At 66.7% G+C, this 57,671-nt stretch carries 48 protein-coding genes and 2 pseudogenes; 25 read left to right on the top strand and 25 right to left on the bottom strand.

Annotation, left to right across the window (positions count from 1 at the left end; translation table 11 throughout):
* Positions 1–320: 320 nt before the first annotated feature.
* A pseudogene (locus FHS55_RS23620) lies at positions 321–548 on the bottom strand (hypothetical protein); the annotation flags it as partial.
* A gap of 291 nt (positions 549–839) precedes the next feature.
* Between FHS55_RS23620 and FHS55_RS20890 the strand changes: the two are divergent.
* The 10 genes and pseudogenes from FHS55_RS20890 to FHS55_RS20845 form a co-directional block, all read left to right on the top strand.
* Complete coding sequence (locus FHS55_RS20890) at positions 840–1,475, top strand: response regulator (RefSeq protein ID WP_183191822.1); 636 nt, start codon at positions 840–842, stop codon at positions 1,473–1,475.
* Positions 1,476–1,501: 26 nt separating this feature from the next.
* Positions 1,502–2,797, top strand: a complete 1,296-nt coding sequence (locus FHS55_RS20885; RefSeq protein ID WP_246340351.1) for a histidine kinase — start codon at positions 1,502–1,504, stop codon at positions 2,795–2,797.
* Positions 2,798–2,899: 102 nt separating this feature from the next.
* Positions 2,900–3,850 (top strand): AAA family ATPase, encoded by a 951-nt coding sequence (locus FHS55_RS20880; RefSeq protein ID WP_183191741.1) that lies wholly within the window; start codon positions 2,900–2,902, stop codon positions 3,848–3,850.
* A 140-nt stretch (positions 3,851–3,990) separates the two neighbouring features.
* Positions 3,991–4,683 carry a DUF58 domain-containing protein gene (locus FHS55_RS20875; protein WP_246340350.1) on the top strand — a complete coding sequence of 231 codons (693 nt, stop codon included), beginning with the start codon at positions 3,991–3,993 and terminating at the stop codon, positions 4,681–4,683.
* Entirely contained in the window at positions 4,670–5,011 is a 342-nt protein-coding gene (locus tag FHS55_RS20870; RefSeq protein ID WP_183191737.1) for a hypothetical protein, read from the top strand. Before FHS55_RS20875 ends, FHS55_RS20870 begins: the two co-directional genes overlap by 14 nt.
* Entirely contained in the window at positions 5,008–5,961 is a 954-nt protein-coding gene (locus FHS55_RS20865) for a VWA domain-containing protein (RefSeq protein ID WP_183191735.1), read from the top strand. Before FHS55_RS20870 ends, FHS55_RS20865 begins: the two co-directional genes overlap by 4 nt.
* Positions 5,958–6,842, top strand: coding sequence for a vWA domain-containing protein (locus FHS55_RS20860; protein WP_183191733.1), 885 nt, complete (start codon positions 5,958–5,960; stop codon positions 6,840–6,842). Before FHS55_RS20865 ends, FHS55_RS20860 begins: the two co-directional genes overlap by 4 nt.
* On the top strand, positions 6,839–7,471 hold the full coding sequence (locus FHS55_RS20855; RefSeq protein WP_210287104.1) for a hypothetical protein: 633 nt from the start codon (positions 6,839–6,841) through the stop codon (positions 7,469–7,471). The genes FHS55_RS20860 and FHS55_RS20855 overlap by 4 nt, the downstream gene beginning before the upstream one ends.
* The gene (locus FHS55_RS20850) at positions 7,465–8,637 is read left to right on the top strand and encodes a BatD family protein (protein ID WP_183191732.1); all 1,173 of its coding nucleotides are present in this window, start codon (positions 7,465–7,467) and stop codon (positions 8,635–8,637) included. The genes FHS55_RS20855 and FHS55_RS20850 overlap by 7 nt, the downstream gene beginning before the upstream one ends.
* 41 nt (positions 8,638–8,678) lie before the next feature.
* A pseudogene (locus FHS55_RS20845) lies at positions 8,679–8,840 on the top strand (transposase); the annotation flags it as partial.
* Positions 8,841–9,072: 232 nt separating this feature from the next.
* Here the strand turns inward: FHS55_RS20845 and FHS55_RS20840 are convergent.
* From FHS55_RS20840 to FHS55_RS20830, 3 genes are all read right to left on the bottom strand, one after another.
* A complete protein-coding gene (locus FHS55_RS20840) occupies positions 9,073–10,170 on the bottom strand; it encodes a threonine aldolase family protein (protein ID WP_183191731.1) in 1,098 nt (365 codons plus the stop codon).
* 55 nt (positions 10,171–10,225) lie between these two features.
* Entirely contained in the window at positions 10,226–10,747 is a 522-nt protein-coding gene (locus tag FHS55_RS20835) for a GNAT family N-acetyltransferase (protein WP_183191728.1), read from the bottom strand.
* A gap of 144 nt (positions 10,748–10,891) precedes the next feature.
* Positions 10,892–12,493 (bottom strand): ABC transporter substrate-binding protein, encoded by a 1,602-nt coding sequence (locus FHS55_RS20830; protein WP_183191725.1) that lies wholly within the window; start codon positions 12,491–12,493, stop codon positions 10,892–10,894.
* 166 nt (positions 12,494–12,659) lie between these two features.
* On the opposite strand from FHS55_RS20830, the gene FHS55_RS20825 reads away from it, so the two are divergent.
* The 4 genes from FHS55_RS20825 to FHS55_RS20810 are packed head-to-tail and all read left to right on the top strand — an operon-like array spanning position 12,660 to position 16,228.
* A complete protein-coding gene (locus FHS55_RS20825; RefSeq protein ID WP_425485846.1) occupies positions 12,660–13,742 on the top strand; it encodes an ABC transporter permease in 1,083 nt (360 codons plus the stop codon).
* 10 nt (positions 13,743–13,752) lie between these two features.
* Positions 13,753–14,658, top strand: coding sequence for an ABC transporter permease (locus tag FHS55_RS20820; RefSeq protein WP_183191721.1), 906 nt, complete (start codon positions 13,753–13,755; stop codon positions 14,656–14,658).
* Complete coding sequence (locus FHS55_RS20815; RefSeq protein ID WP_183191720.1) at positions 14,655–15,491, top strand: ABC transporter ATP-binding protein; 837 nt, start codon at positions 14,655–14,657, stop codon at positions 15,489–15,491. Before FHS55_RS20820 ends, FHS55_RS20815 begins: the two co-directional genes overlap by 4 nt.
* Complete coding sequence (locus FHS55_RS20810) at positions 15,488–16,228, top strand: ABC transporter ATP-binding protein (protein ID WP_183191719.1); 741 nt, start codon at positions 15,488–15,490, stop codon at positions 16,226–16,228. The genes FHS55_RS20815 and FHS55_RS20810 overlap by 4 nt, the downstream gene beginning before the upstream one ends.
* 23 nt (positions 16,229–16,251) lie before the next feature.
* Here the strand turns inward: FHS55_RS20810 and FHS55_RS20805 are convergent, their stop codons facing one another.
* The 3 genes from FHS55_RS20805 to FHS55_RS20795 form a co-directional block, all read right to left on the bottom strand.
* Positions 16,252–16,902, bottom strand: a complete 651-nt coding sequence (locus FHS55_RS20805) for a cupin domain-containing protein (RefSeq protein WP_183191718.1) — start codon at positions 16,900–16,902, stop codon at positions 16,252–16,254.
* Between the two features lie 89 nt (positions 16,903–16,991).
* Positions 16,992–18,398, bottom strand: a complete 1,407-nt coding sequence (locus tag FHS55_RS20800; protein ID WP_210287103.1) for an amidase family protein — start codon at positions 18,396–18,398, stop codon at positions 16,992–16,994.
* A complete protein-coding gene (locus FHS55_RS20795; protein ID WP_183191715.1) occupies positions 18,388–18,618 on the bottom strand; it encodes a hypothetical protein in 231 nt (76 codons plus the stop codon). The genes FHS55_RS20800 and FHS55_RS20795 overlap by 11 nt, the downstream gene beginning before the upstream one ends.
* 272 nt (positions 18,619–18,890) lie before the next feature.
* Between FHS55_RS20795 and FHS55_RS20790 the strand changes: the two genes are divergently transcribed.
* The 4 genes from FHS55_RS20790 to FHS55_RS20775 all read left to right on the top strand — a co-directional run bounded on the left by FHS55_RS20790 (position 18,891) and on the right by FHS55_RS20775 (position 24,063).
* Positions 18,891–20,414, top strand: a complete 1,524-nt coding sequence (locus FHS55_RS20790) for a M81 family metallopeptidase (protein ID WP_183191713.1) — start codon at positions 18,891–18,893, stop codon at positions 20,412–20,414.
* Positions 20,411–21,760, top strand: a complete 1,350-nt coding sequence (locus FHS55_RS20785) for an aspartate aminotransferase family protein (protein WP_183191711.1) — start codon at positions 20,411–20,413, stop codon at positions 21,758–21,760. Before FHS55_RS20790 ends, FHS55_RS20785 begins: the two co-directional genes overlap by 4 nt.
* 17 nt (positions 21,761–21,777) lie before the next feature.
* Positions 21,778–22,578, top strand: a complete 801-nt coding sequence (locus FHS55_RS20780) for an SDR family NAD(P)-dependent oxidoreductase (RefSeq protein ID WP_183191710.1) — start codon at positions 21,778–21,780, stop codon at positions 22,576–22,578.
* Positions 22,579–22,680: 102 nt separating this feature from the next.
* Positions 22,681–24,063, top strand: coding sequence for a hypothetical protein (locus FHS55_RS20775; RefSeq protein ID WP_183191708.1), 1,383 nt, complete (start codon positions 22,681–22,683; stop codon positions 24,061–24,063).
* A gap of 307 nt (positions 24,064–24,370) precedes the next feature.
* On the opposite strand, the gene FHS55_RS20770 is transcribed toward FHS55_RS20775, so the two are convergent.
* The 15 genes from FHS55_RS20770 to FHS55_RS20700 all read right to left on the bottom strand — a co-directional run bounded on the left by FHS55_RS20770 (position 24,371) and on the right by FHS55_RS20700 (position 42,300).
* Positions 24,371–25,741: an amidase gene (locus FHS55_RS20770; protein WP_183191707.1), complete on the bottom strand. Its 1,371-nt coding sequence runs from the start codon at positions 25,739–25,741 to the stop codon at positions 24,371–24,373.
* A 33-nt stretch (positions 25,742–25,774) separates the two neighbouring features.
* Complete coding sequence (locus FHS55_RS20765) at positions 25,775–26,272, bottom strand: RidA family protein (protein ID WP_183191706.1); 498 nt, start codon at positions 26,270–26,272, stop codon at positions 25,775–25,777.
* 46 nt (positions 26,273–26,318) lie between these two features.
* Entirely contained in the window at positions 26,319–27,809 is a 1,491-nt protein-coding gene (locus tag FHS55_RS20760) for a gamma-glutamyltransferase family protein (RefSeq protein ID WP_183191818.1), read from the bottom strand.
* 241 nt (positions 27,810–28,050) lie between these two features.
* Positions 28,051–28,782: an ABC transporter ATP-binding protein gene (locus FHS55_RS20755; RefSeq protein ID WP_183191816.1), complete on the bottom strand. Its 732-nt coding sequence runs from the start codon at positions 28,780–28,782 to the stop codon at positions 28,051–28,053.
* 31 nt (positions 28,783–28,813) lie between these two features.
* The gene (locus FHS55_RS20750) at positions 28,814–29,641 is read right to left on the bottom strand and encodes an ABC transporter ATP-binding protein (RefSeq protein ID WP_183191704.1); all 828 of its coding nucleotides are present in this window, start codon (positions 29,639–29,641) and stop codon (positions 28,814–28,816) included.
* 11 nt (positions 29,642–29,652) lie between these two features.
* Positions 29,653–30,558 carry a nickel transporter permease gene (gene nikC / locus FHS55_RS20745; protein ID WP_183191703.1) on the bottom strand — a complete coding sequence of 302 codons (906 nt, stop codon included), beginning with the start codon at positions 30,556–30,558 and terminating at the stop codon, positions 29,653–29,655.
* Positions 30,555–31,580 (bottom strand): ABC transporter permease, encoded by a 1,026-nt coding sequence (locus tag FHS55_RS20740; RefSeq protein WP_183191701.1) that lies wholly within the window; start codon positions 31,578–31,580, stop codon positions 30,555–30,557. The genes nikC and FHS55_RS20740 overlap by 4 nt, the downstream gene beginning before the upstream one ends.
* Before the next feature lie 11 nt (positions 31,581–31,591).
* Positions 31,592–33,199 carry an ABC transporter substrate-binding protein gene (locus FHS55_RS20735; RefSeq protein ID WP_246340348.1) on the bottom strand — a complete coding sequence of 536 codons (1,608 nt, stop codon included), beginning with the start codon at positions 33,197–33,199 and terminating at the stop codon, positions 31,592–31,594.
* Between the two features lie 283 nt (positions 33,200–33,482).
* Entirely contained in the window at positions 33,483–34,844 is a 1,362-nt protein-coding gene (locus FHS55_RS20730; RefSeq protein ID WP_183191700.1) for an aminotransferase family protein, read from the bottom strand.
* 42 nt (positions 34,845–34,886) lie between these two features.
* Positions 34,887–35,426, bottom strand: coding sequence for an aminomethyltransferase family protein (locus FHS55_RS20725; protein WP_183191699.1), 540 nt, complete (start codon positions 35,424–35,426; stop codon positions 34,887–34,889).
* Positions 35,419–38,343 (bottom strand): sarcosine oxidase subunit alpha family protein, encoded by a 2,925-nt coding sequence (locus tag FHS55_RS20720; protein WP_183191698.1) that lies wholly within the window; start codon positions 38,341–38,343, stop codon positions 35,419–35,421. Before FHS55_RS20720 ends, FHS55_RS20725 begins: the two co-directional genes overlap by 8 nt.
* Entirely contained in the window at positions 38,340–38,603 is a 264-nt protein-coding gene (locus tag FHS55_RS20715; protein WP_183191697.1) for a sarcosine oxidase subunit delta, read from the bottom strand. Before FHS55_RS20715 ends, FHS55_RS20720 begins: the two co-directional genes overlap by 4 nt.
* Before the next feature lie 3 nt (positions 38,604–38,606).
* Complete coding sequence (locus FHS55_RS20710) at positions 38,607–39,863, bottom strand: sarcosine oxidase subunit beta family protein (RefSeq protein ID WP_183191696.1); 1,257 nt, start codon at positions 39,861–39,863, stop codon at positions 38,607–38,609.
* Positions 39,860–40,894, bottom strand: a complete 1,035-nt coding sequence (locus FHS55_RS20705; protein WP_183191695.1) for a D-cysteine desulfhydrase family protein — start codon at positions 40,892–40,894, stop codon at positions 39,860–39,862. The genes FHS55_RS20710 and FHS55_RS20705 overlap by 4 nt, the downstream gene beginning before the upstream one ends.
* 2 nt (positions 40,895–40,896) lie before the next feature.
* Positions 40,897–42,300 carry an aldehyde dehydrogenase family protein gene (locus FHS55_RS20700; RefSeq protein WP_183191694.1) on the bottom strand — a complete coding sequence of 468 codons (1,404 nt, stop codon included), beginning with the start codon at positions 42,298–42,300 and terminating at the stop codon, positions 40,897–40,899.
* A gap of 509 nt (positions 42,301–42,809) precedes the next feature.
* Between FHS55_RS20700 and FHS55_RS20695 the strand changes: the two genes are divergently transcribed.
* The 3 genes from FHS55_RS20695 (at position 42,810) to FHS55_RS20685 (ending at position 46,680) form a co-directional block, all read left to right on the top strand.
* Positions 42,810–44,171 (top strand): aromatic ring-hydroxylating dioxygenase subunit alpha, encoded by a 1,362-nt coding sequence (locus FHS55_RS20695; RefSeq protein WP_183191693.1) that lies wholly within the window; start codon positions 42,810–42,812, stop codon positions 44,169–44,171.
* Positions 44,172–44,202: 31 nt separating this feature from the next.
* The gene (locus FHS55_RS20690; RefSeq protein ID WP_183191692.1) at positions 44,203–45,639 is read left to right on the top strand and encodes a type I glutamate--ammonia ligase; all 1,437 of its coding nucleotides are present in this window, start codon (positions 44,203–44,205) and stop codon (positions 45,637–45,639) included.
* A gap of 234 nt (positions 45,640–45,873) precedes the next feature.
* Positions 45,874–46,680, top strand: coding sequence for an IclR family transcriptional regulator domain-containing protein (locus FHS55_RS20685; RefSeq protein ID WP_183191691.1), 807 nt, complete (start codon positions 45,874–45,876; stop codon positions 46,678–46,680).
* Positions 46,681–47,181: 501 nt separating this feature from the next.
* Here the strand turns inward: FHS55_RS20685 and FHS55_RS20680 are convergent.
* The 3 genes from FHS55_RS20680 to FHS55_RS20670 all read right to left on the bottom strand — a co-directional run bounded on the left by FHS55_RS20680 (position 47,182) and on the right by FHS55_RS20670 (position 51,250).
* Entirely contained in the window at positions 47,182–48,516 is a 1,335-nt protein-coding gene (locus tag FHS55_RS20680; RefSeq protein ID WP_246340345.1) for a TolC family outer membrane protein, read from the bottom strand.
* Between the two features lie 716 nt (positions 48,517–49,232).
* Complete coding sequence (locus FHS55_RS20675) at positions 49,233–50,561, bottom strand: HAMP domain-containing sensor histidine kinase (protein WP_183191689.1); 1,329 nt, start codon at positions 50,559–50,561, stop codon at positions 49,233–49,235.
* On the bottom strand, positions 50,561–51,250 hold the full coding sequence (locus FHS55_RS20670) for a response regulator transcription factor (RefSeq protein ID WP_183191688.1): 690 nt from the start codon (positions 51,248–51,250) through the stop codon (positions 50,561–50,563). The genes FHS55_RS20675 and FHS55_RS20670 overlap by 1 nt, the downstream gene beginning before the upstream one ends.
* Before the next feature lie 147 nt (positions 51,251–51,397).
* Between FHS55_RS20670 and FHS55_RS20665 the strand changes: the two genes are divergently transcribed.
* The 4 genes from FHS55_RS20665 to FHS55_RS20650 form a co-directional block, all read left to right on the top strand.
* A complete protein-coding gene (locus FHS55_RS20665) occupies positions 51,398–52,705 on the top strand; it encodes a TolC family protein (RefSeq protein WP_183191687.1) in 1,308 nt (435 codons plus the stop codon).
* Entirely contained in the window at positions 52,705–53,784 is a 1,080-nt protein-coding gene (locus FHS55_RS20660) for an efflux RND transporter periplasmic adaptor subunit (protein ID WP_183191686.1), read from the top strand. Before FHS55_RS20665 ends, FHS55_RS20660 begins: the two co-directional genes overlap by 1 nt.
* On the top strand, positions 53,781–56,843 hold the full coding sequence (locus tag FHS55_RS20655) for an efflux RND transporter permease subunit (RefSeq protein WP_183191685.1): 3,063 nt from the start codon (positions 53,781–53,783) through the stop codon (positions 56,841–56,843). The genes FHS55_RS20660 and FHS55_RS20655 overlap by 4 nt, the downstream gene beginning before the upstream one ends.
* A 598-nt stretch (positions 56,844–57,441) precedes the next feature.
* A partial coding sequence (locus FHS55_RS20650) for a hypothetical protein (protein WP_183191684.1) occupies positions 57,442–57,671 on the top strand: 230 nt, incomplete at its 3' end.

Below are 57,671 nucleotides of genomic sequence, written 5' to 3'. Positions count from 1 at the left end.
CCACCATCAACAAGGCAAAATGCTGCGTTTGGGTAACCTATCGCACCAAAGCGCAGAATCGGTGGCAATTGGCGGAGCGAGAGGGATTCGAACTGGGCCCTGCGCCAGTCGTGATCAGCCAAATGGGGTTAGCATCCTAGAGGGCTGCAGCGAAGACATAGTTCTCACTTTCATCCACGTAGGTGCGCCAAAATTCTTAAGCCAGATCAAATCGTTAGAAAGATCGTGCGCTGCCTTGATAAGGCTCGTCGTCGTCCGGTCGCCACCGGGGCGCCACGCGAAGAGAATCGCTCTCGCGGCCCATGTCGAGTGACCAAGGGCCACACTTTGTGGAGAATCTGCGCCGCGAGGGCCGCCTTATCCTGAGGCAGGAAACGCCCGTAGTGCTTGGCGACCATCTCGGGGGTGTCCCGGATGGCATAGCTCGCCTGCTCGTAGGAGCAGGCCTTCTTGAGAATGCGTGTCGCGAGCACGTCGCGGACATTGTTCGGCCCGTGCGGCAACAGGCCCTTGATGGCACCACGGCCGGTATAGGGGTTGTGGATGCCCTAGCGCTGGATCGCCAGGAGGCAGAGCTGGAATCGAGCCGCACCTTCAACGAAACGATGCATCCGAAGCCTCTCGTGCTCCTACGGGGGGTCTACCCGGCTCGGCTGTTTTCACAGCCGGAATCAGGGACGGAACTTCGCCCGAAGCCAACCGGCTTGCCAGTGTTCGGCAGTTGGCGGTCCCGCCTGGGGGCACTGACGTATTGTCCACGGCGCGGGCAGGTGAGCCACGCGCGAGCGCGCAGGCGGCGGGCTATTGGTCGACCGAGCTGCCCGCGCTATCGTTTGCCCATGGGCCCCATTCGAATTCTCTTGGTCGACGATCATCCGATTGTGCGCGAGGGCTATCGCCGCCTGCTCGGACGCCAGCCGGGGCTTTCGGTGGTGGCCGAGGCCGGCGACGGCGAGGCCGCGCTGGCAGCTTTCGTCGAGCACCGGCCGGACATCGTGCTGATGGATCTCTCCATGCCGGGCGGGGGAGGCTTTTCGGCGGTGGACACGATCCTCGCCGACGATCCCCAGGCGCGGATCATCATCGTTTCGATGCATCAGGGCGCGGTCTTCGCACAGAAGGCGATGGCTGCCGGCGCGCGCGGCTTCGTTTCCAAGTCCAGCCCACCGGACGAACTCGTTCGCGCCATCGCGACGGTCATGGGCGGGCGGCGCGCACTTTCCACGGACGTGGCGCAGGAATTCGCGCGCACCGTGGTGGAAGACGACCCGACCGCCGGGCTCACCCCGCGCGAGCGGGACATTCTTCTGATGCTGATGCGGGGCATGAACGGCCGTGCCATCGCCCGCGACCTTAATCTCTCGTCCAAGACGGTTCAGAACAACCTTTCGCAGATCCGGGCGAAGCTGGGCGCGTCGGGCGATGCCGACCTCGTGCTCAAGGCGCAGCGCGCCGGCCTCGTGCCTGTCCTGTGATGCGCGGCCTTGTCCCGCAGCTCGTCATGCGGGTGCTGGCCGCAGGGCTGCTCACCGTCCTCGTCGCGGCGGGTTGGGTGCTATGGGATACCGCGAACGCGGCGCGGCGCGACGCACAGACGACGGCCACTCTCGTTTCCGACGCCATCGCCGCCCGTCCCAGCTTCGAGGGGCTGGCTTTCGGCGGCGTAGCGCCGACGCCGGTTTTTCGCGACTGGCAGCAGTTTCCGGCATGGAGCTTGATCGCCCCGGGGATCTGCGTCGAACTCGGCCCCCGCGACCAGCCGATACAGCGACGCTGCGGGCCCTATCTGGCGGCAGCCACGCCGCCAGACTGGTTCGTCTGGCTGGCGGATCGCGTCGGTCTGGTGCCCGTGCCGGTCGCCGTGCCGGTGCGCACCCGCTACGTCTCGGACGCCTATGTGACCGCCATTGCCGATCCCGGCGTCATTGTCACCCGCGCCTGGGCCCGCACGGGCGACCTGATGCGGGTGGCGGTCGGGATGGCCATCGGCGGCGCGCTCCTGACCGGCCTGCTCATGGTCCGCCTGCTGGCGCCGTTCGGGCTCTTGTTGCGCGGCATCGAGCGGTTGCAGCGGGGCGACTTCACCGCTCGCCTGCCGCATCTGCGGGTGGCGGAATTCGACCGGCTGAGCGGCGCCTTGAACGAAACGGCGGCGGTGTTGCAGGAGGCGCAGGCCGTGCGGGCCGAGCTGACACGGCGGCTTTTCTCGGTGCAGGAGAACGAGCGGCGGGCGCTGGCGCGCGAACTGCACGATGAGTTCGGCCAGTGCCTCGCGGCGACCCGCGCCATGGCGGCGGCGATTGCCCAATCGGGAGAAAGTACGGCGCAGGACGGGGCCCGCATTGCCGAGATCTCCGGCCAGATGATGGACAGCCTCCGGGCTGAGCTGGCCCGGTTGCGACCGCCGGACCTTGATGATCTGGGCCTGCGCCCGGCCTTGGAGCGCATGGTCGCCGACTGGCGCGCGCGCATGCCGGCGGTACGTTTCGAGCTGAGATTCGCCGGCCCTATCGACGCCGTGCCGGACGACCTTGCCCTCAGCCTCTACCGCATCGCGCAGGAATGCGTGACCAACGCCATTCGGCACGGCTCCCCGACCCACATCGCTCTGCACATCGAGGTCGGCGACGACATCACGCTGACCGCCACCGATGACGGCTCCCCCCGCCATGACGGCGCGATCAACAGTGGCTACGGCCTGCTTGGCATCCGGGAGCGGGTCGACGCACTCGGTGGCAGCTTTGAACTCGCCCCGGCCGAAGACGGCATGCGCGCGGTCACCCGCCTGCCGCTCTGACCCGGGCGATCTTCCCGGATTGGACGGGAGGACCTCTCTGGCGACCCATGCCGGACCATCCCATGCTGGCCGTCGAGTTCTCTGGCACGGGAAGCCCGCCGCATGAACGAGATGAGCCATCCGGTCGCGCAGCTCGGCGCCGCCGTCGCCGCCGGACTGATCGGCCATGAAGAGCTGGTGGAGCGGCTGCTGATCGCCCTTCTCGCCGGCGGTCATGTGCTGATCGAAGGGCCACCGGGCATTGCCAAGACGCGCGCGGTCAAGCGGCTCGCCGCTCATCTTCCCGGCAGCCATTCGCGGATCCAGTGCACGCCGGACCTGCTGCCCTCGGACCTCACGGGGACGCAGGTGTTCCGCCCCGAGAGCGGCGGCTTCGACTTCGTGCCCGGCCCGCTGTTCCACGCGCTGGTGCTGGTCGATGAGATCAACCGCGCCCCGCCCAAGGTGCAGTCGGCGCTGCTGGAGGCCATGGCCGAAGGCCAGGTGACGAGCGCCGGTGTCAGTCGACCTCTGCCGGACCCCTTCATGGTCGTCGCCACCCAGAACCCGATCGAGCACGAGGGAACCTTTCCGCTGCCGGAGGCGCAGATGGACCGGTTCCTGCTCCATCTCTCGCTTGGCCTTCCGCAGGCCGAGCAGGAGCGCGCCATCCTGGATCTCGTCTCTGCCGAGCGGATAGAAGTCCCGGCCTTTCTCGCCCTCCCGCTATCGGCCGATGACCTTCGTGCCGCGAAGGATGAGGTGGCACGGGTGCATCTGGCGCCCGCGTTGAAGGATTTCATCGTCCGGCTGGTCATGGCGTCTCGGCCCGGCGGCGCAGTCGCGCAATGGGTGGAGCATCCCGTCTCGCCGCGTGGCACGCTGGCGCTGGCCGTGGCCGCGCAGGCGCGCGCCTGGCTCAGGGCGCGCGATTATGTTCTGCCGGAAGATGTCATCGCCCTCGCGCCTGACGCGCTTGCCCACCGGCTGATACCGAGCTGGTCGGCGATCGGTGAGGGACGCAGCGGGCGCACGCTCGTCGCCGACATCCTGCGCCTGGTCGAGCCATGGTGAGCCCCGCGCTGGAGGCACCTGGAATTCGGCTGGATGCCCGCGAGTTGCTGGCGCTGCGCGAGGGGGCTCCAGGGACCGGGCGAACGCAACCGGCGTCCCGTCGGCCGGGAGCCGCTCCCACACGGGCGCCGGGCGCGGGAATGGATCTGCGGGAGATCCGCACCTTTGCCGAGGGGGATGACGCCCGCCGCATCGACCCTTCCGCCACCGCCCGCACCGGTATTGCGCATATTCGCACCTTTCATGAGGATCGGGACGATACGCTGTTGCTGATCGTTGATTTCCGGCCGCCGATGCTATGGGGCACCGGCGCATCGCTGCGCTCGGTGCGCGCGGCGCGGCTGGCGGCACGGCGAGGATGGAAGGCCGTGCTGCGGGGCGCGTCGCTGGCAGCGATCAGCGTCAACGCAGAGGGCGTGGCGGCGGTCCCGCTGGCCGGTGGCGTCCCGCAGATGGTCCGCATTAGCCACATGCTCGCCAGCCGCCACGATCAGGCGTTAGGGGCTGGTGGTGGGGCGGCTTCCCTGGAGGAGGCGCTCACCCGTGCCGCGCGCCTCTCGCCGCCCGGTGGCGACGTAGTGATCGCCACGGGCCCCGATGGCCTCGCGCCGGAAGACGAGCCCGCGCTGGCCCGGCTCGCCCGCCGCCGTCAGGTCCGGGTCCTGTTGCCGCTGGACACGATCGAGGCTGCGCCGCCCGAAGGTGCGCTGCCCATACAGGCCGGGGCGCTCGCCTGCCTTGCGCGGCTGCGGCCGTTTGACCGCGCGGCGCTGGCGCAGCGTCTCCGCCCACTGAATGTCAGCCTTGAGGTCGTCGATCATGACGCAGGCTGAGCTCATCATGGCCTTGCCGGAAGGTCGCCTGCCGCCGTCGCTGATGCAGGTGAATGCGGCCGACCTGCTGCTATTGTTCGGCGCCGGGCTGCTCTTGGCGGCGCTGCTGTCGCTGCTGGCATCCCCCTTCTTCGCACGCCGTCCATCGCGGCGCGCACTCCTGCGCGCCACCCGGGGGATGCCGCCGCAGGAGCGGGTGCTGGCGATCGGCCGTCTTCTCGGCCATCTGCCGGAAGAGCTGCGCGCCATGGCCTATGGCAGCGCCCCGCCGCTCTCGCCGGAAGCCGTCGAGCGCATCGCCCTCAAGGCGCGGCGGGCACGGCGATGATCGCTTCCGTCACTCTCGCCTTTCCGCTGGCGCTGCTGCTGCTTCCCGTCCCCCTGCTTGCGCGTCTTCTTCCCATGGCGCGGACGCCGGGGAGAAGCGCGCTGCGCGTGGCGCCCGGCACGTTTGCCGCGGCGCTGCCGGCGCGTGAGGGCGGGGATCGAGCGGGGCAAGCGGTTCTCGTCGCGGCCTGGACCGCGCTGGTGGTGGCGCTCGCCGGTCCGCAGATCGCGGCGACGCGCGAGCTGGTGACAGCCTCGGGCCGGGAGATCCTGCTGGCCCTCGACCTCTCCGGCAGCATGCTGAAAGAGGACTTCGTTCTCGATGGCGCCCCGCTCTCGCGGCTGGAGGCGGTCAAGCGCGTCGCCGCCCGCTTCGTCGCGGCGCGGCAGGGCGACCGGATCGGGCTCGTGATCTTCGGCGAGCGGGCCTATATCGCGCAGCCGCCGACCTTCGACGTCGCTTCCGTGGCTCGCGCTATCGAGGTCGCCCAGATCGGTATTTCGGGACGCTCCACCGCCATATCGGACGGGCTGGGGCTGGCGACACGGCGGATCATGGGGAGCGACGCCACCACAAAGGTCGTGGTCCTGCTCTCGGATGGGGTGGATACATCCGGCAAGGTTCAGGCGACGGACGTCGCGCGTCTGGCGGCCAGCCATGGGGTGCGGGTTCACACCATCGCGCTTGGCCCCGAGGATCTCGCGGATCAGCCCGCCTCGCGCGACGCCGTGGACGCCGTCGCCTTGCGGGAGATCGCCGAGGTCGGTGGTGGCACCAGCTTCCGGGTACGCAGCATGGCGGATCTCGAAGCCATGGCCGCGACGCTGGATGAACTTGAGCCGAACCCGATGAAGCGCCCGCCGCTGCGCTACTGGCATCCGCTCTGGATGTGGCCCGGCGGCGCGGCTCTGGGACTGGTGGTGCTGCTCGCCGCGTGGAGGCGCAGATGAGCGAGCTCGTTCTGTTGCGTCCCTGGTGGCTCCTTGCCTTGCCGCTGCTTGTCGTCCTTGCGTTGTGGCAGTGGCGGCGCGGCCCCGCCTCTGGCGGCTGGGAACGGGTGATGCCACCGGCGATGTTCGAGGCGATGCGAGCGCTGGGGCACATGCGGGGAGGGGGCCGGCGCCAGGGCGTCGCCCTCTTCGCATCGGCGGCGCTGCTTTGCCTCGGTCTGTGCGGTCCCGCCGTGCCGCGCGCGGATGCGCCGGTGCTTGCGGGCAGCGGGGCGGTTCTCATCGCCCTCGACATGTCGCCGTCTGTCGCGGAAGGCCCGGCCCTTGCCGACGCGCAGGCCGCCGCCGCCGCTCTGTTGACGGCCGCGTCCGGCCGGCCGGTCGGGATGCTGCTCTATTCCGGGGAGGCCTATGAGGTGGCTGCGCCCACGGCCGATCCCACGACGCTGGAGAGCCAGATCGCCGTGCTCGCCCGCGACACGATGCCGGACGGTGGCAGCCGCCCGGCCAGTGCGCTGGCGCTGGCGCGGCAGATGCTGCGGGCAAGCCGGGATGCCGATCTCGTGCTGATCTCCGATGGGGGCGGTGTCGACGGTGCCGCCCGTGCGGAGGCGGAACGTCTCGCCGGCGATGGCGTGCGGCTTTCGGTCCTCACCTTGAGCGGCCGCGCCGGTGGCTCCGCCGATGCTGCGGCTCTTGAAGCGCTTGGAAGCCTCGCCGCTCCTGCCCGGGGCCCCTCCGCCGTTCTCCGCCGCCTCTCGCAGCGGGGCACGCTGGAGCGGGATCCGGTACTCGCGACCTTGGCGTTCCTCGACCTCGGCCCCTATCTCGCGGCGCTGGCGGGACTGCCGCTGCTGGGCCTTTTCCGGAGGCGCGCATGAAGTCCGCCATGCGCCTGCGTCTCGTTTTCGTCGCTGTGGTTGGCCTCGCCTGCGTGCTCGCCGCCGGCCCCGCCGCCTGGGGGCGCCTTCTGTTGCGCAGCGGCGCGCCCGGCGCGCCCGTGCGGGTGCTGGACGACCCGGCGGCACGGGGACTCGCCCTGTACCGGGTGGGCGACTACGCCGCGGCGGACGCCGCCTTCGCTGACGCCGGGCGCAGCCAGACCTTCAATCGCGGGCTGACGCTCGCCGCCACAGGACGGCATGCGCTCTCCGTCGCCTATTTCGACGCCGTGCTCTTCGCCAACCCGTCCGATGACGAGGCGCGCCGGGCTCGCGATCTGGTCGACGCGATGGTGCCGAAGACGACGGGCGCGTCCACCGTGCCGGGACGCTTGCCGGGCGCTGGCGGTCTCGCCCCCGGCGCGCCGACGGACGGGCCGGTCATAGCCGGCACGCCCGATCCCGCCTGGAAGAAGCCGATCGAAGCCCGCGGCTTCGTGGCCTCGGATGCGTGGCTTGAGACGCTGGCCGACGATCCCGGCGAATTCCTGCGCCTGCGTCTGCGCAAGGAATATGAGCGGCGCGCCGGGCTCGGCCTGCTGCGGCCCGAGGAGGGTGAGAAATGGTGAGGTGGGCCGGCCTGTTCCTCCTCCTGATCGCCGGTGACGCCTATGGCGACGGCCTGCGCCTGCGGCTGCCGGAGGGCGTGCGCCCGGTCGTCGGCGAGATGATCCCGGTGACGCTGAGGGGCGAATACACCAGCCGGATTGCACTGGAGACGCTGACGTTCCCCGGCTCGGAGAACTACGACTGGATGCAGCTTGCGCGCGACCAGTGGCGCGACGAGGAGATCGGAGGGCGCACTGTCCGGGTGTTCGAGCGGCATCTCGCCGTCTTCCCCCGTCACGCCGGCACGCTGACGATCGGCCCGGTGACGCATCATCTCACCGTGGTCGACGAGACCAACCTGCGGGCACCGCTCGACATGACGGCGGCCCCGGTCAGCCTTGCCGTCGCGCCCTATCCCGGCGAGGGCACGCCGCTTTCCGCCCATAGCCTCACGGTCGAGGACGCACTTTCGGCCGCCCCCGGTGCGCTGCGGGACGGCGAGACCCTGGTGCGTCGTGTCACGCTGAAAGCGGACGGTGCGCTCCCGCATATGCTGCCGCCGCGCCCTGTCCTTCGCGAGCCCTGGCTGATCAGCTTCGCCGCACCGGAGCAGCGCGAGACGCTGCCAACGCCCTCCGGCCCGGTGACGACGCTGGTTTGGGAATGGCATCTGCGCCCCAAGACGGGAGAGCCCGGTGTGTTGCCCCCCGTCTCCATCCCGTGGTTCGACACGGTGACCCGCGAGATGCGAATAGCGGAAATCCCCGCGCTGCCCTTCGGCTATGCCAGCTTCCACGACAATCGGAGCGGCACCGCGCGGCTGCCCACCGCAGAAGCGGCGATGGGTGTGATGGCCGTGGTCCTCGGGATCCTGACCGGGCTTGGCCTCTGCATCTGCGGGCTGGCACCGCGGCGAAGGGCGCAAATTCGGCGCGCGCTCCAACGACTGTCTCCGTTCGATCCGACGTGGCGACGGCTCAAGCGCGCGGCCCGCTCCGGAGACCTCTTCGCCCTTCGCCGCGCGACCGAAGCCTATCTCCGCCGCCGCCGCGACCTCGGCCTGCCGGTGAGCGGGAGCGAGACGGCTGCATTGGATGCCGCCCTTTATGGACGGCATGCGGGGGAAGGAGAGTATGACCCGCAAGCTGGAGTAAACGCCCTTTTTCCGGGAAAGCGTCGACCGTGACCGCGCCGCGGCCGCAGAGACTGGTTGTCAAGGCGAGGCGATATGGCCGCAAGATGGTGACGACCGAGACCGGCCGGATCGAGCTGGATATCCCGCGCGACCGGCGGGCGACGTTCGATCCGCAGCTCATCGCCAGCTACCGGCGCCGCTTCCCCGGCTTCGACGACAAGATCGTGTCGGTCTACGCCCGCGGCATGTCCCTCGCATTCTCTACGCGACCAACGCGATCGAGGCCCTGAACGCCAAGCGGCGCCGCGCCCTACGGGCCAGGGGACACTTCCTGACCGACGCAATCCGCAGGCTGAACGGAAATGTCCCCGCCAAACGTCCGAAAAAGGCAGCCCTTAGCCACCTAAATGCCGCCGAAACCGCCGATGGCCGCCTTGTCCAGGGTACATGCATAATTATCAAATGGTTATGAGGATCCCACAGCCCTCATCTTCGTCGAGCGCTGCCCGGGACTGAACGGCTGGGGGCGAGGACGTTGCGGAAGGCCGCGATGGCCCGCTCGATCGCGTCAGTGTCGACGTGCAGGTGCGTCACGGCGCGGCCCAGATAGCGGTCCATGGCGGTTATGGACACATCCTGCGTCGCCAGACGGTCGCGCAGTTCGAAGGACGTGATGCCTGTCGCGAGGGTATCGAACAGCACGATGTTGGTCTGCGGCCGGGTGATGCGCAATCCCGGCAGCGACGAGAGCCCCTCGGCCAGCCGGGTCGCGTGGCGATGATCCTCGGCGAGGCGATCGACATTGTGGTCGAGGGCGAAGAGGCAGGCGGCGGCATACATGCCCACCTGTCGCATGGCGCCGCCCAGCCGCTGCTTCCAGCGCCAGGCGCGATCGATGAAATCGGGCGATCCGGCCAGGACCGCGCCAAAAGGGGCGCCAAGCCCCTTGGAAAAACACAGCGACACGCTGTCGACCGCTGCCGCCATATCCCGCGCGCCGACGCCGCTGGCCACCACGGCGTTCATCAGCCGGGCGCCGTCCATGTAGATGGCCATGCCATGGCGGTGCGCCTCGTCGGCCACCGCGTGCAGGCGGTCGAGCGCCCAGACCGATCCCCCGCCCAGATGCGAGGTCTGCTCGACGACGAGCAGGCGCGGTTCCGGCGCGTAGCGGCTGGCCGCCCGCAGCGCGGCCTGGATGTCGTCCGGGCCGAATTGCCCGGCCTCACCGGCCAGGCCGGTCACCAAGCCACCCCCCAGCGCCGCGGCGGCTCCCGCTTCATGGGCGATGATGTGGGAGTCCTTGTGGGCGAGGATGGCGTCGCCGGGCCGGGCGTGCACCAGCATGGCGATCTGGTTGCACATCGTGCCGCTCGGCAGGAACATGGCGCTCGGCTTTCCCAGCAGGGCCGCGACACGGGCACAGAGCGCGTTCACCGTCGGGTCGAGGCCGGCCTGCTCGTCACCAAGTTCCGCCTCGAACATGGCCCGCTTCATCGCCGGGGAGGGCAGGGTGAGCGTGTCGGAATAGAGCTTCACCGTGGCGGTTGCGTGCCCGGCCGCCGGCTGAGGCGTGTACATCATCTAGGCTCGTTCCCGTTTCCGTTCGCTTGGCACGGCGCGGCGCGTGCGCGCATGTCTAGGCGAGCTGCAGCATCTGCGCCCCGGCCGGATGGAAGCGGGCCATGTGGGTGGTGCTGGCGAAGCGGCCTCGGGTGAACAGGTCGAAGCGGGATTCGCGCTCCCGGGTGAAGCCGAAGCGCTCATAGAGGGCGATGGCGCGCGCATTGTCGGAAGCGACGCCCAGTTCCAGCCGCAACAGGTTCAGCCAGTTGTCGGCCATGTTGAGCATCTCCGTCATCAGGGCGCTGCCGATCCCACGACCGTGAACATCGGGGTGCACGCACAGGCCGAACGTGCCGACATGCTTGCGGCGGGGCGCGCGGTTCAGCAGCATGCCGAGATGGCCGACGACGCGGCCCTCGAGCACGGCAACCAGCTCCACATTCTCCGGATCACGGGTCTTGTAGAAATCCTGCCAGAAGCGCGTGTCGCGATGCGGCAGCTGGGTCGTGTAGGCGACCACGTCCTCGAACGCATAGATCGCGGCGAGGTCGGCGGCGTCCTCGGGGCGCGCGGTGCGGATAGTTGGCCCGCTCATGGAAATGTCTCCGAAAAAAGGGGGGGATCGGACGGGGTGCGCGCGCACGGAGCCGAACCACAGGGCGACCCTCGGCCCGCCGCGACGTCCGTTGCGGGGCGCCTGCTGCCCGGAGAATGTTGCCGGGCAGCAGGACGGCTCGGCTTACTTCTTGTCGACCAGCCGGTAGAAGACGAAGTCCGACAGGGCACCGTTCACGTAGCCGGTGACTTTCGGGTTCATGGCGATCTGGCTCTCCGCCTGGAACATGACCACGATGGGCGACTGCGCCTGAACCTTGGCCTGGAGATCGACATACAGAGCGTTGCGCCGGGCCGGGTCGGGCTCGGCCAGCGCGGCCTTGGTTTCCGCGTTCAGCTCCGGCGGCACCTTCCAGGCGTTCCGCCACGTCGTGGTCGACTGGTAGTGGTCGTCGGCGTTGTTGTCGTTGAAGGCGAAGGCCTGGGCGTTGGAGTGCGGGTCCATGAAGTCGGGACCCCAGTAGAGCAGCATCGCCTGATGCGCGCGGGCGCGGTACTTGGTGATCACCTGGCTGCCGGTGCCGGGAAGGATGTCGAACTCGATACCCGCCTTGGCGAAGGAAGCCTGAAGCGACTGCGCGATGTCGGTGAAGGGCGAGGAGTTGATCACGTCGAGTGTGACCTTGATCGGCGTCTTGATGCCGGCCTCCGCGAGGATCTTCTTGGCCTTCTCCACATCGTAATGGTACGGCGTCGCCTCCAGCGCTCCGGGAAAGCCCTTCGGGTTGAAGCTCTGATAGACCTGCATCTGACCCTTCAGAAAGGTCGACGTCATGCCCTCGTAGTCGACGAGATAGCGTGCGGCCTCCCATACGGCCGGCGGGGTCAGCGCCGCGGTCTTCTGGTTGAAGGACAGGAAGTGCACCGATGCCTGCGGATAGGCGACAACCTTGGCGCTGGCGCCGAGCCCGGCGATCTGATCGGGGGTCAGGTTCTTCGCCATGTCCACATCACCCGACTTCAGCAGCAATTGCTGGGTCGCGGCTTCGGCGACATGACGGATGAGCACCTGCTTCATGATCGGCGCGCCGCGGAAATAGGCCGGGTTGGCGTCGAGCACGAGGATGTCGCCGGGGCGATAGGTCCTCAGCTTGAAGGCCCCGGTACCGGCCGAGTTGGCATTGAGCCAGCCATTGCCGAAATCGCCATTCACCTCATGCTGCTGCACGGTCTTGGCGTCGACGATGGAACCCGGGCGGGCTGCCAGCGCATTCAGGGCGAAGCCGGAGGAGAAGTCGCCGGTGTAGCGCACGACCACCTTGTCGGGGCCGTCGGCTGTCACCATCGCGTCGATGGTCTCAGGGGTCCAGCCGAGCTGGGTGAGGATGAAGGATGGCACCTTGTTGAGCGCGACGACGCGCTTGAACGAATAAAGGACATCCTCGGGACGCAGCGGATTGCCGGAATGGAAGGTGACGCCCTTGCGCAGCGTGAAGGTGATCGTCTTCGCCGCCTCGTCGATCGTCCAATCGGAGGCCAGGGCGCCGACCAGCTTGCTGGTGTCTTCCGCATCATACTGGATGAGACGGTCATAGACCTGCGCCACATACTCACCCGAGGAGTACTCGAACGACTGTGCCGGGTCGATGGCGACGATGTCGTCGATGTTCTGGGCGACAACCAGCACACCTGGCGGCGTCGCTGCCAGCGCCACTGACAGACCGGTCGGCAAGCTGGCCGGAAGGGCCATCGCCCCGGCAATGAGAAGGGCTCGTAAGAGGCTCATATTGTTCCCTTTTTTACTGGAAGTTATGTCGTGTGACAGCGGAGCCATACCGCTCGGGTCACTAAAATTTTTTAAATCCTACAAAAAAATATGTATGATACAAGATGTTTTTTCAGTAACAGAACGTCGTCCCATGCGCCGCGTCCTGAGAGAGGAATCTGTCCGCTTGAGCCAGGATCCACAGACCGAACCTCCCCACTCCCCGCGTCGGTCCCCGGCGGCGCTCCGGCGCGGCGCCCGCGCCGCCGCGATCGATCTCGGCAGCGTTCTCGTTGCTCTCGCGCTGACATTTCTGGGGCTTCTGGCCATTACCTTCGTGATCGGCCGCGTGGTGCCGATCGATCCGGTCGTGGCCGTCGTCGGCGATCGCGCGCCCCTGGCCGTCTATGAGAAGGCACGTGCCGAGATGGGGCTGGACCGCCCGCTGCTCGTCCAGTTCGCCGCTTATGTCGGCCATGTCGCGCGCGGCGACCTCGGCCTGTCGGTATCGACCGGCAATACCGTGGCAGCCGACCTGCGGCGGGTGTTCCCGGCAACTCTCGAGGTGGCGACGCTGGGAATCCTCATCGGTGTCCTGCTCGGCGTGCCGATGGGCGTTCTGGCTGCCAGCCGGCAAGGGTCACTGACGGACCAGCTCATCCGCGTGGTCGGCCTGCTCGGCTATGCCGTGCCGGCCTTCTGGCTGGGCCTGGTGGGCCTCGCCGTCTTCTATGCCCATTACCGCTGGGTCAGCGGGCCCGGGCGCATCGATGTCTATTTCGACGGCGCGGTGGAGGCGAGGACCGGCCTGCTGCTGATCGACAGCCTGCTTGCCGGCGATATCGAGGTATTTGGCAACGCGCTTTCCCACATCCTGCTTCCCGCGGCGGTGCTCGGTTTCTTCAGCCTCGCCTATATCGGCCGCATGACGCGCTCCTTCATGCTGGATCAGCTCAGCCAGGAGTTCATCACCACCGCCCGCGTGAAGGGGGTGCCGGAATGGCGGGTGATCTGGCGCCACGCGTTCAAGCCGATCCGGGTGCCGCTGATCACCGTGGTCGGCCTCTCCTATGCCGGCCTGCTGGAAGGCTCGGTGATGATCGAAACCATCTTCGCGTGGCCGGGCATCGGCAACTACCTCACCACCGCTCTTCTCAACGCTGACATGAACGCCGTCCTCGGGTCGACGCTGGTGGTCGGAGCGATCTTCATCGGCATCAACAAGATGTCGGACCTGCTCTACCGCCTCCTCGATCCCCGCGCACGCTAGGAGAACCGTCTTGGCCACCGTGCTTCACTGGCTCCTCGACGAAACGCCGACGTCCCGGCTGCAGGCGCGGCTGGGCCGCCATGCCCGCGTCGCGCTCGCCCTCACGCGCAATCCGCTCGCCGTCATCGGTCTCATCATCGTCGCGCTGCTGCTGGTCTCGGCCTTGGCCGCGCCGCTGATCGCGACCCAGGATCCGGTCGCGCAGGATCTCGCGCGGCGGCTGCTGCCGCCGAGTGCCGCGCACTGGATGGGCACGGACGAGCTCGGCCGGGACATCTGGTCGCGTACCGTGTTCGGTTCGCGGATCACACTGACGATCGTGCTGCTGGTGGCGATCATCGCCGCGCCGCTCGGCCTCGTGGTCGGCGCGGTCGCCGGCTATTTCGGCGGCTGGTGCGACCGCATCCTGATGGGCGTCACCGACATCTTCCTGTCCATGCCCAAGCTGATCCTGGCGCTGGCCTTCGTGGCCGCGCTCGGTCCAGGCATCCAGAACGCGATCATCGCGATCGCCATCGCCACATGGCCGAGCTATGCCCGGATCGCCCGCGCGGAGACACTGACCGTCCGCCATAGCGAGTTCATTTCGGCGATCCGATTGCAGGGAGCTTCCGCGACGCGCGTGATCCTGCGCCACATCCTGCCGCTCTGCGCGTCGTCGATGATCATCCGCGTCACCCTCGACATGGCCGGCATCATCCTCACCGCCGCCGGCCTCGGCTTCATCGGCCTCGGCGCCCAGCCGCCCCTGCCGGAATGGGGCGCCATGATCTCGCGCGGCCGCAACTTCATCCTCGACCAGTGGTGGGTCTCGACCATGCCCGGGCTCGCGATCGTCACCGTCGGGCTAGGCTTCTGCTTTCTCGGCGACGGCCTGCGTGACGTGCTGGATCCCAAACAGGCAGGCAAGCCATGACCGCCCCGCTCCTCGATATCGAGAACCTGCGCGTCACCTTTCCCACCTCGACGGGGCCGGTCGATGTGGTGCGCGGCCTGTCCTTCGCGCTCGGGCGCGAGCGGCTGGGCATTGTCGGCGAAAGCGGCTCGGGCAAGTCGATGACAGGCCGTGCCATCCTCAGGCTGGTGCGCCCGCCGGGGCGGGTGACGGCCGACCGGCTGCACTTCGATGGCATCGACCTGTTGGCCCAGAACCCACGCCGCATGCGGCTGATCCGGGGTGCCCGCATCTCCATGGTGATGCAGGACCCGAAATTCTCCCTCAATCCTGTGATGACTATCGGCGCTCAGATCGCGGAGGCGGTGCTCACCCATGAGCGCGTGTCGCGCGTCGATCTGCATTCCCGCGTGGTCGCCATGCTCGAGGCGGTGCGCATCGACGATCCCGACCGCGTCGCCGCGCTCTATCCCCACGAGGTATCGGGAGGCATGGGCCAGCGGGTGATGATCGCGATGATGCTGATCCCGCAGCCCGATGTCCTCATCGCCGACGAGCCGACCTCGGCGCTGGACGGCTCGGTACAGGCTCAGGTGCTCGACATCATCGACGAGCAGATCACCAGTAAGGGCATGGGGCTGATCCTCATCAGCCATGACCTCAACATGGTCGCGAGCTACTGTGAGCGGATCCTCGTCATGTACCGAGGCGAGGTGGTGGAAGAATGCCGGGCCGACGCGCTCGCCGACGCGCGCCACCCCTATACGCGCGGCCTTCTGGCCGCCATGCCGCACATCGATGAAACCCGCGACGAGCTGCCCGTGCTCGATCGCCGCGCATGGACCACGCCATGACCGCCATCTCCCTGCGCAATCTCGATATCTTCTACGGCGCGACGAAGGTCGTTCACGACCTCACGCTTGATATCGCCGAGGGCGAGAGCGTCGCGCTGGTAGGCGAGAGCGGCTCCGGCAAGTCCACGGTGCTGAAGGCGATCACCGGGCTGGCGACGAACTGGACTGGCGCCATCGCCGTCGAGGGGGTGCCGCGCAGCCACCGGATCGACCGCCGCTGTGCGCGGCAATGCCAGCTGGTGTTCCAGGATCCCTACGCTTCGCTGCATCCGCGCAAGACCGTGGACGACGCGCTCTCGGAACCCCTGGCGATCCACGGCATCCCCGATGACGGGCGGCGCGTCGAGACGACGATGGCGGCGGTCGGGCTCGACGCGCGCCTGCGCTTCCGCTTTCCCCATCAGCTCTCCGGCGGTCAGCGCCAGCGCGTGGCGATCGCCCGCGCGCTCATGCCGGAGCCGCGCATCCTGCTTCTGGACGAGCCGACCTCGGCGCTCGATGTTTCGGTGCAGGCGGAAATTCTCAACCTGCTGAAACGGCTGCGCCGCGAACAGGGCCTCACCTATCTGATGGTGACGCACAACCTGCCGGTGGTGTCCTTCCTCTGCGACCGGCTCGCGGTGATGCAGAAAGGCCGGATCGTCGAGATCGCCGAGGTCGCGCGCTTCAAGACGGGCGCGCTGGCCAGTCCCTACGCCCGCGAGTTGTACGCCGCCGGAGCCTCACGCGGCTGCTGAGGGGCGCCCGGCAGCACGGTCGTTCAATCGGCGGCGGCGGCGGAGGCGGGCAGGTCGCCGAACAGCGAGACCGTGCCGACCCAGATGATCCTGGCAGGCACGCGTCCCTTGTTCATATAGGAATGGGGGCTGTCGCCGCGGAAATGGCAGGTGTCGCCGGGCCGCAGCAGCACGGATGTATCGTCGACGACCTGCAGCAGTTCGCCCTTGAGGATGTAGATCCACTCCTCGCCGATATTGGTGATGGTCTTGGACCTGTAGCCGGCGGGGATGTGCATGATCACCGCGTTGAGCATCTGCCCCGAGAACACGGTGGACATGCGCTCATAGCGGACCGGCGAATCGTGGATCGCGAATTCGGGACGGCTCCCCTCCCGCGTCACCGAATCGGGCGGTAGGCCGATCTGCAGGAACGAGGAGGTCGACAGGCCGAGCGCCTTGGCAATGCCGCCCAGCGTGCCCAGTGATGGCGTGGACTTGCCGCGCTCCACCAGCGAGAGGAACGCCGGCGAGATAGCGGCGACCTGGCACAGTTCCACCATCGTCATGTCGCGCTTCTGGCGTTCGCGGCGGATGAGCGCGCCGAGATTGGACACCAGCATCCCGCTGGTCGGCGAGGGGGCGGGCCCTCCTTCCGGCGCTACCGGTTGCCCCGCCTTTGCCTGTCTTGCCACGATTGCCCCTTGCCGAGATGTCCTGTTCGGTCCGGACCATACCGGTCGCCGTCGGTTGGCTCAAATAATTTGAGAAACGTGACGGAATTTCACACCGCGGTGAGCGCGGGGAGCGGAATTTCCTTCCATCCGCTCGCCGCCTCCAGGACCGCGGCAATCCGCAGCAGCGTCGCCTCGGCGAAACGCGGGCCAATGAGCTGGACGCCGATCGGCAGCCCACGTCCATCCCGGCCGGTCGGCACATGGAGGGCGGGATGGCCGGTGAGATTGAAGGGAAGGGCGGGAATCTGGAACGGCACGGCCAGCATGTTGTCGCCGCCGTCGAGCGGCGGGGCGCCATGGATGGCGCTCGCGGTCAGGATCGCGTCGACGCCGTCGAAGAGGGTGTCGAGAGCCTCGGTCAGGCGGCGCCGCACCCGGAAGGCCTGGACGAGGTCGGCGCCCGTGACGGCCGCGCCCAGCAGCAGGCGCTCGGCGGTCTTTGCCGCATAGAGCGGAAGATGCGCCTGAAGGTCCGACTGATGCACGCAATAGGCCTCGGCCAGCATGATGGCCATGCCGCTCGCATAGAATGCGTCATAGTCCGGCAGCGCGACGCGGCTCAGCACGCCGCCGCCGCGCGCCAGCGCATCGGTCGCCTGGGCGAGACTGGCGGCGACGGCCGGATCGAACCGCGGCTCAAGCCCCATATGCCCCGGTGGCACGCCGATGCGCAGCCCCGCGACTCCCGCCCGCAGCGGCGCGGCGTAGTCGGCGGCCGGCACATCGGCGCTGGCCGGGTCGTGCGGGTCGAAGCCGGCGAGAACCTGCAGCGCCAGCGCCGCGTCCTCGACACTGCGGGTGATCGGCCCGCAATGGTCCATCGAATGGGACAGCGGGAAGACGCCCCGCCGGCTCACCCGGCCATAGGTGGGCTTCAGCCCGACGGTGCCGCAATAGGCCGCCGGCTGGCGGATCGAGCCGCCAGTGTCCGTCGCGAGGGCGATCCGGACGAAACCCGCGCTCACCGCGACGCCGGCGCCCGAGGAGGAGCCGCCGGTGGCATGGCCGGGGTGCCACGGGTTGCGGCTTGGCGGGTTCGGGGAATCCGGCCCCATGCCGCCGGTGGCGAATTCCTGCAGTTGCAGCTTGCCGAGCAGGACCGCGCCGCCATCGCTCATGCGCGCCACGGCGGCGCTGTCCTCCCGGGCGATATGGTTCGCGCGCAACCTGGAATTGCAGCCGGTCGGCATGCCGGCACTGTCGAACAGATCCTTCACCGCATATGGAATTCCCTGCAACGGGCCGCGATCCACGCCGCCGGCGAAGTCCCGGTCGGCCGCGCGCGCCTCGCGCAGCGCCCGTTCGCCGCAGACCCGCACGAAGGCCGCCAGCGTGCCGTCATGGGCTGCGATGCGCGCGAGCTGGTGGCGCGCCAGTTGCTCCGCCGTGAAGCGCCGCGCGCGCAGGCCGCTGCCCAGTTCGGCGATGGACAGTGCATGCAGCTCAGAGGTCACGGCGCACCGGGCGCAGGGGAGAACCGAGATAGAGCGGCGGCAGCTCCGGCGGACAGGGGGCATGAAGCAATGCGAGCTGCCGCCGCAGGGCGGCGAAGCTCGCTTGGAGATCCGCCATCATCAGGTCCGGCACGGTGAGGCCGGCCCGGAGGAACAGCTGCGCCAGCTCGTCGCCAGGGACGGCCGGCTCGCCGATGGGGACCGGGTGCGCGGTGGGCATGGCGGACAGTTCTCCTGTGCTCTATCGGCATGCGGCGCCGCCCCGGTGGTCCCGGCGGATGCGGCCGCCCGGCGCGGGGGTGCCGGAGCGCCCACGCGTGAGATCTGGCGAAGGGTTGCGGCACCCGTCCGGCGTGTCATAGCGGGAGAGACGTTACGCAAACAACTGAAAAAAATTTAGTTTGATGAAAAATATTCATTGACTTCGGGCGGAGCGATCGCGATGACTGGGCGGTGTCGATGGCGCTTTGCCACGTCCCGGGCACACCAGATATGCACGCTCCCCGCATCCTTGTCGGCGGCCTGTTCCTCGAGGCGCACAGCTTCACGCCTCGCCACACGGCGCTGGCCGATTTCGTCGTCACGCGCGGTCCCGCCCTCATCGAGAAACTGGAAACCTCCGATACCGCCCTTGCCGGCGGCTCGCGGCGGCTGCGGGCCGGCGGCGCCCATATCCTGCCCGGCCTTTCGGCCGTCGCGCCACCGGGCGGGCTTGCCGTGCATGAGGACTATCTCGCGCTCCGGACCCAGTTGCTCGATGCGGTGGCGGCGACCCGGCCGGACGCCATCTTCCTCGACCTGCACGGTGCGATGGCCACGACCGAGATCGAGGATGCGGAGGGAGATCTGGTGCAGGCCCTGCGACGGCTCGTCGGACCTCGCGTCCCCATCGCCGTCGCGCTCGACATGCACGCCTCGATGACTCGGGCCATGCTGGACGCCACGCCGCTCTGGGTGGGCTATAAGAAAAACCCGCATGTCGACTGTTCGGAAACCGGCGAACGGGCGGCCCAGTTGCTGCTCGACACGCTGTCCGGCGCCCTGAACCCGGTGGCGTGCGCGATCTGGCTGCCCGCTCTTCTGCTGGGTCAGCTCGCCACCGAACGCGGCCCGCTGGCGGAATTGCACGCGATGCGCCGTGCGCTGGAGCGGTCCGAGGATCTTGCGGACATGTCCTTCTACAACACCTACGCCTTTCTCGATGCCGCCGAAGCCGGGCAGTGCATCACCGCCGTCGCGCGCGACGACAGGGCTCCGGCGGCGCAGGCGGCCGTCGAGGCCCTGGCGCGCGCGGTGTGGGCGCGTCGCGATCGTTTCGGGGTGGACCGTCCCGCGCTGGAACCGGTGATCGCCGGGCTGGTGCCGCAGGCCGGCCGGCCGGTCATCCTCGGCGATCATGGAGATCGCGTCCTCGGCGGCGGGATTGGCGACGGCACCCATATCATCGCCACGGCGCGGGCGCGCCGGCCGGACCTTCGTATTCTGGCGCCCGTCACCGATCCCGACGCGGTCCATGCGGCGCGGAAGGCGGGTGTCGGTGCCGATCTGGACCTGATGCTGGGCGGTGCGCTGACGCCGGGGGAAATGCCGGTGGCCGGGCGCTGGCGGGTCAAGGCGCTGGGGGAGGGTCGTTTCGTGCAGGCCGGCCCGTTCCTGGCCGGCGAGCCGGCCGACATGGGGCCGACCGCGGTGCTGCAGTGCGGCCGGCTGACCGTTCTGGCCACCAGCCGGCCGGGTCTCAGCCAGGATCCGCAGGCCTTTCTAAGTCACGGCGAGGACCCGGCGGCCTATGACGTGGTTGTCTGCAAGTCCGGCTTTCATTTCGAACCGGCCTTCCGCTCCTTTGGTCCGTGCGTGTCGGTCGACACGCCGGGCATGACCAATTACGTGCCCGGGCATTTCCCGTTCCGCCGGCGGCCCCGCTATTGGCCGGAAGATCCGGCGGCCGTGCCCGATTTCGCGGCACGAACCTTCCCCAGCCGAGTTGCGAGCGCAGACGCAAGGAGCCTGTCATGACCCGCCGCAGCACGGAGCAGTCGCTTCGTGCCTTCCAGCGCGCACAGCGCGTATTTCCGGATGGAACCGCGCGCGTGACCATCGAGAAGGATCCCTGCGCGGTCTATATCGAACGGGGAGAAGGGGCCTGGGTCGAGGATCTCGATGGACGGCGCTTCCTCGATCTGCACGGCAACTTCACCGCGCTGATCAACGGCCACGCCTTCCCGCCCGTTGTCGAGGCGGTGACGCGGCAGATCCACAAGGGGAGTTGCTTCGCCAATCCGACGGAGAGCGAACTCGCGTTGGCGGAACTGCTGTGCGCCCGTGTTGCGGGCATGGACCGGCTGCGCTTCGTGAATACCGGCACCGAAGCCGTCATGTTCGCCGTGAAGGCGGCGCGGGCCATCACCGGCCGCAGCGGCATCGCCAAGATCGAGGGGGCCTATCACGGCGCCTATGACTGGATCGAGGTGAGCCAGACCAGCGGGCCGTCGAACTGGGGGAACGATGCGGAACCCGCGAGCGTGCCCTATTATCGCGGCATGCCGGACAGCGTCGTGAACGAGGTGGTCACGCTGCGGATCAATGACGCGCCGGCGGCGGAGCGACTGATCGAGCGTCACGCGGCGCGCCTCTGCGCCATTGTCATCGATCCGATGCCCAGCCGGCTGGGTCTCATCGGCGCCACGCCGGATTTCCTCGCCGCCGTGCAGGCCGCGGCGCGGCGCAACGGCATCCTGATCATCGCCGACGAGGTGCTGAACTTTCGCCAGGGCTATCACGGGCTGTCGGCACGGCTGGGCCTGGAGCCCGATCTCTGGGCGCTCGGAAAGATCATCGGCGGCGGCTTCCCGATCGGCGCCATCGGGGGGCGGGCGGAGGTCATGGAAGTGTTCGCGCGGCGCGGCGGTCCCGCGCGCGTGCCCCAGGGCGGCACTTTCTCGGCAAATCCCATATCGATGACCGCCGGCTACGCCAACATGCAGGCTTTGACGCCTGCCGCCTTCGCGCGTCTGGAGGCGATGGGCGACCGGCTGAGGAGCGCGTTGCGGACCGCGATCGCGGCGAGCGGTCTACCCTTCTGCGTCACCGGCGCCGCCTCGCTGCTGCGGGTGCACGCCAAGGGCGCGGCGCCCGCCGACTATCGCCAGGCGGTGGAGACGCCCGCGCAGCGCGGTGCCATCCAGCGCCTCGTCGCGCAATTCGCCGCGGCGGGCCTTCTGATGCAAACGAGCGGCATGATGTGCCTGTCCACACCGATGCAGGATGCGGATATCGACCTGATTTCCGGGACCTTCGAAACCTATCTGCACGATGAACTCCGGCACGGCGGCCCGCCCGCCCGTGCCGCGGCCGGCGAATGAGGCGCCAAGACCCCGCCATGGATCTGCTGCTGAAAGACAAGGTGGTCGTCGTGACCGGCTCGAGCGCCGGCATCGGCCTGGCGACAGCCTGCGAATTTGCCCGCGAGGGGGCCCATGTGGTGCTGGTCGGCCGCACGCAGGAGAGACTGCGCGCCGCCGCGCACGGCCTGCCGGAGACTGCGGCCTCCGTTCTTTCGGTGGCGTGCGACGTGACGGAACCGGACGGCGCGGCGCGCCTGATCGACAACGTGGTCGAGCGCCATGGCGGGATCGACGTGCTCGTCAACAATGTCGGCGGTGCGGTCGGTGGACGCCTGATCGAAAACAGCACCGACGACCACTGGCGCCGCACCTTCGAGATGAACGTGGTCCAGACCGTCCGCCTGATGCGCCTCGCCGTGCCGCATATGCAGCACCGCGCGGCGGCCATCGTCAACATCGCGTCGATTTCCGGCTGGGTGCCGCAACTTGCCAGCAGCGGCCAGTACGGCGGATCGAAAGCCGCCCTGATCTTCGACACCGAACGCTGGGCGCTCGAATTCCAGAAGCACGGCATCCGGGTGAATGCCGTCGCGCCCGGCGCCATCCTCGAGGAGGGGGGCGGATGGGCGACCTATCGCGATGCCCATCGCGAGGCCTTCGACGCCTATGTCGAGGAAGCCTTCCCCATGGGGCGCCTCGGCGCGCCGCAGGAGGTGGCCGATGTCGTCGTGTTCCTGGCCTCGGCCCGCGCCAATTGGGTGAACGGACGCATGGTGGCGGTGGACGGCCTTGAGCAGCCGGTGCGCTCGGCGCGTCACTGGGTCGGAGAGCATTAGGTCGCGGCCTCGATCCGCCAGAGACCGGCCTAATGCGAGCGGTCCGTCGCCGAGGCAGAGCGCCCGGGTCGGTTCTGTTTCCAGCGAGAAGCGCGTGTCTTCATGAATATGCGAATGCTGCCGGGCATGTGTCTGCTCGTGGCCGCCACGGCCGCGTTCGTGGCGACCGCCGCGCCTTCGTCCCTCTGGCCTTTGACCTCCATCGGCTTCATCGGCGCCTACATCCTGTTGTCCTTCGGGGGAACGGCGCTGTCTGCGCAGGTCATGCTGGCGGCGGCCATGCTCGTCACGGCGCTGTACGTCCTGTCCGGCGGTTCGCTGGACGCATTCGCGCAGATGGTGCGGCAGGCCGTCTATCTGCCGGCGCTGATCACCGTTCTCGTGCCGCTGCGCATCGTCGCGAGGGACAGCGAGATGGTGAGGGAGGCGGGGCGTTTCATCGTCGACCAGCCGCCGAACCGGCGCTATGGGCTCCTTGCCGTCGGCGGGCAGGTTTTCGGCGTTCTTCTGAACATCGGCGGCTTGATGCTCCTTCTCGATGTCGCGCTGCGCGGCCCGATCTCCCGGCGCGGCGAAGGCCCCGCGGCCGAGACGCAGGTCCGCCGCATCACCAACGCCGTTCTGCGAGGCTTCTGCGCCAATCTCTTCTGGTCGCCTGTCGGGCTGGGCCTCAATCTCATGCTGACATTGACCCCGGGCCTGACATGGTTCGACTTTGCGCCCTACGGCCTGGCGGCGACGCTCATTTTCCTGACCATCGGCTGGCTGTTCGATCGTGCCGAGGACCGGGCGCCGGTGCGCCGGGTTCGCAAGCTCGGGGGAGCCGGCGCCAAGGAGCTGGCGGGATTGCTGTGCATTCTGGCGGGCATCATCGGGGCGGCAGCCTTGCTGCAGTTCGTGACCGCCCTGCCTCTCCGGGGCGCCATTCTCGCGGTCATTCCCCTGTTCGCGGCGGGCTGGCACCTCATGGCCCCCGGACCTGCGGGCGAGAGAACGGCAAGCCGCTCCCTGCACCGCCTGGGCGACATGACCTTCCAGGCATTGCCCTCCGCGGTGAACGAGATCGCGATCATCGCGTCGGCGGGCTACCTCGGCCTGATGATCGGCGCGATGGTGCCGGAGCAGACGGTGCGCGGGTTCGTGCTCCTTGCCGGCCTGCAGGGTTGGCTTCTTGCCTGCAGCATTTCGCTGTTGATCCTGCTGACATCCATGCTGGGGCTCAATCCGATCATAAGCTCGACCATCAGCGTCAAGGCGACGCTTTCCGCGGGTCTGGTGATTTCAGAGCCGATGCTGATCCTCTCGGCTCTCATCGGTTGGGGCCTGGGTCTGCTGGTCTCTCCAGCGACCTCGACGCTCTCCATTGCCTGTTTGGCAACCGGCCGGCCCCCTTTCACGGTGGGACTGCGCTGGAACGGTTTCTTCTGCCTGAGCGTATTGATGGTCGCCGCGGTCGGCTTTCTGACACTGTCGCGGTGGCAATGATGCATCGTGCCTTGAAGAGCCATCAAACGGCATCGAAGGTCTAGGCAGCAAGCCGTTGTGCACCCTCGATTACGGCCCAGGGATCCGCTCTCGGTTACGCACGCATCATGATTTTCCCGCGCACTATGGCGCGAGCTTCATTCCTTCCGCCATCGCCTTTGTCGGCGGTTGGGTGGGCGCTCGATTGAAGCCATAAGATCGACAGCCTCCGCACTCATCTCGTCATCGGCTTTTGGCTCACTTCGATGGTGAGTTGCTCGAGACGACGAAGGGCCGATGAGTCGAGCCAGCTCATCTATGTGCGCTCTCACGATTTCTCGCGGTCGCTCAGGGTGTCTTCCATGAATGCGGCGGCGCGCAGCAACTGGCGGTCGGAAAGGCGCCGGCCCGCGATCTGCAGACCTACCGGCAAATCGTTCCGGCCGCGACCCGCGGGTAGGGAAAGTGCCGGGCAGAAGGCGTGATTGAAGAACGGCGTGAAAACCGCATGCCCGCGATCGCCAACTCTTACTCTGTCAATCTCGCGGGGAGCGAAGTGCTCATGCGGCCAGGCAACGCACGGCGTTGTCGGGCCGATCAGCAGATCATACCCGCGTGCAAAGAAGCGTGCCGCCGCGCCGGCGATTGCCTGGCTCAGCCCATAGGCCCGGGCGAGAGCGAGACCATCGAGAGCCAGGCCGCGCTCGATCTGGGCGGCAATGGCGGGCGAGAAGCGGGTCGGATCGACACGCCAGGCATCGCCCCATCCGGCCGCAAGGCCTGCCTGCTGGATCGGCGCGATGCCGGCTTCGCTCGCGCCCTCCGGCCACAGCGGATCAGCTCGCTCGATCGATAGGCCGGCGGCGCGCAGCTTTTCCACGGCGGCCTCGATGGTGGTGGCGACATCGGGATCGACCGGCACGTCGAGCCCGAAGCGCGGGCTGTAGGCGATGCGCAAGGCGCGCACCGGGCGCCCATCGTCCGCGGGCAGATCTACCGAGCCGGGATCCTCCGGGTGCGAACCGGCAAGCACGTTGAAGAACAGAGTGACGTCGTCGACACGCGCCGCCATCGGCGCCAGCACCTCGGTCGGCGAGAGGATGCGAGGTGTCGCGATGGCACCGGTCGACGGCTTGAAGCCCACGACACCGCAATGGGCCGCGGGGCGCCGCCCGGAACCGGCCCCGTCGCTGCCCAGCGCCAGAGGTACGAAGCCCGCCCCCAGCGCCGTGGCGGCGCCCCCCGAGGAGCCGCCCGGGGTCAGGCGGGGGTCCTGCGGATGCCGGGTGGTGCCATAGACCAAGTTCGAGGTATGCCCCGTGCAGCCGAACTCGGACATGTTGGTCGAGCCGACGAAGATCGCGCCGGCGGCGCGCAAGCGCTCGATGGCGACATCGTCGTGCTCCGGCACGAAGTCGCGGAACATCAACGAGCCCAGTGTGACCCGCTTGCCGGCGATGCGGATATGATCCTTGATCGCCACCGGCACTCCGGCAAGCGGTGGACGTTCGCCGGCGGCAAGCCGCCGCGCGAGCTCGGCAAGCTGGGGCTCGACCTCCGCCGGATCGAAATCGACGATGGCGTTGAGCGCTTCATTGCCGGCGGCGATGGCCGTGAGCGCATGCTCGACGGCCTCGCGCGGATCGCGGGTTCCGTCGTTGACGGAGCGGGCGATCTCGATGGCGCTCCAGGGAAACATATCCATCTCCGGCCAAGAGCAACTGGCAAACCGCTAGGACGCCGGGCTGTCGATCTCGACGATCAGCGACGTCTCGAAACAGTAATTGTCCGACAGCGAGGGAGCGCCATAGGTCGCCCGCGCGCCAAGGCCGATCTCCGAGCCGAACACCTCGTCGAAAAGGTCGCTCAGGCCGTTGGTGATCTTGTAGTGCTCGTAGAAATCCGGCGTGCAGGCAACGAAATTGATCGAGCTGACAATGGCGGTGACGCGGTCGAGGTCGCCGATCGCGCGCTTGATGGTGGAGAGGCAGTTGATGCCGGTCTGCCGGGCGGCGCGATAGCCTTCCTCGATGGTCACGTCCTGGCCGAGTCGGCCCGGATAGCGCACCTGGCCATTCTCCATGCCGGCGGAATGGCCCCCCAGATGCAGCACCCGCCCCGTGATGACGAAGGGCTTCATCTTGCCGTAACGCTTGCCGTACTGCCCGGGCCCGGCCATCGGAACCGTGAGGGTGATGCCGAGTTCGTCGAGACGCTGTTCGATCTTCATGACTGGAACCTGCTGGTTGAACGTGTCGAAGGACGATGGGCCGGGCCTACAGGCCGAGTGCGCAACCGTCCTTGCGCGGATCGGAGGCGGCGGCGAGGATCCCGCTCGCGGGATCGCGCCAGATGAGCTGGCCGCCACCGATCATCGCCGGTGACCACTGGGCATCGTGGCCGCGCGACCGCAGGGCGTCGATCAAGCCGGGGTCGGTCCGCCGCTCGACATTGAGCACGCCGCGATAGGCGAAGCTGCGGGGGTGATCGAGCGCCTGCTGCGGATCGAGGCCCAGATCGAGGATGTTCGACAGCAATTCGGCATGGCCGGCGGCCTGGTAGGGACCGCCCATGACGCCGAAGGGCGCGACGCACGCGCCGTCCTTCATCACCATGCCCGGAATGAGCGTATGGAGCGGCCGCTTGCCGCCGGCGATCGCATTCGGGTGGCCGGGCTCAAGGCGAAACTGGGCGCCCCGGTTGTGGAACAGAACCCCCGAACGCGGCGCCATGATCCGGCTGCCGAACGAGTGGAACAGCGAGTTGATGAAGGAAATCGCGTTGCCGTCCTCGTCGATCACGCAGGCATAGACAGTGTCGCGCTGCATGACCTCCGGCCACACGACAGGCTCCGCCGCGTGACTCATGTCGATCCGTGTCCGGGCGAAGTCGGCCCATTGCGGCGACAGCAGCTCCCGGACGGGAGTGGATGCGAAATCGGGATCGCCGAACAGGTGATCGCGGTGGTGATAGGCAAGCTTGGCAAGTTCGGCCAGAACGTGAATCCGGTCGGCCTCGCTCATGCCGGGGTCGGCGAGATCCATCCGGTCCAGCACGTTCAGCATCATGAGCGCCGCGAGACCCTGGCCGCTCGGCGGCAACTCGAGCACGTCGTAGCCCCGGTAGCGTGTCGAAATCGGCGCGACGTAGTCGGCCCGGGCCTCCGCGAAATCCTGCAACGTGTGCAGCCCGCCATGGTCCCGCAGGCAGGCGACCATGTCGGCGGCGACCTCCCCCGTGTAGAAACCGTCATGGCCTTCGCGGGCGATGGTCTCCAGCGTCGCGGCCAGCCGCGGCTGGCGGTGGAGGCTGCCGGCCGGGATGGGGCGGCCCCCGGGCAGGAACACCGACGCCGCCACCGGGTGATCGGCCAGCAGCGGGGCCTCCGTCGACCAGTCGAGGCCCACGATGGGCTGCACCACATAGCCGTCGCGGGCGCAGCGGATCGCCGGCTCCAGCACGGTTTCCAGCGACAGGCGACCATGGTCCGCAAGGAGCTTGCACCAGCCGGCCACGGCCCCCGGAACGGTCACCGAATGCGGCGAGTCGAGCGCCAGTTCCGCGACGCCATGCTGGGCGAACCAGCCCGTGCTGGCCGCCGCCGGGGCACGGCCGGCGCCGCTGAGACCGATCGGCGCGCGCGCGTTGCGCGGCATGTAGAGGGCGAAGCAGTCGCCGCCGATGCCGGTCTGGTGGGGCTCCACCACGCACTGCACCGCGATGGCCGCGATGGCCGCGTCCACGGCGTTGCCGCCCCGGCGGAGCATGTCGATGGCGGTCAGGCTCGCCAGCGGATGTGATGTCGCCGCCGCGGCCCTTGCCGAATACACGATCGAGCGCGTGCGCCCGGCCCCGTCGAGCGGCTTCCGATCCCGATTGTCACTCACGCCAAATCCATCCTCAACCTGCTGCACGCCACCATCCCGCGTCCGGTGGGCAATGCCGAATGTTTCATGTCGTCCGGCGTGCCCGCCGTCCCGCGCCGGCGGCCCGGACGATGGCTGCCGCTCAGCCCAGTTCCGCGCTCAGTTCGCGCAGGCGCGTCGTCTGCGGATTGCGGGTACGGCCGGCCCGCAGGTCCTCGGCGGAGAGGATTTCCACCATCTCGCCATTGCTCATCACGCCGACCCATGGGCACAGATGCGCCACCACCGCGAGATTGTGGCTGACCATCAGATAGGTGAGCTTTCGCTCCTCGCGCAGATCCGCCAGCAGGTTGAGGATCTCCGCCTGGACAGACACGTCCAGCGCGCTGGTAGGTTCGTCGAGCAGCAGCACCGAGGGTTCGGAAATCAGCGCGCGGGCGATCGCCACACGCTGGCGCTGGCCGCCGGAGAGTTGGTGCGGGTAGCGAAAGCGCGCCGCCGCCGGCAGCGCGACATCGGCAAGCACCTGCCGGATCCGCCGGTCGATATCGCCGATCCCCTGCACGAGCAGCGGCTCGCTCAATGCGCGATCCACGGTCTGGCGCGGATGTAGCGACCCGTAGGGGTCCTGGAACACCATCTGCACGCGGCGGAAGAAATCCGGCGGCTTGCCCCGCCCCAGCGGCATGCCGGCGATTTCGAGATATCCGTCCCAGAGATCGTTGAGGCCGGCCAGCGCGCGCATCACCGTCGATTTGCCCGAACCGCTCTCGCCGACGATGCCGAAGCTGCTGCCCTCCGGCACGCGAAAGCTGACGCCGCGCACCGCGTCGTGCGAGCCGAAGCGGACCCGCAGGTCGTCGACGATGATCATGTCGCGGCGGGTATGGCTCATGTCGGCCACCTCATGTCAGCCACGCGGGATCGCGCGCCATCACGGGCAGGCGCGGCCGCGGGTGGGTCAGGCTGGGCATGCAGTCCAGCAGCGCCCTTGTATAGGGATGGCGCGCCTGGCCGAGTTCGCCCGCCGCCAGTTCCTCCACCACGCGGCCGGCATACATGACCGCGACGCGATCGCAGAAATGCCCGACCAGCGGCAGATCGTGGCTGATCAGCATCAGCCCCATATTGCGCCGGGAGACGAGGTCTTCCATCAGCTTGAGGATTTCCGCCTGCACGGAGGCATCCAGCGCGGAGGTCGGCTCGTCGGCGATCAGCAGTTCCGGGTCCGGCGCCAGCATCATGGCGATCATCACGCGCTGGCCCATGCCGCCGGAGAGCTCGTGCGGGTAGGAATCGGCGACGCGCCGGGGATCGCGGATCTGCACCTGCGCCAGCAGGTCGATCGCCGCTTCCTTCGCCTGCCGCCGCGAGCCCTTTCGCCGGTTGCGCCAGGCCTCGGCGATCTGGTCGCCGGCGGTCATGATCGGATTGAGCGAGTATTTGGGGTCCTGCAGGATGAGGCCGGCGCGACGGCCGCGGATCATCCCCATCTGCTTCTCGCTCGCCGAGAGCACGTCGATGCCATCGAAGCGCAGCGTGTCCGCCCGCGTGACCGCCGCCGGTGGCAGCAGGCGCAGCAGCGCCCGCGCGGTGAGGGACTTGCCGCTGCCGCTTTCGCCGACAATGCCCAGCTTCTCCGTGCCGAGCGTCATCGATACGTCGCGGACCGCCGCGTGCATGCCATGCGGCGTCGGGAAGGAAATGTTGAGACCGGAAATTTCCACCAGCATCCGGGTCTCCCTCACCCCTGCCTGGGGTCGAGCACGTCGCGCAGCCCGTCGCCCAAGAGGTTGAAGGCCAGCGAGGCGACGAGAATGGCGATTCCGGGGATCAGCGGAACCCACCACTGGTCGAGGAGGAACCGCCGGGCGGTGGCGATCATGGTTCCCCATTCCGGCGAGGGTGGCTGCGCGCCCATGCCCAGGAAGCCGAGGCTCGCGGCGAAGATGATGATGGCGCTCATGTCCAGCGTGACGCGCACGATGAGCGAACCAAGGCACAGCGGCATGATATGGCGCAGGATGATCCGCCCCGAAGACGCTCCGGTCATGCGCACGGCGGCGATGTAATCCGCATCGCGGATCGTCATGGTCTCGGCGCGCGCCAGCCGGGCATAGGGTGGCCAGGTGGTCAGGGCGATGGCGATCACGGCGCTGGTCATGCCGGGCTGGATCGCGGCCACGAAGGCCAGGGCGAGGATCAGCCGGGGAAAGGCCAGGAATACATCCGTCACACGCATCAGGATGACGTCGGCAGCGCCGCGATAATAGCCGGCGACGCAGCCGACCGCGAGGCCGATCGGCGCCACCAGGACGACCACCGCCAGCACCATGCCGAGCGTGACGCGCGCGCCATAGAGCAGCCGGGAATAGACGTCGCGCCCCAGTTCGTCGGTTCCGAGCCAGTGCTGTGTCGAGGGGGGCAACAGCCTCTGGCCGAGATTCTGCGTCACGGGATCATGCGTGGCGAGCAGCGGGGCGAGGATCGCACACGCCAGCAGCGCGATCACCGTGGCGAGGCCGTAGAGGGCCGGCTTGTTCGCGCGAAAATCACACCAGAGGCGATAGCGGCGCCCCCACGCCGCCTGCGCGCGCGATTGCGGACTGTCGCTCAGCAGCCATGCCCTGTCGAAGAGTCTACCGATCATACGCGTGGGTCCAGCACTCGATAGGCGACGTCGGCGAGCAGGTTCAGCACCATGTAGACGAAGCCGACCAGCAGCGTTGCGCCAATCACCGCATTCATGTCCGCGTTGAGCAGGGACACCGTCAGGTACTGGCCAATTCCCGGCCAGCTGAAGATCATCTCGGTGACCACGGCGCCTTCCAGCAATCCGGCATAGGTCAGCGCGAGCACGGTCGCGAGGCGCACCGCAATGTTGCCGAAGGCGTGACGCCAGATGACCCGCGCCGGAGACAGTCCCTTTGCCCGCGCCGTGATGACATATTCCCCGGCGAGCGCGTCGATCATGAAGGCGCGGGTCATGCGCGAGATATAGGCCATCGAGAAATAGGCCAGCACCGCCGCCGGGAGCATCAGATGGGAGAGGGCATCCCAGAACACATCCGCATCGCCGGCGATCAGTGCATCGACCGTCAGGAAGCCGGTGACGGTGGGGGTCATTCCCACATAGGCAACACCGACGCGGCCCGTTCCGGGCGCCCAGCCCAGCCATGCATAGAAAACCAGCAACGAGATCAGCCCCAGCACCGGGATCGGGATGGAATGGCCGACGATGGAGAAAACCCGGACAAACTGGTCGAGCCGAGAATTGCGGCGCACCGCCGAGAGCACACCGAGCGGAATGCCGATGAGGGTAGCGAAGATCATCGCGGTGGTGCCGAGCTCCACCGTCGCCGGAAAATACAGCTTGATGTCGTCGACGACGAGGTTGGACGTCATCACCGAACGTCCCAGATCGCCACGGAAAAGGTGAGTCAGGTAGATCCAGAACTGGACGGGAAGCGGCTTGTCCAGCCCGAGCTCGATCCGCATGCGCTCCACCAGTTCCGGGCGGGCATGATCGCCGAGAATGGTCAGCACCGGATCGATCGGGATCACGCGGCCGATGAAGAACGTCACCAGCACAAGGCCGAACAGGGTGATCGCCAGGCTGGAGACGGTTGCCCCCAGCCTGGCCAGTGTCCGCGCGGGCGAATGCCGCTGCATGGCGCTCCGCCTCACGCTTTGCGGATATCGGCGTACTGGGTGAAGCCGGTCTGCGGGCCGATCACGAAACCGGAAACGCCCTTGCCCATCACCGCCGACGCGATCTTCTGCAGCAGCATGGCGAAGGGCGCGCGCTCGGCGAATTTCAGCTGCATCTCGCGATACATCGCCATGCGCTTGGTATTGTCGCGTTCCTTGCTGGCCGCGAGCGACATGTCGTTCAGCTCCTTGTCGACATAGTGGCTGCGCCACGCCATGAGCCTGAGCTTGCCGTCGTCGCTGTCGTCCGGATTTTCGCAGAATGCCTGGCTATTGGAATAGGGGTCGAAATAGTCGGTGCCCCAGGGCAGCAGCGCCAGCTGGTGGCCGCGCTTGCGGGACTTCGTCATGACCTGGCGCATCTCGCCGGACACCAACGTCACCTTGATCCCGATATCGGCGAGGTCGGCCTGCACCGCCTGTCCGATATCGGCATAGGGCGCGGAGGAGGGCACGTCCATGGTGACTTCGAAGCCGTTGGCGAAGCCGGCTTCCGCCAGCAGTTGCTTGGCCTTCGCGACATCTTTCTTGAACAGGCGGTCGGTCATTCCCCCCGGCAGACCCGGTGGCAGGAACCCCTGCGCGACCGAATACATGTTCGGCGTGATGTTCATGGCGATGCCGTCATAGTCGATCGCCCATTTGATCGCCTGATGAACCTGGGTCTTCTGCAGTTCCGGCATGGACTGGTTCATCGTCACATAGACGGAAACCGCCTGCCCGGAGGAGACGACCGTGAGGTCCTTGTCCGCGCGCGCCTTCTTCAGCAGGTCCGGCGTCAGGTTGCGGGCGATGTCGGCATCGCCCTTCTGCAGCATCAGCAGCTGGGCCGACGGATCGGGCACATGGCGGATGAAGATCCGGCGCGGCTGGTCCGGCTTGCCGGAATGCGGATTGGCGTCGAGCGTGACATGGTCGCTCGCCACCCATTCCACCATCTGGTAGCCGCCCGCGCCGGCGGAGTGCACCTTGAGCCAGCCATTGCCCATGTCGCCATCGACCTCGTGGGCGAGCGCCGTCGCCTTCTCCACCACGCCGCCGATCGGCGCGGTGAGGCAGAACAGCAGGAAGCTCGGCGCGACGGCGGTCGGCAGCTTCATCACCAGCGTCGTGTCGTCCGTCGCCTTGATGAGGTCGTCGACATTGCCCTTGGTATAGCCGAACTGCGCGAGAATGAACGCCGGCTGCTTGTCGAGCTTGATGGCGCGCTGGAAGGAGAAGGCGGCGTCTTCCGCGGTCACGGCCTTGCCGGACGCAAACCTGGCATCCGTCTTCAGCTTGAAGACGAAGGTGGTGCCGTCCTCGCTGACGGTCCAGGATTCCGCGAGATCGCCGACGACCTTGGTGTTGTCCGCAAGGTCCGGCGAGACCAGGCCGCGATAAAGGTTGGGCACCACTTCGAGATTGGTGATCTCGTAGGCTTCGGCCGGGTCGAAGCCGCTGACCAGATCGTCGATCTGCTTGGCCATGACGACGACGCCCTTGGGCGTGCCGGCCATGACCGCGCTGGTCCTGAAGACTTCCGAGGCGAGAATTGGACTGGCAGCGGTGAGAGTCAGCAAGGTACGGCGCGTCAACATGTTAGTGTTCCCGTCTCTGTTTGAAGGGATTCAACCACGTCGGAATGCCGGCGTGAAGGTCCGGAATGATCATAATTTATGAAATACGAACTTTTGTTTGCTTATACGATGGGCATGGCGCCCCCCTGAGGGCACCCGGAAAACCATGCGCCAATCGGGTTCTGGCCTGCCTTCCCACGCGCACTCACTGGCGCGTCTCCGGTGGGCCAGCCCTGTCGAAGCGCTGGATATTCTGCGAGAAAAGGCAGACGCTTAGAGAGCCCGCCGCCGCCAGATCGATCCGTCAGGCGAGGCCGACATCTGCAGCAAAACGCAGGATCGCCCGCTCCAACCCCTCGACGATCATGTTCACTTCCGCCCGACCGGCGGTGAGCGGAGGGCCGAACTCGACGACCTGATAGGTGCGCACCAGAACACCTTCGTCGCGCATGTAGTTCGTCATGCGAACCGCCATCTGGTCTTGCGGACGGAAAGGCTCGCGCGTCTGCTTGTCGCGCACCAGTTCCACGCAGGCCAGCAGGCCGCGTCCGCGCACATCGCCGACCAGCGGCAGCTTGCGCAGCGATTCCAGCCCGTCCAGCAGGTACCGGCCCATGTCGCGCGAATTCTCGACCAGCTTCTCGCGCTGCACGATCTCGATGTTCTTCAGTGCGGCGGCCGCCGCCACCGCATGGCCGCCGAAGCTCAGGACATGGTTCAGCCCGGCCTCGCGCCCGCTCGCCTGCTCGAAACGGGCGGAGACGCGCGTGCTGGCAATGGCGGCGCCCATCGGCACATAGCCGCTGGTCAACCCCTTCGCCACGGTCATGATGTCCGGCACCACGCCCCACTGCTCGCAGGCGAACATGCTGCCGGTGCGGCCGAAGCCGTTGATGACCTCGTCGATGATCAGCAGCACGCCGTATTTGTCGGCGATCGCACGCAGCATCGGCAGGTAGTCGTCCGGCGCCGGATAGATGCTGGCGGCGGCGGGAACGGGTTCGGCGATGATGGCGGCGACGGTTTCCGGCCCCTCGTGCAGGATGGCCTTTTCGATCATGCTGGCGCAGAGCGTGTTGCAGCCCGGGCGCGACAGGCCATACTCGCAGCGATAACAATTATTGTGCGGGACATGCACGCAGCCCGGCACCAGCGGGCCGAAGATCTTGTTGTTGAAGTCGTGGCTCGCGCCGCTGATGCTCATCGCATACTGGGTTGAGCCATGGTAAGAGCCGCGCCGGCTGATGATCTTGGTGCGCTTCTGGTCGCCGCCGAGCCAGTGATACTGCTTGGCGATCTTCACCGCCGTCTCGACCGCTTCGGATCCGCCGGAGGTGAAGAACACCCGGTCCAGGTCCCCGGGCGCCAGATCCGCGACCACGCCGGCCAGCTTCACCGTCGCCGGCGCCACGAAATTATAGGGCGAGACATAGGCGAGTTCGCGAGCCTGCTCGGCCATGGCATCGGCGATCTCCCCGCGCCCGTGACCGACATTGGTGACAAACGCCCCGCCGGAAAGACCGTCCAGGTAGCGCCGCCCGTCTTCGTCGATGAGATAGCAGCCTTCGCCCTTGCTGAAGACCGTCAGGCCCCCTTCCGCGCGAAGGGATTGCGGGCTCGTGGCATGGAACCAGACATGTTTGAGGGCTTCGGCGGCTACGGTCATGGATGCGCTCCCTTATGACCCGTTTGTTCAGAAGATCAGTCGTTATCGCGAGGTCTCGGGAACGGCGCCGATCCCGGCCGCCGTCGTTCCCGCGCCGGATGACAGCCCCGCGTTATGCCGGGTGGTCTCCAGCCAGGCCATCAGCCAATCCGTATAGCTGGTGGCCACGAACAGCATGTAGCCGCCCCCCTCGAGGGCGAGCAGCAGGACGGGAACGCGGGCGCACAGCGTCGCCGCGACCCGGCCGGTGGGGAACCGGCGTGGGTCGAGGTCAAGCTCGACGCCTCGCTCCAGCACGGCCCGCGCGCCCGCTCCCCCAAGGGAAATGGGCTGCCAGGCGTGGCTGACGTCGACCAACCGCCCCCCGGCCATGGCGAGGGCGGCGAGGGCGCTAGGCTCCCGCCAGCGCGACATGTCGGCGGCCCGGACCAGCCGGCGTTCAGGCGACAGCACGAGGATGTCGGCGCCGTCGGCGAGGCCGCGCAGCATGTCGGACAGGCCGGCGCTCCACGCGTCCTCGCGCGCCACTACCTCAATGAGCGCCGCCGGCGGTTGGCGGGCGATATGACAGCCATCAGCCACGGAGCCTCTCCCCGTCCGGATCGATGAATACGGGATTGCAGATCGTCACCGGCACCATCTCGTTGGTCAGCGGCGAGGCCGCGATGCGCGTCTCGCCCATGGCCGCCCGCCCGCCCGCGACCAGCGCCAGCGCGATCCAGCGATCGAGCGCGGGGCTGAAGGTGACCGAGGCCACATGCCCGTCCAGCGGCACGGGGACGGGCACGGCGGCATCGCGCACGATCTGCGCGCCGCGCGGAATGGCCTGGGCGCGATCGACCGCCATGAGGCCGACGAGCTGCTTGCGGTCGCTCGCCGTGAAGGCCGGGCGCCCGAGCGAACGCCGGCCGATGAACTCCTTCTTGCGGCTGATCATCCGCCCGAGGCCGAGATCGTCGGGAAGCGTGCGGCCGTCGGCCTCGAAGCCCGGCACGAACAGCCCTTTCTCGATGCGCAGCGTCATCATGGCCTCCGTGCCATAGGGCATCAGTCCGAAGGCGTCGCCGGCGGCGGCGATCGTCGTCCACATGGCGTGCGCGTCGCCGGAAGCGGTGTAGATCTCGTAGGCCCGTTCGCCGGAGAAGCTGACCCTCAGGACACGGGCCTCGATCCCGGCGAGCCGGCCTTCCGCCACGCTCATGAAGGGCAGGGCGGCGTTGTCCACCGCGAAGTCGGGATCGAGAGCCGCCAGTAGTTCGCGCGCGCGCGGACCGGCGATCGCCATGGCCCCCCATTGTTCCGTCACCGGCGTGATGGTGACATCGAGATCGGGCAGGTCGACCTGCCGGGCGCGCTCGAGATGTGCCAGGATCCGCTCGGCATTGCCGGTAGTGGTGGTCATGAACCAGCGGTCGGCGCTCAGCCGGGTGGTGGTGCCGTCATCCATCACCGCGCCGTCCTCGCGCAGCATCACGCCGTAGCGACAGCGACCGGGCTGGAGGGTCGACCAGCCATTGATGTAGACGTGATCGAGCAGCCGCGACACGTCCGGCCCCTGCAGATCGATCTTTCCAAGCGTCGAGACATCGGTGATGCCGACATGGCGGCGGACATTGCCCGCCTCGCGGATGACCGCCTCCACCTCGCTTTCGCCGGGGCGCCGGTAGAGCTGGGGTCGGCGCCAGCTGCCGACATTGGCGAGGACAGCGCCCTGCTCTTCGTGCCATCCGTGCATCGGCGTCGTGCGCGCCGGGCTGAAGAGGGTGCCGACGAAGGGCCCGGCCATGGCTCCGAAGGTGACGGGCGAGAAGGGCGGGCGCGGCCGGCTGTTGCCGATCGCCGCCGCAGGCTTGCCTTGGGCGGCGGCGATGATGTCAACGCCGTTCAGCCCGACCAGCTTGCCCTGGTCGGTCCCCATGCCCAGTGTCGTGTAGCGCTTGACATGCTCGATGGAGCGATAGCCTTCCCGCACCGCGAGGCCGAGATCGGCCGCCGTCACATCATTCTGAAGATCGACGAACTGCTTCGGGGCCGTGTTCACGGGAGCGAGCGGCGCCGGCGCGGCGCCTGACGGCAGAGTGTATGTGTTGCCCGCCGCGACGGCACGCGCGGAGGCGAGACAATCGGCCATCTCGAACAGGCCGGCGCACGCGCCCGCCGCCGCCATGCCGGTGGAAACGCGCCCATCCCAGGATTGCGCATCCGGCACGAGGGCGCCGATGCGCTCCTCATGGCGCAACCGGCCGCCGGCATGGGTGAACAGATGTGCCGCCGGGCTCCAGCCGCCCGCGGTGAGGATGAGATCGCAGGGCAACGACTTCGCAGCCGCAGGTTGGCCGACCGGATGCACGACGCAGCCGGTCACGCGACGGCGTCCCGTGCTGCGCGCGATCATGTGACCCGGCAGATGCCGGATTCCCGCCGCCCGGCACCGGGCAGTCCGCTCATCGTCGACCGCCGCGCGCGCATCGACGATCGCCTCGATGGCGACCCCGGCGCTGTGCAGATCGAATGCGGCCTCGTAGCCGCTGTTATTGTTGACGTAGAGCACGCAACGGCGCCCCGGCACGGCAGCGTGCCGATGGAGATAGGCCTGCGCGGCGCTGGCCAGCATGACCCCCGGCCGGTCATTGGCGCCGAACAGCAAGGGTCGCTCGAACGCGCCCGTGGCGAGGATGATACGGTCGGCATCGACGATCCAGCGGCGGAGCCGTACCGGGCCCGAGACCTCCTCGATGAGACAGACCCGATTGCCGTCGTAATGGCCATAGGCAGTGCTGCGCGCAAGAAGCGTGACCTTGCCGCTGGCCCGCAGCCTCGTCACGACACTGGCCACCCAGTCGCCATAGGGCTGACCCTCGACAAGGGCGGTCTCCACGGTGCCGAGGCCACCGAACGCCTCCTGCTCGTCGACGATGAGAATGTTCTCGACATGGTCCAGCGCCGCCGCCGCCGCCGCGAGACCCGTGACGCCGGCGCCGATCACCAGGAGGTGGGTGTGACGGTGCACGGTCTCGTAGGCGTCGGGATCCGGCTCCGCCGGTGCCCGGCCCATGCCCGCGGCGCCCCGGATCAGCTTTTCGTAGAGCGGCCAGGCGGAGACCGGCCATTTGAAGGTCTTGTAGTAGAAGCCGGATGGGATCAGTGGTGCGATGAGGTCGTTGACCGCCATCAGGTCGAAGCCGACCGACGGCCAGCAGTTCTGGCTTCGCGCCACCAGCCCCGGCACCAGCCGAACCTGCGTCGCCTTCACGTTCGGCTCGCGCCGGGCGCCTTCCCCCACCTCGACGAGTGCGTTCGGCTCATCCGCGCCATAGGCGACAAGGCCGCGCGGGCGGTGGTACTTGAAGCTGCGGGCCAGAATATCGACGCCGTTGGCTATGAGGGCGGAGGCCAGCGTGTCGCCCTCATAGCCGACAAAACGGCGCCCGTTGAAGCTGAATTCGATCGGCCGGGCGCGGTCGATCCGCCCGCCCGTCGCTGCGCGCCAGCCACTCATGCCCCGGCCTCGCTCAGGAAATCGTTGGTGCGGGTGTCCCGGCGGGCGGCGAACCAGCGCCGGCAACCCGCCGCGTGGAACCACAATTCGCGGTGCGCGCCTGCCGGATTGTCGCGGCGATAGACATAATCGTTCCATTCCGCGTCCGGTGCGGAAGGTGCATCGAGAGGAAGCGAGGCGACTGGCCGCGAGAGGTCGGCGCCTCCATAACTGAATTCGGCCATCGCGCGCGGGCCGCAACAGGGGCAGGGAATGCGCATGGATCAATGCATCCAGGGGCTGGAGCCGGAGCCGCGTTCGTCGAGCAGGTCGCCCGCGTCGAAGCGTTCCAGCGTGAAGCGGGTGGCAACCGGGTGAGGCTGGTCAGTGGCCACCAGATGCGCCAGCGCCGTGCCGGCGGCCGGCGTGCCCTTGAAGCCGCCATAGCACCAGCCACCGTTGAGATAGAGACCGGCCAGCGGAAGGCGGGTGATGATCGGACTGCCATCCATGGACATGTCGACCGTGCCGCCCCAGCTGCGCATCATCCGCAGGCGGCGGATGGAGGGAAACAGCGCCACCGCGGATTCGACGACATGGTCGAGCGTATGCGGGTCGCCGCGCTGGGCATAGGAGTTGCTGCCGTCAATGTCGCCTCCCATCACCAGTTCGCCCTTGTCGGACTGGTTGATATAAACGTGCAAGGCCCCGGAGACGGCCACCACGTCCAGCATCGGCTTCACCGGCTCGGACACCAGTGCCTGCAGGACATGGCTTTCCATCGGCAGCCTCAAACCCGCCATGGCGGCGAGCCGGCCGGAATCGCCGGCGACGCAGATCGCCACCTTGTCGGCGGAAATCAGCCCGCGCGTCGTCTCCACGCCGGTGACACGGTCACCCTCACGGCGCAGCGCCGTCACCTCGCAGTTCTGGATGATGTCGACGCCGCGCGTATCCGCGGCACGGGCATAGCCCCAGGCCACCGCGTCGTGGCGGGCCGTGCCGCCGCGCTTCTGGATCAGCCCGCCAAGGATGGGAAAGCGCGCCTGCGGCGACAGGTCGAGCCCCGGCATCAGCCGCCCGAGATCCTCGCGCGACAGCAGCTCGGCATCGACGCCATTCAGCCGCATCGCATTGCCGCGCCGGTGCAGTGCCGACAATTCCGCGTTGCTGTGCGCGATGTTCACCATGCCGCGCTGGCTGAACATCACGTTGAAGTTCAGATCGGCGCTGAGCCCCTCCCACAGCTTCAGGGAGTGCTCGTAGAAGTGCGAATTGGCCGTGAGAAGGTAGTTGGAGCGCACGATGGCGGTGTTGCGCCCCGTGTTTCCGCCGCCGATCCACCCCTTTTCCAGCACCGCGACATCGGTGATGCCGTAGGTCTTGGCGAGATAATAGGCCGTTGCAAGCCCATGTCCGCCACCACCGATGATGACCACCTGATAGCGCGCGCGTGGCTCCGGCGCGCGCCAGGCGGCCGGCCAGGAACGGTGGCCCGTGAGCGCCTGACGGGCCAGCGAGAGGGCGGAATAGCCGGTCATGCCGCGATGTCCGGCAGCAGGACGGCGGGGTCGTAGGCGAAGAGGGCGGGCGAGCCTCCGGTGTGAAGGAAAACCACCGTCTCCTGCCTGCCGATGCGACCGCTGCGGATCTGGTCGATCAACCCGGCCAGGCACTTGGCCGAATAGACCGGGTCAACGAACACGCCCTCCAGTCGCGCGAGAAGGTGGATCGCCTCGCGCGCGGCTTCCGTCGGCGCGCCGTAATGGGCGCCGATCTGGTCGTCGATCAAGGTCAACGCCTGCGCCGCCGGCACATGCGGCAGACCCAGCACCTCGCGCGCCTCCACCGTCTCCGCCGTCACCTTGTCGAGGAGATAGTCGGTCCTGCGGCTGACGCTGACACCGGTGACGTGGTACCCGGGGTTCAGGTTGCACTCGCCGAGCGCGAGGCCGGAATAGGTGCCGCCCGAGCCGACGGCGACGAAGAGGTGCTCCGGCGCGATGTCGTTCTCGGCGAACTGCGTCATCATCTCGGCGGTCGCCATGATGTAGCCGGCCATGCCCTGCGGGTTGGAGCCGCCCAGCGGCATGATCATCGCCCGGCGCCCCTCGCGCGCGAGCCGCGCGGCAAGATCCTCGATCACCGTTCCGAAATCCCAGCGCGGTTCGGTCTCGACCAGATGGACCTGCGCGCCGAGCAGGTAATCGAGCAACAGGTTGCCGCAGATCGGATGCGGCTCTCCCGGCACGCCGCCCAGCACCAGCTCGATGCGCAGGCCCGCCCGCGCGCCCATGGCGGCGGCGATCCGGGCGAGATTCGACTGGTAGCCGCCGCACACGATGACGGTATCGTAGCCCTCGGCGACGGCCCGTCCCAGGATGAATTCCAGCTTGCGGACCTTGTTGCCACCAAGGCCGGCGGCGGTGAGATCGTCCCGCTTGATGAAAATGCGCGGACCGCCCAGATGGTGGGAGAGGGCATGCGCCTCTTCCAGCGGGGTGGGCCCATGCATAGCGCGCAGGCGAGGCAGGGTTTCGAGGCGAGAGACGATGTCGGCGGCAGTGGACATTTTCAGGCTTTCGCGACCGAGATCGTCTGGATATCGGTATAGCTGACGAGCCCCCAGCTTCCGTTCTCGACACCGATACCGGACCATTTGTGCCCGCCTACCGGTGCGATCGGCAGGAGGGTGAGGTGCTGGTTGACCCACACGGTGCCGCAGTCCATTTCACCGGCCAGTTCGGTGGCACGCGCGACATTGCCGCTCCACACCGACCCCGACAGGCCGAAATGCGTCGCATTGGCGCGCTCGAGCACCTCGGCTTCGTCGCGGAACGTCAGGATGGGAAGCAGCGGGCCAAACTGCTCTTCCGCCACCAGCCGCGCATCGTCATCGAGACCGGTGACGAGCTGGGGCGCCAGGAAGTAGCCGTTGGCGTTGGGCAGGGCGGCTTCGCCGAGCAGCACACCGCCAGCGGCACGCGCCTCCTGCGCCAGTTCCTGCACGCGGGCGAATTGCGGGGCGGTGGTCAGCGGCCCGAGATCGACACCCTCGTCCAGTCCATTGCCGACGCGGGTTGCCGCGATGCGGGCGAGCAGCGCCTGCTGGATCGGCTGACAGACGCTCTCATGCACGTAGAGCCGCTTGATGGCGCAACAGACCTGCCCGGTGTTCTGGAACGCACCCCAGAACAGCTTGTCGGCGATCGCTTCCGGGTCGACATCCTCCAGCACGATGGCGGCATCGTTGCCGCCGAGTTCGAGCGTCACGCGCTTCAGATCGTCGGCCGCGGCGCGGGCCACGCTCTTGCCGGCCTCCACCGAGCCGGTGAGCGAAATCTTGCGGATGGCTGGATGCACCGCCAGCGCGCGCCCGAGCGCATCGCCGCCGGAGACGATGGCGAGCACGCCGGCCGGGATCACATCCTGAAGAAGGGCGCCCAGCCGCAGCGTCGAGAGCGGGGTGAAGGGCGAGGGCTTCAGGACGATGGCATTGCCGGCCAGCAGGGCCGGCGCGATCTTCCACACCGCCGAGATGACCGGATAGTTCCACGGCGCGATGCCGGCGACCACCCCGAGGGGGCGGCGATGGACCGAGATGTGCTGGGCGTCGTCGTCGCGGATCACTTCGACGGGCAGCTCGAGGCCGGCGGTGTGTTCGAACCAGCGCGCCGCGCCCATCACTTCGCCGATCGCCTTGGGCAGCGGGCGCCCCTGCTCGCGGCAGATGAGCCGACCGACCTCTTCCGCGTGCGCCCGCAGCTTTTGCGCGCAGGCGAGCAGCACCTGGCGGCGACGGGAAATGTCCCGCGACCACGGGACGAAGGCGCGCGCCGCCGCGTCGATCGCCTCGTCCAGCTGGGCCGGGCTGCAATCGGGCGCCGAGGCGAAGGCCTCGCCGGTGGCCGGATCGATGACATCGAATGAATCGCTCGCACCGGCCAGGCGCCCGGCGATCAGCATTGCCTCACTCATTCCGCTCGTTCATCCCGTGACAGATAGGGGCCGTTCATAGGAAAACATAGTCATGATGAACATATGTTCGCAATAGCTAATTTTATCGGCGATGCGCTCTCTCCGGCCGCCAGCCAGCGGCGGCTCGCTGGCGGTGCGCGATCCGCCACCCGCCGGGTCGCGGCGCCGCCGCCTAGCGTTCAGAGGCGCGCCATGCCGACCGTCTTGCCTCTCACGCGTTGGCCGGCGGGGCCGGCGCCGCGAAAATCCTGCTCTGTCGCAGTGAAGCTCAATGTATCTATTGCGAACTTTTATTCATTATGCGAACTTCAGGGCCCTTGGGACCGCGCCTGTGAGCGCTTTCCGCTGCCCTGTGGTGCCTCCCGCGCCGCGGGTGAGCGGATCTCCACAGGGGCAGCCGGAGCGGCCACTGGCCGCCGCCCCTCGCGCATGTTCGAACATTCGTTCGGCATTTGCACGTTTCATTGACGCGATCCTGGATCGCGGACGGATGTGAGGAATCCAGCGCTATGATGAGCCGAGAGCAGAATGACCTGATCACCCGGACAGGGCCCCAGGATCCCGCCGGCAAGCTGATGCGCATGTACTGGCAGCCTGCCGCGCTGATCGAGGAGCTGCAGGGCGAGCGGCCGATCCGCCCGGTCAGGCTGCTCGGCGAGAACTTCGTGCTGTTCCGCGACGAGGCGGGGCGCTACGGCCTGATCGACCGCGACTGCCCGCATCGCGGCGCCGACCTCGCCTTCGGGCGGCTGGAGAATGGCGGCCTGCGCTGCGCCTTCCATGGCTGGCTGTTCGACGTCGAGGGCAGCTGCCTGGAAACACCGGCCGAGCCCGCCAATTCCAGGCTCTGCGCCGGCATCCGGCAGCGCGCCTATCCCGTTGTCGAGAAGAGCGGGGTGCTCTGGGCCTATCTCGGCGAAGGCACGCCCCCGGCCTTTCCCGAGATAGACTGCTTCACCGCCCCCGGCACCCATACCTTCGCCTTCAAGGGCATGATGAACTGCAACTGGCTGCAGGCGCTGGAGGTCGGCATTGACCCGGCGCACGCCTCCTTCCTGCATCGCTTCTTTCACGACGAGGATCCGTCGGCGTCCTATGGCAAGCAGTTCCGTGCCTCTTCCGCCGATAGCGACCTGCCGATGACCCGGATCCTGCGCGAATACGACCGGCCGATCATCAATGTCGAGAAGACCGAATATGGCCTGCGTCTGATCGCGCTGCGCCAGATCGATGAGGAACGCACCCATGTGCGGGTGACCAACCAGCTGTTTCCACACGGCTTCGTCATTCCGATGAGCGCGGAAATGACGATCACCCAGTGGCACGTGCCGATCGACGACGAAAACTGCTACTGGTACGCGATCTTCACCAGCTTCTCGGCACCGGTCGACAAGCAGAAGATGCGCGACCAGCGCCTCGAACTCTACGCGCTGCCGGACTACGTCTCGCGCCGCAACAAGGCGAATGACTACGGCTTCGATCCGCACGAGCAGGCGAACGAGACCTATACGGGGATGGGCCTCGACATCAACGTGCACGACCAGTGGGCGGTGGAATCGATGGGCGCCATCCAGGACCGCACGCGCGAGCATCTCGGCCAGTCGGACAAGGCCATCATCCAGTATCGCCGCCTGCTGCGGCAGGAGATCGAGAAAGCGGTGTCGGGTTCCGCCCTGCCGCTGCTGGTCCTCGACGGGGCGCACGCGCGCAGCATTCAGGGCCCGGCGACGATGGACGGCATCGGCCCCACCGCCGGCTGGGAAATCTACTGGATGGAGGTCGACGTGAAGCGTCGCCGGGGCGCGCCATGGGCCGCGCCGGTACCGGCGGAAATCGCCGCCCGGGTTCCCCACCTCTCCGCGGCCCAGTGACGGCCGGCATGCCTGCCAGGGAAACGATATCGTGACCTTTGTTGAACGCCACGGGCTTCAAAGCGTGGAGCGTCGGGACGCCGCCCGGCGTGTCGCCGACATCGTCCGGAGCCAGAAGCTTGAACTGGTCCGTCTGTCCTTTCCGGACCAGCACGGCATCCTGCGGGGCAAGACGCTCGTTGCCGCAGAGGCCCTGAAAGCGCTCGACGACGGGTGCACCCTGACGACATCGATGTTCGCCAAGGACACCTCGCACCGCTCGGTGTTCCCGGTTTTCTCGGCGAATGGCGGCTTCGGCATGCCGGAGATGCAGGGCGCGGCGGACGCGCTGATGATCCCCGATCCCGGCAGCTTCCAGGTTCTCCCCTGGGCCGAGAAAACCGGCTGGCTGCTGTGCGACGCCTATTTCCAGAACGGCCAGCCGGTGCCCTTCGCCACCCGCCATCTCTATCGCAAGGTCCTGCAGGATCTCGCCGCGCGCGGGTACGACTTCGTGGCGGGGCTGGAAGTGGAATTCCACGTCTTCAAGATCGACGACATCCACATGCGGCCGGCCGACGCCGGACAGCCGGGCACGCCGCCATCGGTCAGCCTGCTCTCGCACGGCTACCAGTACCTGACGGAGCAGCGCTTCGACCAGATCGCCCCGGTGCTCGACATCATCCGCCGCGATGTACAGGCGATGGATCTGCCGCTGCGGTCGGTGGAAATCGAGTTCGGTCCCAGCCAGTGCGAATTCACCTTCCAGCCGACGGTGGGCCTGCTGCCGGCCGATCTCATGGTTCTGTTCCGCAGCGCGGTGAAGCAGATCTGTCACCGCCATGGCTATCACGCCACCTTCATGTGCCGTCCGAAGATCGCGAACGTAGTGTCCTCGGGCTGGCATCTACACCAGTCGCTGGTGGACCGCGCCACCGGAGAGAACGCGTTCATGCCGCGTGAGGGCGGGACGTTGCTCTCGCCGGAGGGACAAGGCTATCTCGCCGGCCTGCTGGATCACGCGGAAGCCGCGGCGGTGTTCAGCACGCCGACGATCAACGGCTACAAGCGCTACCGCTCCTTCTCGTTGGCGCCGGACCGCGCGGTATGGGCGCGCGATAATCGCGGAGCGATGATCCGCGTGCTGGGCGGGCCCGGGGACCGCGGCACGCGACTGGAGAACCGCGTCGGCGAGCCGGCCGCCAATCCCTATCTCTACATGGCATCGCAGATACTGGCCGGCATGGACGGCGTGACGCGCCGGCTCGACCCCGGCCCGTCGGCGGACGTGCCCTATGAAGCCTCGCGCCCACCCCTCCCGCGGACGCTGGCGCAGGCCGTCGCCGCGCTCGACGCGAACGCCTTCTTCCGTGAGGCCATGGGCGACACCTTCGTCGACTACTACGTGCACATCAAGAATGCGGAGATCGCCCGCTTCGATGCCGAGGTGTCGGATTGGGAACACCGGGAGTATTTTGAGATATTCTGACGAGATATGCGGCGAGCGGCGCCTTGCGCCGATGACATGCGTCGCCTCCCGTCGCAATGCCTCGCCTGGGCCTGGGCCTGGGCCTGGGCCTGGGCCTGGGCCTATCGGATGCTCACGAAAGACAAAGGTTTGTCCGCGATCCTCGATCGTGACATTGACGGATGGCTGGAAAGGCCGGAATCGACCCGGCGTCCGGTGCAGGCTCACGATGGAACGCTGAGGGGGGCACGAGGCATGCTTGACGACACTGCGACCGCTGACGACAGGCCCCGCGACTTCGTGGCGTCGCTGGAGCATGGGCTCAGCGTGCTCATGAGCTTCGACGCCGCCAATGCGAACATGAGCCTGTCCCAGGTTGCCGACCGTACCGGCATGTCCCGCGCCGGCGCCCGGCGTTACCTGCTGACCCTTGCCCATCTGGGCTTCATCGCGCGGACCGGGCGCTCCTTCCGGCTGACGCCGAAGGTCCTCAGCCTCGGCTATTCCTATCTCTCGGCCTTGCCGTTCTCGGCGTTCGCGATGCCGCTTCTGGAGGAAGCGAGCGCGGCCTCTGAGCAGACGGTGGCGCTGGCGGTGCGGGACGGCGCGGAATCGGTCTACACGGCCCGCGCCATTGCCCAGCGCGCGCTGGCCGTCACGGTGCCGGTGGGACGCCGCCTTCCGCTCATTTCCACATCGACCGGCCGGGCGATGCTCGCCTTCGATACGGCGGAGGCGATCGATCGATTGATCGAGAACGACCATCCCGTGCTGCTGACCGACAAGACGACGGTGGATCCGCAGCTCCTCCGGCGCGAGCTCGAACTGGTGCGCAGCCGCGGCTACGCGCTGGTCGAGCAGGAGGTCGAGGTGGGCGTGCGCTCGCTGGCGGTGCCGTTCTTCGACAGTCAGCAGAAGGTGGCGGGAGCGGTGACGGCGCTCACCAGCATGAGCGCGGTATCGACCCGCCAGCTGCTGTCGGACATCTTCCCGATCGTGCGCCATGTGGCGACGGAACTGGAATCGGCTCTCAAGGCCGGTCGCGGCGACATTCTCACCTGACCTGAACCGCACTGCCGGGGTGGAGCGAACTCTGGGGCTACGTGAAAGTGCCGCCGCCAAAGAGAACGGTGCCGGGGGTGGGATGCCGTGGCATCTCTTCGCGCCGCCCATGGTTGCGCCGGATCACATTCCAGATGAATGCCGCCGGATGCCGGTTCGGTGAAAACATGCGCAGTGTGCCGCCAGCACTTCCAAAGACTGCGCCTTTCGACACGCGAGCCGCAATCTCGTCACGGGCTGCGGCCGGCACGTCGCTGGAGAATGGGACGTTGGGAGCGGCCCTCTGAATGGGGGAGGGCGGTACCGCCATGCAAGCGTCGCGCGCCGTCGCCCGGTTCAGATGCAGCGCAAGGTCGCCCGCCTCCGCGCTTGCGCGCACCCACGGGCGAGTTGCCGGCATGTATCTGTATGAAGACAACCATTCCGATAAGCCAAGAATATAAGTCCAAGGACAACGCCGAGCCGACATTGCGGGCGTGATCCGAAAGGGGGACGCCGCGCTCAGGGTGTTCGCACACCGATCCAGGCGTCCCGCACCTGATTGTAGTGAACCTGGGGATTGTAGAGCGCGACCTTCAGGCCCAGCTCGCGAGCGTTCAATTGCCCCACGGCGGCCAGCAGGGAATAGGAGGCGACAACGCGATCCCTTTCGGCGGTCACCAGGCTGGAGCGCGCGTTGAAGAGCGAGGTCTGCGCGTTCAGCACGTCAATGGTGGTGCGCTGGCCGACGCGCCACTCCTCGCGCACGCCGCGAAGCGCGATTTCATTGGCGGCGACCGAGACCTGCGCCGAGGTAATGGCGTCGCGCGCCGCCCGAAGCGCGCCCCAATACTGGACGACGTTTGCGCGGACCTGCTGCCGCTTCACCTCGACTTCGTTTCGCGACTGGCCCAGAAGCTCCTTGCTCTTGCGGATGTTGGCGTACTCGGATCCGCCCTGGTAGATGGGAATGGTCAGGTCGAGCGTTGCCGAGGCGCTTGTTCCGCGCTCGATCGGCACGCCGTCATCGTAATAGTTGTACTGCACGCCGCTTTGCCCTTTCATGGAGAGGGTCGGCGACAGCGCGGCCTCGGCGACCTTCACATTCGACACCTGCTGATCGACCGCGAATTGCGAGGCGAGGATGGCGGGATGGTGGGCGAGGCCGGAGTCCACCGCGGCATCCATGCTCGCGGGCAGGAGGTGATCGGCGGGCCTGCCCGGGGCCAGATTCTTGGGCTGCTGTCCGATCACCTGGAAAAAGGTGGCGTTCGCCGTGTTCAGGTTCGCCGTCTCCGACGCCAGCTCGCTCTCGGCGCTGGCGACACTCGCCTCGGCCTGTGCAACGTCGGTGCGCGTCACCTCGCCGACCGAGAAGCGATCGCGCGCCGCGCGGAGTTCTTCGCGCAGAGCGGCCACGTTCTGCTTCTGCAGGTCAAGCAGAGCCGCATTCTGCAGCACGTTCATATAGGCCGTCACGCCATCCAGGAGCACGAGTTGCTCGGTGTTGCGCAGAAGTTCGCGCTGGCCCCGGACCTGGAATTCGGCCCCCCTGACCGAACTGGCCGTCTTCAGGCCATCGTAAACGCTCTGGCTGATAGTAATCGCGAGGGTGGAGGGATCGGCTTTGTAACGGTAGTTTGCCGAACCGCTCCCGGCATTGTAGCGCACTTCCGCCCATTGCGTGCCGATGGAGGCCGAACCCGTCACCTGGGGGCGATAGCCGGCAAGGGCAATGGGGACATATTCATCGGTGGCGCGCGTGACCGCGCGCTGGGAATTCAGCGTCGGATTGGCGGCATAGGTCGATGCGAGGGCCTGTTCCAGCGTCTCGCCGTGAGCCTCGGCGACCGACAACGCAAAGGTTGCTATGAAGAAAATCCATGTATAGCGGGTGGAGGTTCGACTGGTTTTCATTGCATGCTCCGTAGGTCGGTCGGCGCGTCATCTCGTTTCCTTCCATCGAAATAGTGGGATTGAACGCGAGGCGAATGACTAAGACCGCAATAGTTCGGAGTAATTTTAATTAGTATGGCATGTATATTGAAGATATTTTTCTTTTCGGATGAGTCATATATATATTTTCATATAGATTCGATATTTCCTGTGCGATATTCTCAGCGTTCAATTCATCGGAGCGGAAGCCTGTCCGCGATGACTGACGGACCCCGCATGCTGTTTGGCGTCGCCCCTCATGCCGAGAGCGACGAGGCGACAGAAATAGGGTCGTTGATCTCTCTACATTTGGCTAATCCGTTAAATTAAAAAGATATTTATGCTCTGATATATAATATTAATCTTTTCAAATTTGATCAAATTGAAATGTGTTTATGGGTATTTCGACGTGTAATTATTTGTTTCGAATTATATTCTATGGATTTTTGTCTAGTATGCTTTTCTAATATACTGAATTTCACGCTGACGGTGCGTGCATTGGGTGGTGAACGACTTCGATCGGGTGCTCGCGGCTCGCCCGGTATGGTTGGCGGCCCGGCGGAGGCGGTGAGGGGCGAGGTCATGCGGCGGATGGGTCTGGACGAGGAAAGCGGGCTGCCGCTCCTGAATTGGCGAACCTAGGATCGCTCGCCATGACCTGCATCGGCCATTCGAGGGTGCGGCGAGACAGCCGGGCCTCCGGTTCCCGCCGTTCGCGGAATTTCCAATATTACTTCCAGCCCGCCGCAGGCCGCCAATGACGCGCTGACCCGGCCGCCATGCGCCTCGACCGCTCGTTTCGTGATGGCCAGGCCCAAGCCATAGCCATCCCGCGCGACCGCATCGCTTCCGCGCGAGAAGGGCTGGAATATCCGCTCCAGATCCGGCGCGGGCACTCCCGATCCCTCATCCACGATCGTCAGGCGAAGGGTCTCGCCGAAAATGCGGGAATGAACGGAAACCTGCGAGTTATCCGGCGAATATTTCAACGCGTTGCGGATCACGTTTTCCAGGGCGCGATAGATCAGCTCCCCGTCGACCTCCGCAACAAATGTCCCGACTCCCTCGTGAGATATGGACATGCCGCGCGCCTGCCCCTCGAAGGAGGCGTCATCGACGATCTCGTTTACAAGATCCATGACGTCCAGGGTCTGCACCTCACCCCCATCGGAGCCGCCCGCCAATCGGGCGAGGGTGAGAATCCCGCTGACCAGGCCATCGATACGCTCGATCTCCCGATCCATGCGGTCCATCATGGTGTCGAGCCTCGCCGGATTCTGCCGGAGGACCCCGATGGCGGCCTGAAGACGCGACAGGGGCGAGCGGAGTTCGTGGGAGATATCGTGGAACAGCCGCTGCTGAACCTCCTGCAGGGCCTGCAGCCGGGCGGCGCTGACGTCGAAATCATGAGCGAGAGCCGCCACTTCGTCCTTTCGGCCACGCATCTTGTCGCCGATGCGCACGTCGAACTGACCCCGCGCGAGAGCGCTCAGCCCACGGCGGATATGGCCGACGGGGCGAATGAGATAACGGGCCAGCGCAAAAGCGGCGACGGCGCTTGCGATCAACGCCGATGCCCAGGGCATCAGTTTCGGCCAGGTTTCTTCAATGACGCCCGGTTCCTGCGCGATGAGCGTGACGCGCATGCAGCTCTCGCCGACAAGGACGCTGCGCACATGCTGCGCATCGCCCTTCACGCATTCGGTGGCCGCGCCAAGGTTGGTGATGGACAGGTGAACCGGCTGCGCCACGGCCGCCGCGGCACGCAGGTAGGCTTGCGCGGCCTCCGTCCCTTCCTGCTCCAGCAGCCGGGCGGCTGTGTCCAAGGCGACGAGTTGCTGCTGACGCAGCAGTTCCTGCGAGAAGGGAACCGCGTCGATCAGCCTGCCGATAATGAACAGCCCGGCGATCGACGCCGCCATCGTCAGCCAGATGATGGAGAAGAACTTCCAGAACAGGCCGCGCATCAGCGATCCTGCAGGAGCTGGTAGCCATGTCCGCGCACCGACTGGATCCAGGACTGGCCGTCCTCCCGCATGCCAAGCTTCTGGCGCACGCTGCTCACGTGAACGTCAATCCGCCGATCGAACGCCATCAGGGGCCGGCCGAACACATGCTTCGAGATGTCCTGTTTCGACACGAGCTGGCCGGCATGGCGGGCAAGAACTTCGAGCAGGCTGAATTCGGTGCCGGTGAGTTCAAGCGGCTGGCCGCGCCACTCCGCAACGCGAGTCCCTGGGTGCATGACGAGTTCGCCAGCGCGCAGCCCGTCCTGCACGGTTCCGGCGCCTGACGCGCCCGAGCGGCGCAGGATCGCTCTCAGACGCGCGGCGAGCTCGCCGGGCGAGCATGGCTTCGACACATAATCGTCGGCGCCGAGATTGAGCCCGGCAATTCGATCGACATCGTCGCCCTTGGCCGTCAGCATCAGGACGGGAACCGGGCTCAACCGACGGATCCGTTGCAGTACGTCGATGCCATTCATGCGCGGCATCATGATGTCGAGGACGATGATGTCGACGGCATTGGCTGCGGCCTGGGCGATCGCGGTGCGCCCGTCTTCGGTGGCCGTGACCTGGAAGCCGTCCTCGGTGAGATACTCCTGCAGGAGCATGGTGAGATCGACGTCGTCGTCAATCAGAAGAACCTTTGTCATCCCGAGAGCCCGTCATTCGCCCGAGACAAAGCCATACAGAAAAATAATGGCGTGACAGGGGATTTTACCTATCTTAACGCACGCTTGACCGCACTTAACGCCCGAGCCGCTACCGACAGGGAGACTTGTCGATAATCCGGGCGGTGCATGAGTTCAGTCTTCGAGACGACGTTTGCCTCGCTGGCGTTGATCGACGTCAGCCTGTGCCTGTCGGGCGGCGCGACATTCCCGGCGCTTCGGCCGGCCGACGTCAAGCTCTCGGACGGGTGGCTTGTCGCCCTGCCGCACGACGGCAAGTCGTCCGAACGGGTGGCGTGGTGGGGGACATTCGGCGGTCTCTTGCTCGTTACCCTCATCGGCCTTGCGCAGGAAGGCACCCCCACCGTCGCCTCTGCCGCGGCGGACATGGAGAGAGCCCGGGCGACGCTGGCTTCCGCGAAGGCCAATCTGTTTCCAGTCCTCGACGGTTCGGCCGCCGTCACACGCTCCGCCACCAATGGCGATGCCGCCAACAGGGTTGGCGCCGCAATGCTGTCAAGCGGGGGACTTGATGCTTCGTGGGAAATCGACCTGTTCGGCAAGAACCGGCAGACGAGCGACGCGGCCGGGCTTCGGGTTCAAGGGCGGATTGACGACTGGTATGACGCGCGAGTCTCGCTGGCCGCCGAGGTGGCGGATTATTATGTGCAGTATCGGGCCTGCCGCCAGCTTGAGAATGCCTACAGCGTCGAACTGGCATCGCCGCGCGAAACCATCCGGGCGACCGAGATTGCGGCCGCGTCCGGCCTGACGTCCTCGGCGGACCTCGCCCTTGCACGAGCCCGCGCGGTATCCTCCTCGTCGACGCTGCCCGCGCAGGCGCTGCGGCAGCGCCCGGACATTGGTGCGCTCGAACGCGAGATTGCTGCGTCCGCCGCCGAGGTCGTCGCGGCGAAAGCCGATCTCTACCCGAGCCTGAGCCTCGCAGGCTCGGTGGCCATCAACAGTTCGACTCTGACCGGAGCCGCCTTGCCATGGTCGTTCGGTCCCACATTGACGATCCCCCTTTTCGACGGCGGATCGCGTCGCGCCACGGTAATGCGGGCGATCGCCGACCATGATACGGCCGCCGCCAATTACAAGTCCGGGGTCCTGAGCGCGGTCGCCGAAGTCCAGACGGCGCTGTTGCGCACCGACGGCACCCGCCGTCGGATCGGCGATGCCGGCAGTGCCGCCCGCAACTACCGCACCTATTTCAACTCGGTCGACAAGAACTGGCGCGCGGGCGGCGTCAGCCTGCTCGATCGCGAAGAGGCGCGCCGCGCGGCGCCGTCTTCGGAAATCCCGCTCATCGAAATCCGGCGGGACGCGGTCCGTTACTGGATCGCACCCTACCAGGCTCCGGGTGGTGGCTGGGATGCCCCCTCCAGTCCCGTGCCGGTGGGCCGATCACAGATACAAGGAAATAGTCTCTGATGCGGCGGACCATGAACTTGCTCGCTGCCGTGTTCGTCGTGGCGGGCCTTGTCTCCGTCTGCCGGCCTTCCGGCGCGCAGGAGCGGACGGAGGCGCCGGCCCTGACCGTATCCGTTGTAAAGCCTGTGGAACATCAATGGCCTGAGACCGTGCCCGCGAGCGGCTGGCTACGGCCCTGGCACGAAGCGATCATTGCCTCGGAGATCAGCGGCCTGCGCATCACCGATGTTCTCGCCGAAGTCGGCTCGGTCGTCTCAAAGGGGCAAGTGCTGGTCCAACTGGCCCAAGAGTCCGTCCGGGCGGATCTGCTGAAGGAAGAAGCCGCGCTCGAGACGGCAAAGGCCAATCTCGCCAAGGCCAAGTCGAATGCCGAGCGTGTTCGAAAACTGCAGGGCAGCGGGGCCCTGTCGGATGAAAAGGCGACTGAATACCTCATCACGGAGCAGACGGCGACGGCCGACGTGAAATCGGCCGAAGCGACGCTCGAGAGCCAGAGGATCAAACTCAATCAGACGACGATCGTCGCGGCCGATGATGGGGTGATCACGTCCCGCTCTGCGCAGCTCGGCGCGGTGGTCTCCTCGGGCACCGAGCTTTTCCGCCTGATCCGCCAGCAGCGCATCGAGTGGCAGGCTGAGGTCTCGGCTCGCTATCTCCCGCGCATCAAGGAGGGCTTGACGGCCGTCATACTCGGCGCTGGCGATACGCGTATCGAAGGCCAGGTCCGGTTGGTCGGGCCGACTGTCAGCACCGACACAGGACGCGCCGTCGTCTATGTCACGCTCCCGGCGGAAGCTCATCCGCCCGTGGGCCTGTACGTGACAGGCTATATCGAGCTCCAGACCACGCGGGCACTCGCGGTGCCGGAGTCGGCCCTCGTCTTTCGCGATGGCATCAACTACCTTTTTACCGTCGACAAAGACAGGCGGGTCACGCGCGTCCGTATCGAGATCGGCCGGCGCAAAGCGGGCGAGGTGGAGATCCTGTCCGGCCTGGATGAAGCCGCTTCGGTGGTGAAATCCGGCGGGGCCTTTCTCGCGGACAAGGCCCTCGTCAGGATCGAGGGAGAGGTGCAATGAACGTCTCCGCCCTGTCGATCCGCAACCCGGTCCCCGCCATCCTGCTGTTCGCCCTTCTGACGGTGGGCGGCCTCCTCGCCTTCCATCGGCTCCCGGTCCAGAATTTTCCCGACATGGACCTGCCGACGGTCAAGATCACCGCCTCGCTGGAGGGGGCCGCCCCTTCGCAGCTGGAGACCGAAGTCGCCCGGAAGATCGAGGACAATCTCGCCTCGCTGAACCTTCTGGACCATATCACCACGACGATCACGGACGGTCTGGTCTCGATCAGTGTTTCCTTTCGGCTGGAGAAGAACAGCGAGGAAGCGCTGAACGAAGTCCGCAATGCGGTGGACAGCACCGAGGATCTGCCGTCCCAGATGGAATCGCCCAGCGTGACGAAGGTGACGGTGCAGGGATCCGCGCTCATCACCTATGCCGTCCGCTCGACGCGGCTGAACGAGACGGAGCTTTCCTGGTTTGTCGACAACGACATGACCAAGGCCTTGCTCTCCGTCTCCGGCGTGGGCGGCGTCAGTCGCATCGGCGGCGTCGATCGCGAAGTGCATGTCGACCTCGATCCCGACGTCATGGGCTCGATGGGGGTCACGGCGGCGGCGGTCTCCTCGCGCCTGAAATCGGTTCAGGCCGACAGTTCGGGAGGGCGCGGCGAGGTGGGAGGCGGCAGGCAGACCATCCGGACGTTGGGCGCCGTCGCATCGGTGGAGGATCTGAAGTCGCTGGCAATCCCGCTGCCCAGCGGCACGCTCGTCCGCCTCGACGAGATCGGCACGGTCACGGACAGCTTTTCGGATCGCTCCTCTCTGGCCTATCTCGATGCACAGCCGGTCATCGGCGTTGAAATCAAGCGGTCGAATGGCTTTTCGGACACCGGCGTCGCGGCCGACATCAAAGCCGCGATACAGAAATTCGCGGCCGCAAACCCCGATGTGGAAATCGATGAGGCCTACAGCACGGTCGGGCCGATCATCGAGAACTACGACGGGTCGATGCAGATGCTCTATGAGGGTGCGCTCCTTGCCGTCGTCGTGGTCTGGCTTTTCCTGCGCGACGTACGGGCCACCTTCCTGTCCGCGCTGGCTCTGCCGCTGTCGGTGATCCCGACCTTCCTCGCCATGTATTTTGCCGATTTCAGCTTGAACACCGTGACGCTGCTCGCGCTGTCCCTGGTGGTCGGCATCCTGGTCGACGATGCGATCGTTGAAGTCGAGAACATCGCGCGTCACCTGCAAATGGGCAAGTCAGCCGTGGATGCGGCGCTCGAGGCCGCCGACGAGATCGGCCTTGCGGTGATTGCGACGACCTTCACGCTTGTCGCGGTGTTTCTGCCGACCGCCTTCATGAGCGGCATTCCCGGTCTTATTTTCCGTCAGTTCGGTGTGACGGCGGCCGTGGCGGTTCTCGCCTCGCTGCTGGTGGCCCGCCTCCTGACGCCGATGATGGCGGCGTTCATGATGAAACCGCATCCGGTCGAGGAGAAGGATGGCCGGATCATGCGCGCCTACATGGCGCTCATGAAGGCCTGCCTGCATCGCCGAAAGCTGACGGTTCTCGGCGTCTGCGTCTTCCTCGGGCTGTCCCTGTCGACGATTCCCTTTCTCAAGTCTGGCTTTCTGCCGGCTTCCGACGATGCGCAGACGAAAGTCACCCTGACGTTGCCGCCCGGCAGCACGATCGAGCAGACGGATGCGATGGCGCGCCGGGCTGCCGCCGTGCTTGCAAAGCTGCCGGACATCACCCGCGTGTATGTTGCCGTCGGAAGTGCCTCGTCGGGGGGCGGCCCGAGCTCCACCACGACCAGCGACGTTACATCCGCCACGCTCGTCGTCGATCTGAAGCCGATCGGCGACCGCGATCGGAAACAGTCCGAGATCGAAAACGATGTTCGACAGGCCCTGGCCGTTCTCCCGGGTGTCCGCGTGGAAGTCGGAACAGGCGGCAATGGAACCACACTGGAGATAACGCTTGCCAGCGACGATGCCGACACCCTCGATCAGGTCGGCAGCGCTCTTGAAGAGCAGTTGCGCACTCTCCCGGGCATTGGAGCGGTGACGTCCAGCGCATCGCTCCAGGCGCCCGAGATCCAGATCGTGCCGGATTTCGCACGCGCGGCGGCTCTTGGCGTCACATCGGAAACCATTTCCGAAGCCGTTCGCGTGGCGACGAACGGCGACTATTCATCCTCGATGGCGAAGCTCAATCTGCCGCAGCGGCAGGTGCCGATCCGCGTGAGACTGCATCCGCAAAACCGTGCGGCGCTGGACGATATCGCGAATCTGCGTGTGGCCGGAACGAATGGCAGCGTCGAACTCGGCTCGATCGCGGACTTTCGGCTCGGCGGCAGCCCATCGGAGATCAATCGCATCGACCGATCGCGCAACATCACCCTTTCGGTCGAACTCAACGGTCGCACACTTGGCGATGTCAACGGGCAGGCCCAGGCATTGCCGGCGCTGAAGGACCTGCCGCAAGGCGTCCATCTCGTGGAGCAGGGGGAGTTGCAGCGCAGTTCCGAATTGTTCGAGAGCTTCGGCATCGCCATGGCGATCGGCGTCTTCTGTATCTATGCCGTGTTGGTGCTTCTCTTCCACGATTTCCTCCAGCCACTGACGATCCTCATGGCACTGCCGCTGTCGCTCGGCGGAGCACTTCTGCCGCTGGTGATTACCGGTACGAGCTTCTCCATGCCGGCGGTCATCGGACTGCTCATGCTGATGGGAGTGGTGACGAAGAACTCCATTCTCTTGGTCGAATACGCCATCATGGCCAGGCGGGGCGGCATGCCACGGTTCGAAGCCCTCGTGGACGCCTGTCACAAGCGGGCGCGGCCCATCGTGATGACCACGATCGCGATGGGGTGCGGCATGCTGCCCGTTGCCTTGAGCTTGAGCGGCGGCGATTCGAGCTTCCGGCAACCCATGGCCATCGTCGTGATCGGCGGGCTGCTGACCTCGACGGTCCTGAGCCTCCTCGTCATTCCCGTCATATTCACGTTCATCGACGATCTCATGGACCTGCTCACGCGGCCATTTCGCGCGAAACGGGAACGGCTTGGCTGAACGGGAGGCCGATCCGGCCCCGGTGATCTGCGGGGAGGGCGCCGACGTCGGCACGGGGCTGAGCGCAGCGCATCCTCCGGGAGGAGCTTCACCGGCGAGACGGAAAGCCGGGCCGTCGCTGGAGCCATAGGTGGCGGCATTGCCTGCTCGTGATCCGATGACGTCGCGTATCGGAAACAAAGATAAATAGTGATTCCTGAAGCTATAAAGCTGAAAATATTGCCGTTTCAGATTTATATTTCCGATGTCATAATAGAAATTAGCCAATTCATGAAGAAATTATTTTGGCAAAATCGTGGCTCATGTAAGGATTTTTTCTTTCAGAAATTCAACATAACTATTCGTATATGATTTGAAATGTTGAGAAAGGAAACTTAACTCGACTTTCGCTGCCAAGAAAGTGAGGATTAGTTGTGATGTTAGCCTCATCACAACGCAACCAAACTTGGAGTCGGGCTATCTCTAACCCTGCAGGAGAAACGCCTGACTCCAATCTTTTTGGGATCGGAGGTGAGTATCCGTCGCTAAATTGCGGCCGTGCAAAGCCGTATACGAAAGTTGTTTAGTATATATCCCTAATAGCGAGTCGAGAATAAAGATGTCGTCTGCGTATAAGTTCAGGATCGCATCGATTATTTACTATGTACGACTCGCGTTGATTCCGTTGGTGGTGGCGTTCGGGGCTTTTGCCGTCCATCCCGCATCCGCCGGCACCGTTGTCCAGCCGGCGCCGTCGATCGTGGTCGAGGGTAACCGTCGCGTCGATGCGGAGACCATCCGCTCCTATTTCCAGAGCAAGCCGGGTGAACCGCTGACCCCGGCGAAGAT

Origin of the sequence: Ancylobacter tetraedralis (assembly GCF_014195655.1) — a bacterium.
GTDB lineage: Bacteria > Pseudomonadota > Alphaproteobacteria > Rhizobiales > Xanthobacteraceae > Ancylobacter > Ancylobacter tetraedralis.
Note: the sequence above shows the minus strand (reverse complement) of the source record. Positions and strands in the feature narration are given on the sequence as shown.

Excerpts from the sequence above, each read along its gene's own strand:
- FHS55_RS20785 (WP_183191711.1), top strand. The coding sequence starts at position 20,411 with ATGACCCGCCGCAGCACGGAGCAGTCGCTTCGTGCCTTCCAGCGCGCA.
- FHS55_RS20710 (WP_183191696.1), bottom strand. The coding sequence starts at position 39,863 with ATGACCGGCTATTCCGCCCTCTCGCTGGCCCGTCAGGCGCTCACGGGC.
- FHS55_RS20775 (WP_183191708.1), top strand. The coding sequence starts at position 22,681 with ATGAATATGCGAATGCTGCCGGGCATGTGTCTGCTCGTGGCCGCCACG.
- FHS55_RS20770 (WP_183191707.1), bottom strand. The coding sequence starts at position 25,741 with ATGTTTCCCTGGAGCGCCATCGAGATCGCCCGCTCCGTCAACGACGGA.
- FHS55_RS20670 (WP_183191688.1), bottom strand. The coding sequence starts at position 51,250 with ATGACAAAGGTTCTTCTGATTGACGACGACGTCGATCTCACCATGCTC.
- FHS55_RS20705 (WP_183191695.1), bottom strand. The coding sequence starts at position 40,894 with ATGTCCACTGCCGCCGACATCGTCTCTCGCCTCGAAACCCTGCCTCGC.
- FHS55_RS20720 (WP_183191698.1), bottom strand. The coding sequence starts at position 38,343 with ATGAGTGGCTGGCGCGCAGCGACGGGCGGGCGGATCGACCGCGCCCGG.
- FHS55_RS20780 (WP_183191710.1), top strand. The coding sequence starts at position 21,778 with ATGGATCTGCTGCTGAAAGACAAGGTGGTCGTCGTGACCGGCTCGAGC.
- FHS55_RS20675 (WP_183191689.1), bottom strand. The coding sequence starts at position 50,561 with ATGCGCGGCCTGTTCTGGAAGTTCTTCTCCATCATCTGGCTGACGATG.
- FHS55_RS20875 (WP_246340350.1), top strand. The coding sequence starts at position 3,991 with ATGGATCTGCGGGAGATCCGCACCTTTGCCGAGGGGGATGACGCCCGC.
- FHS55_RS20735 (WP_246340348.1), bottom strand. The coding sequence starts at position 33,199 with ATGTTGACGCGCCGTACCTTGCTGACTCTCACCGCTGCCAGTCCAATT.
- FHS55_RS20700 (WP_183191694.1), bottom strand. The coding sequence starts at position 42,300 with ATGAGTGAGGCAATGCTGATCGCCGGGCGCCTGGCCGGTGCGAGCGAT.
- FHS55_RS20865 (WP_183191735.1), top strand. The coding sequence starts at position 5,008 with ATGATCGCTTCCGTCACTCTCGCCTTTCCGCTGGCGCTGCTGCTGCTT.
- FHS55_RS20850 (WP_183191732.1), top strand. The coding sequence starts at position 7,465 with ATGGTGAGGTGGGCCGGCCTGTTCCTCCTCCTGATCGCCGGTGACGCC.
- FHS55_RS20695 (WP_183191693.1), top strand. The coding sequence starts at position 42,810 with ATGATGAGCCGAGAGCAGAATGACCTGATCACCCGGACAGGGCCCCAG.
- FHS55_RS20790 (WP_183191713.1), top strand. The coding sequence starts at position 18,891 with ATGCACGCTCCCCGCATCCTTGTCGGCGGCCTGTTCCTCGAGGCGCAC.
- FHS55_RS20855 (WP_210287104.1), top strand. The coding sequence starts at position 6,839 with ATGAAGTCCGCCATGCGCCTGCGTCTCGTTTTCGTCGCTGTGGTTGGC.
- FHS55_RS20685 (WP_183191691.1), top strand. The coding sequence starts at position 45,874 with ATGCTTGACGACACTGCGACCGCTGACGACAGGCCCCGCGACTTCGTG.
- FHS55_RS20810 (WP_183191719.1), top strand. The coding sequence starts at position 15,488 with ATGACCGCCATCTCCCTGCGCAATCTCGATATCTTCTACGGCGCGACG.
- FHS55_RS20740 (WP_183191701.1), bottom strand. The coding sequence starts at position 31,580 with ATGCAGCGGCATTCGCCCGCGCGGACACTGGCCAGGCTGGGGGCAACC.
- FHS55_RS20750 (WP_183191704.1), bottom strand. The coding sequence starts at position 29,641 with ATGCTGGTGGAAATTTCCGGTCTCAACATTTCCTTCCCGACGCCGCAT.
- nikC (WP_183191703.1), bottom strand. The coding sequence starts at position 30,558 with ATGATCGGTAGACTCTTCGACAGGGCATGGCTGCTGAGCGACAGTCCG.
- FHS55_RS20840 (WP_183191731.1), bottom strand. The coding sequence starts at position 10,170 with ATGATGTACACGCCTCAGCCGGCGGCCGGGCACGCAACCGCCACGGTG.
- FHS55_RS20730 (WP_183191700.1), bottom strand. The coding sequence starts at position 34,844 with ATGACCGTAGCCGCCGAAGCCCTCAAACATGTCTGGTTCCATGCCACG.
- FHS55_RS20715 (WP_183191697.1), bottom strand. The coding sequence starts at position 38,603 with ATGCGCATTCCCTGCCCCTGTTGCGGCCCGCGCGCGATGGCCGAATTC.
- FHS55_RS20880 (WP_183191741.1), top strand. The coding sequence starts at position 2,900 with ATGAACGAGATGAGCCATCCGGTCGCGCAGCTCGGCGCCGCCGTCGCC.
- FHS55_RS20760 (WP_183191818.1), bottom strand. The coding sequence starts at position 27,809 with ATGCTCCGCCGGGGCGGCAACGCCGTGGACGCGGCCATCGCGGCCATC.
- FHS55_RS20665 (WP_183191687.1), top strand. The coding sequence starts at position 51,398 with ATGAGTTCAGTCTTCGAGACGACGTTTGCCTCGCTGGCGTTGATCGAC.
- FHS55_RS20835 (WP_183191728.1), bottom strand. The coding sequence starts at position 10,747 with ATGAGCGGGCCAACTATCCGCACCGCGCGCCCCGAGGACGCCGCCGAC.
- FHS55_RS20655 (WP_183191685.1), top strand. The coding sequence starts at position 53,781 with ATGAACGTCTCCGCCCTGTCGATCCGCAACCCGGTCCCCGCCATCCTG.
- FHS55_RS20795 (WP_183191715.1), bottom strand. The coding sequence starts at position 18,618 with ATGCCCACCGCGCACCCGGTCCCCATCGGCGAGCCGGCCGTCCCTGGC.
- FHS55_RS20830 (WP_183191725.1), bottom strand. The coding sequence starts at position 12,493 with ATGAGCCTCTTACGAGCCCTTCTCATTGCCGGGGCGATGGCCCTTCCG.
- FHS55_RS20890 (WP_183191822.1), top strand. The coding sequence starts at position 840 with ATGGGCCCCATTCGAATTCTCTTGGTCGACGATCATCCGATTGTGCGC.
- FHS55_RS20755 (WP_183191816.1), bottom strand. The coding sequence starts at position 28,782 with ATGATCATCGTCGACGACCTGCGGGTCCGCTTCGGCTCGCACGACGCG.
- FHS55_RS20870 (WP_183191737.1), top strand. The coding sequence starts at position 4,670 with ATGACGCAGGCTGAGCTCATCATGGCCTTGCCGGAAGGTCGCCTGCCG.
- FHS55_RS20860 (WP_183191733.1), top strand. The coding sequence starts at position 5,958 with ATGAGCGAGCTCGTTCTGTTGCGTCCCTGGTGGCTCCTTGCCTTGCCG.
- FHS55_RS20885 (WP_246340351.1), top strand. The coding sequence starts at position 1,502 with ATGCGGGTGCTGGCCGCAGGGCTGCTCACCGTCCTCGTCGCGGCGGGT.
- FHS55_RS20660 (WP_183191686.1), top strand. The coding sequence starts at position 52,705 with ATGCGGCGGACCATGAACTTGCTCGCTGCCGTGTTCGTCGTGGCGGGC.
- FHS55_RS20815 (WP_183191720.1), top strand. The coding sequence starts at position 14,655 with ATGACCGCCCCGCTCCTCGATATCGAGAACCTGCGCGTCACCTTTCCC.
- FHS55_RS20765 (WP_183191706.1), bottom strand. The coding sequence starts at position 26,272 with ATGAAGATCGAACAGCGTCTCGACGAACTCGGCATCACCCTCACGGTT.